Below are 55,058 nucleotides of genomic sequence, written 5' to 3' on the forward strand. Positions count from 1 at the left end.
AAGTCTTGTTTTTATGGAATTAATATTCCAAGTAGCTATCTTCATGTTTGTTTTGCTATATCTTCTAATTTTGTATTACGGAATCGCCACTCAAGAAAACCAAAATGATAAACTAAGAGACTAGTAATAAATGCTCTGGCAATTACTATATTCATTGAATATTTTATTGTATGATAATTTGGATTACTACTGTACATATCTAATAATATGCTAAAGCTATACCCCATAAATACAGTGATTGCAATACTAACTCCTCTTGATGTCCTCTTAATTGAATTTTCTTTCATAATAAAATCTCGTAATATTGTATCGCAATTAGCTGTAATGAAAGCAAAAAACGGTCTCCAAAAACTTAGAGGCTCAATTTTGTGAATAATAACCATTGCAACTCCTCTCAGTAGTATAAGCAGCTCCTGCTGTCATGTCGGCATTGCTGCTTTGAATATCTAACTTGATACCAGCTATCTTGATTGTACCCAATATTGATACCTATTTTTGCAGCAATAGCGTTCATTAATTCTATATCCATACCGGAAACGGTAGTATGACCGTTTGAAGCAGCAATTTAAGTATTGATAAGGCTCATTTACATACCATGCATTTATCAAAGTTTTTTTTATCAGCTGTCCCTTCGTATTCTAAAATTGCTTGTTGTTCGTTCGTGCCTATGCTTAAAGCATACAAATTTTTAGAAATGAGAAGTATAAAAACCAAAGCCTTTAAGCACGAACTACTTTAATTTCACCGTCAGAAAATTTAATATTAAAAATTTTTTCATTCGCAGCAGTAATTTTAGAAGATAAAAAATTACCCGTTTCTCCTTTAACTATAGCAAAACCTCGTTTTAATACGTTGTGATAATCAAGGCTTGCAAGTAACGTACTATTTAATTCTAATTTATACTCAAAGTTTTTCAAAGTATTATTTGCCGATTTTGATAGATAAGCTGTTTGATGTGTTAATTCTAATGTTTTGTAATTGATTATTTTAGCAGGGTTAACTCTTTCTTTAGAAAAAGATTTAATCTTTGTTTCTTGTAGTTCAATAAAGCACGGTAAAGCATCTAGTAAATTAAAACCGGTTTCGTCCAGTAATTGCTGCCTATTATTTATATAGTGAGAGAGATATCTGTGTATTTTATTGTAATTTACTATATTTTGTTCGTGATATTTAATTAACCGGCTAGTATTATTCAATAATATTTTTTCATAAGATTGTAGCGTATTATTTAAAATAGAGCGTACCGGTACAGCAAATTCTGCGGCAGCAGTCGGTGTTGGAGCTCTTTTATCGGCTGCTAAATCTATTAAAGTATAATCCACTTCATGACCTACTGCGGAAATAATAGGAATTTTTGAGTTATAAGCAGCACGTACTAATATCTCATCGTTAAATGACCAAAGATCTTCTATAGAACCGCCACCTCTAGCAATGATTATAACACGTGGTTTATTTACTTCTTCTAAATTGTTAAATCCTTCAATTGCTTCAGCAATTTCATTGCCAGAATTTTCGCCTTGTACGCTAACCGGCCATATTATTATCCGAGTCGGAAAACGTTCGCGAATACGATGAATAATATCTTTAATAACAACACCGGTTATTGAAGTGATAACGCCTATTTTATCAGGTAAAAAGGGTATAGGAATACGTATTTTATTAAATAAGCCTTCTTTCTCGAGCCTTGCTTTACGCTCATTTAGAATTTGCAGCATAGCTCCAAGTCCTGTGGGTTGCAAATTATCTACCGATAATTGATAACGTGAATTACCTGCATAACTTGAGAGTTTACCGCTAATTACTACTTCCATGCCGTCATTTAAAGAAAATTTGATTTTAGCAAGAATAGGACGCCAGCAAGTACAGGCTAAAATGGCGGTATTTTCTTTTAAGTTAAAATAAGCATGACCTGAGTTTGCTATTTTTAAGCCTGAAATTTCGCCTTTTACCTTAATATAGCCAAAATTATTTTCTAATAGCTCTTTGATTTTATTAGAAATCTCACTAACTGAAAACTCTTTGGTTGCTTGATGTGCAATGAAATTGTCTAGCATTTTATTAGTACTTGGTTTTTTGCGTTGAGGGTAACACGTTATTCGTCATTACGAGGAGAAACTATAAGTTTTGACGAAGCAATCTCAGGAGTTTATCCTACTTCATGAGATGGCCACGTCGATGCTATGCATCTCCTCGCAATAATGATGATTATCATCTCCATAGAATAACCTTGTACTACAAAAGAGCAAGCAAAATTTTTTATTATTTGATATATTGCTAATAGCTTGCTATTATTTTTTACTATTAAAATATATTTATTAATATAAATGCTACTGCGAATAATATGTTTGCTTATTATCATAATATTTTCTTTGGTAAGTTTTGTCGCTCTTTCTAAGAATGGTCAAAATATTAAAATAAGCAATATTATAGCTGACTTCGTAGAGTATAATGAAAATCAGGATTTGATATATGCTAAAGGTAATATAAGAATTATCACGGATGAGTATTTATTAACGGCAGATAATTTACTTTATGATATAGAAAACGATATTTTATGGGCAGAAGGTAATATCCGAATTAAGGATAAACAAAATCGGATAATAGAGGGAGACAAAGCGGTTTTAAAAGATGAATTTAAGAAAGGTATCATATCGGAATTCATTTTGCTTTCTGGTGATAATAATCTTTTAATTGCTAAACTTGCCGAAAGAATAGATGAAAATAATCTTAAGCTGCACCATGCCGAGTTTACCCCTTGTGATGTTACTTGTAATAGAAACCCTATTTGGCAAATTGCTGCTAAGGATACTTATATTCATTCCGCAGAGCATAGAGTAGTTTATAAAAACGTGTTTTTTGAAGTATACGGTGTACCGATTTGTTACTTACCGTATTTTTTCCATCCGACTCGTACGGCCCCTGCAACTTCTGGATTATTGGTACCTGACGTCAAAAATAAAGGGTTTGGCATCCCCCTATATCTACGTGCAAAACCTAATATCGATTTTACTCTCACTCCAAGAATTTTTAGTAAATATCAAACTTATGAGCTAGAAGCACGTTATCGTCTGAATGATACCGATAATATGAATTTTCAAGTTAGTTACGGTAAATTACCGTATTTTCTAGAAAAAGATGGAAGTGTAGTGAAAAATAAAAAAGTTTCTTCTTATCATTATATAGCAAGCGGTAATTTTATTAGTACCGATAAAGTTTATGATTACGGTTTCAGGGTGGAGCGTACATCGGATAAAGCTTATTTAAAAAATTATTATAATAACTACGCTTCATATTTAACTTCTAAAATATTCTTAAATAAAATTCATGAGGCTGATTATTTTTCGGCGGAAGGATTAAGTTTTCAAGGCTTAGGTAGTAATGATCGTAAATATACCGATCCTCTAGTATTACCAAAAATCAATACAAAAAACGTGATAAATTTGAATGATAATGACAACAGCCATATCATTGTTGAAAATAATACGTTAATGTACAAAGAAAGAATAGGAAAACAAGTTGCTAGAACCTCTTTGCAACTATCGTTTATGCATAATGTGCTGACTGCTTCAGGACAAATTTTTGATTTTGCTGCTAAAGATAGAGGCGATTTTTATCTTACTAGGCGGGCTTATGTAGATAAGCCGAGAGAAAGTAAATCATTTCAAAGGAATATACTGGAATTGCAAACTTTATGGCGTTATCCGTTAGTAGGCAATATAACAAAAACGATAAATTTACTTATTGAGCCGGTAGTTTCTTTTACTATGGGACGTAAACTATCTAAGAAAGATAAAAAATTTGTTGTAATTGATCCTGCTAAATATGAATTATCCGAAAAAAATATCTTTTTATCCAACCGTTATAGCGCTATTGATTGCCATGATTTCGGTAATAGATTAAGTTACGGCTTAAATACTAGTATTGCTAAAGAAGAAAATTATTTAAAATTATTTTTAGGACACTCCCGTAATACAAGATATAGTATAGATTTGCCAGCTGATGATAAGGAAAATGTAGGGCAGATACTAGGTAATCTTTCTAATAATTTAGAAGTGTTTTATAGCTTTCGGAAAGATAGATATTTCAGACCTATTAGGGATGAAGTAGGAGGAAATTTTAACTATGATAAGATTAACTTTCTAGGTAGTTTTATTCAGCTTACCAATCTTAACAAATATTATTCCGTAGAAAGTATAAAGGTTTCAAATAATAGAGTACGACAATTTTATGGAGACATAAATTATCAGCTAGCGGAAAATTGGACTATAGGCTTTGGTGCACGCATTGATCTTTCTAGACGATCTCCAAATTTACTTACTCGAACTATTAGGATGACATATGCTAAAGATTGTGTTAGAATTACTGCAAAGATTTATTCCGATTATCTAGCCGATGGAAGTAGAGGAATCAAAAAGACTACCTCCTCGCCGACTATTTCTATCGGTTTAAAAGTTTTAAACATGTGAGTATACTCGTTTTATTTGAAAAATTGGCTATGTCGTCTTATAAGTTCTGCGGTGCTCACGTACTAAATGTACGCTCCGCTCCTTGACTTATAGACTCCTTGCTCTTTTCCAAATAAAACTTCGTCTACTTACTGGTCACTTATTCAGAGTATCACATGAGAAAATTATTATTAATCATTACCGTTTTTTTTACTTTTAATGTAGCACAAGCATCATTACCGAATATAGTAGCATCCGTAAATGATGAACCTATTACTCTTAATGAGTTCCGTGCTAGAAAAAAAATGATTATGGCACTAAATAATGTTGAAAGTCTAACGCCTGCTCAAGATAAGCAGCTAAGTGACTTAGCACTTAAGAGCTTAATTGACGAATCTTTGCTTTTTCAATATGCAGGAGATAGAGAAATTCCGCAAGAAGAGATAGAGAACGCTATTAAGTCTATTGAAGATCGTAATAAAATGCCTCACGGTTCTCTTCTTCAGTATCTAAAAAGCAGATCGGTTAATCCTGATAGTTTTATTTCCCAAATTAAATCCGAGTTGATTAAAATGACTATTTTATCAAGTATATCAAGATCGGTACAAGTAAGTAATAAAGAAATAGATGTTGCAATTTTATCTAGCGATCAAAAAGACGTAGAAATTTCAATGCAAGTATTTACATCTAAAGATGGTGGCAATAAAGCGTTTACGCAGATGAATAATTTGAAAAATCGACTAAAAAAATGTGCGGATGTTAAAAAATCGCTTTATGATAATTTTGCTACTATGCAAATTATTATCGATAAGCTGAGCAAGATAGAAGGCGTAAAACAAACTATTGTAAAGGACTTAACTCCTGATAAAGCAAGTAATGTTTTTGAAGTAAATAACAAATTTGAAATAACATTAGTGTGCAGCAAAAAAATCTTAAATGTTAATGAAGATGAAAATAATTATGTAGTAAATTTCCTAACCAATAAAAAGATTTCGCAAAAAGCACAAAAAATGTTTGAAAATATGCGTAAGAAAGCAGCTATAAAAATAATGCTGCCGTCTTAGTGTGTGTTATTCTATGTCATTCCCGCGTAGGCGGGAATCCAGAAAAATAACCTTGTGATTATTAATACAGAATTATATTTGATAAAAACAAACATATAAAAACAAGTTTTTATATGTTTTACTGGATTCCCGCTTTCACGGGAATGACATACCCTATGCTCCCTTCAATTGCAAAACACGCAGCTTTACATCAAGTTGATCCTCTTAAAAAGCACGGACAAAATTTTATTTTTGACAGTAGTCTATGTGATAAAATCGTACGTGCAAGTAACCTGGCAGAAAATAGCCGAGTATTAGAAATAGGGCCCGGCACAGGAGGGTTAACTAGGTCAATATTGCAGAAAAATCCTGAATCCTTAACTGTTATAGAAACAGATGAGAGATGCCTTCCGCTCCTTAATGAGATTAAAGAATATTATCCTAATCTAAATATTATTAAACAAGATGCTCTTAAAATAAATTTAACCGATTTAAGCTGTGATATAGTCAATTCAGTTGGATTTGCATACAAGAAGCGAGAAGCGAAGCCTATAACTAATAGCAGAGCGAACGATATAGGCGAGTCTAAATCAATTGACTATAAAGTAACTATAATCTCTAATTTACCGTACCATATAGGTACTGAGTTAGTGATTAGATGGCTGAAAGAAGCACGGCTAATTACTAGTATGACGCTAATGTTACAAAAGGAAGTAGTAGAACGTATTTGTGCTATACCCTCAACTAAAGCATATGGCAGGTTATCGGTAATATGTCAGTTAATAGCTAAAGTGGAAAAGTGCTTTGACGTAGCGCCAACTGCTTTCTATCCACCTCCTAAAGTATATTCTGCGATAGTTAAACTAATACCTTTAGAAAATCCGCCGTCTATTGCTCTGATAAATAAAGTTGAGCAAATAACAAAGCTTGCTTTTGCAGGACGACGGAAAATGATCAAATCATCACTGAAAAATCTTGTACCTAATATACATGAAGTATTAACTCAGTTGAAAATCAATGATAATTATCGTGCTGAAAATCTTGCCCCTCAAGATTATTTGAGAATTGCTGAAATATTATAGCTTGCATCATTCAGCTTTATCTAACTTTTTTGCTTCTGCTTCTTGCTGTAGTTTATATTCTGCTGCTTTTTCGTCTATATAGTTAAAAAAGAAATAACAGAAAGTTAAAAAACTAGTCAAAACTATGCATTTTGAGCTTTTAATTTCTTTTCTTCCTCTTCATCAATATAAGACTCAGAGGTTAAAATTTTTATATTTTAACTCTTTAAAATTAGCTTATATATTAATGATAGAGTTTAATTATAATGTGAGAGAAGTAATTTATAGGGGGGGAATAAGTCAATAATTATATATTTAATAAATCTATCTTACTCAAAAATACGGCTTTTTCTATTTACGGGGTAAATACAATTTAGTTCTTGAGTCTTATAATAAAGCAATTGCACTTGATCCTACAAATTCTAAAGTACAATATAATAAACAACATTTATTAAAGCGTATGTATTATTAAGTAAAAAACGCTGCAAAGCTTTTACTTATTGCCTTTTCAATCTATTCTGTTTGCTAGATTTCTTTAGTCTAAAATAAGCGAAGCAGTGATGCTATTCGTCTATTGTAATTTGCTTGATTTCGACAATTGTCTTATACAAATGTTCAGCTAAAGTAAACATATTAAATAGCATTGGTTTGGTGATTAGTTTTTTGTGGCAATCTCTAAATCAGTTTCACTCATAATATTTAGTTGCGATGTGAATTAATACATTAGGGTCACAGCTACGCATTAATTTCGGTTATCGCTACAGGTTGCCTATCAACAGCCTCAAGTGCCTATAAGATATTTAAAAGTTCCAGCGTGAGCGAAAAAAGACGTTTAGTAAATTAATATTTAGGAACTTAATATTGAAACCTGAAAAGCTTGATTTTATGCTGCGTTCGCTGTTTGATACATTGGTGAATTTGCCTAAAAATGGCGAATGGTACCCGCGGCCGGACTTGAACCGGCAAGAGCTTACACTCCACGGATTTTAAGTCCGTTATGTCTACCATTCCATCACGCGGGCAGCTGTGGATATTAAGGTTGCATTTGCTAAGTGGACAGATTAATAAAAAAATACGAAAAAGCAAGTACTTTTATCGTTAATATATTAGTCTGATATGAAAAAGTTATTAAACACATTTAAAATCGTTAGTTTACTCATTATATTTATTAGATAATTAACTTAAATAGTGACAAAATAGTAATAATATGATAGATTAGTTTCAGGAAGTAATACTTTCTCTTGCATGTTATTGACATGTTTATTGACAAATGCCGCAAGGTAAGGTAGTTTTGCATAATGAATTTTTATCGGCTCTTAATTTAAGTAAGGCTTAAAGTAAAATTTAAGTTTTAGTTATTATAAGCGTGTGTTAAGTTCAAATAAGTAATTTCTATCTAATAAAGGTTTTTATGGCTACAAATATAGTAGGTAAAGTTAAGTGGTATAATTCTACAAAGAATTTTGGATTTATTGAACAGGACAATGGTGGCAAAGATGTGTTTGTACACAAATCAGCCGTAGACGCGGCAGGTTTACATAGCCTTGAAGAAGGACAAGATGTAATTTTTGATCTTGAAGAAAAGCAAGGAAAAGCCTATGCTGTTAACCTCAGAATTAAATAAATTTATAATACCAAAAGCAGCTATCCAAAATTGTTTATAATTTAGGGTAGCCTGGTCATCTTTATCAAAATAGTAAATATTTTGTTTTTGTTTTATAATAACCTATATAATTTTAAGTATAATAAATTATTTTTACTAAAGGGCATGAAAATGCCCTAAATCTAATAATATTATTCTGGCTTGAATAAGATTCTAAAATAGTTTCATTATTCATTATCGTTTTATGTATTTAGTGGGTGTTTTGTAATCTAGCTTAAGCATATTTTTTGATTCAGGATAATTATATAAGTCGTTATTTTAATTTACTATAACTTATTTTTTATACAATAGACCTCTTACATAACTTATCTTATAAAGGGAATAAGAACTGCTACTCTACGCAGCGTACATAGTTTTAAGTATGTCAGGATGAGAGAGCAGCGTCGATGTCTCATATATCTTTAAGACATGAGTTATGTTAAGAGGTCTAATCAATAATGTGCATATTTTGATTTAAAACTATATTGGATTATATAATGAAAAATTTTAATTTATCTGAAGAATTAATTATTGCTCTCGAGACAATGAATATAACTGAGCCGACTGAAATACAAAAGCAATCGATTCCGGTTGCAATGGCGGGATCGGACATACTCGCTTCTAGCCAAACAGGTTCAGGCAAAACTCTTGCGTATTTATTGCCGTTAATTGATTCATTTATTAAAAATAAAACTACTGCTTTAATTCTTGTTCCGACTAGAGAATTAGCAACGCAAATACACAGTACTTTAAATAAAGTAACTACATCCTATAAAATTAATAGTGCAGTTTTGATAGGCGGTGAACCGATGCCTAAACAATTTATGCAATTAAAAAAGAATCCAAAAGTGATTATCGGTACGCCGGGGCGTATTATCGATCACTTAAATAGGGGAAGTCTAAAAATTGATCGTATAGGCATAACCGTACTTGACGAAATGGATAGAATGCTTGATATGGGGATGAAAGAACAATTAGAAGAAATCAATAAATTTTTACCGGAACAAAGACAAGTTTTAATGTTTTCCGCTACTATGCCAAAACATATTATTGCTGTTTCTCAAAAATATCTAAACAATCCGGTACGTATTACGGTAGGTGCTACTAATAAAGCAGCTGCAGAAATAAAACAAGAATCAATGCATGTTTCTGATAAAGAAAAATTTAGTGAATTAACTAAACAACTTGGTAATAGGGAAGGATCGGTCATTATTTTTGTGAAGACTAAACGCTCTGCCGATCAATTAGCTAAAATGTTGAAATATGAAAATCATACAGCAGAAGCTATACACGGTGATTTAAGTCAGCGTCAACGTGAAAGAGTAATTTTATCATTTCGTAAGTCAAACCATAGAATAATGGTAGCAACTGATGTAGCGGCTCGTGGGCTTGATATTCCTCATACACAGCATGTTATTAATTATGATTTACCTATGTGTCCTGAGGATTATTTACATAGGATAGGTAGAACGGGTAGAGCAGGGGCTACCGGACATGCGTTGTCTTTTATTTCTCCTGATGATGTTATTAGATGGCGTGCAATCGATCGTCTAGTAAATAAAGGAGAATATACGCCACGTAGTGAGTTTAGAAGTGATAAAAATAATCGTAAAAGATCATTCGGTAAAAGAGCCGGCGGTGACGGTAAAAAGTTTAATGCTTTTGATAGTAGCCGTAAAAGAACCTTTGATGGTAACAGCTACAGTAATAAAAGAAAGAAAGTATCGTAGTTTAGATTTACGTCATTTATATCATTGCGAGGAAATTACGTAAGTAATTGACGAAGCAATCTCAAGAGTTAATTATTATTTCATGAGATTGTCACGTAGCCTTATGGCTGCTCGCAATGACGATTAGATATCCATGCGGGCGATGCCTTTGCAGGAATGACAACCGTATATTTTAAAGGAGGATAAATTCATAAGTTTAAATTTTTCACGATTTCAATATATATCTAATATTTTCTTTATATTAATAATTTCTTTTCCTGGAGGTTTAATTTATTTACTTACCGGTTCAACTCTTTCTTTTTGGCTTCGAGAATCCGGTTTTGATAAAATCACTATCGGGCTTTTTAGTTTAGTGAATTTTATTCATATATTTAAATTTTTATGGGGTCCTTTGCTTGAAAAAGTAAGTTTTGCTCCTTTAAGTAAGCGGGGATATAAATATTGTTTAATTATTGCTTTGGTTAGTTGTATTTTTTGTGTATATGTTCTAACAAATTTTAACCCTAACACTCATTTTATACCATTTGCTTTATGCTTAGTAGCTGTGGCATTTTTTTCGTCCATTTATGATATGTTACTTCAATCATCACAGATGTTACTGATTACAAATAAAAATTGGGGCATAAGTGAGGCAGCTTGTACTACAGGCTTTAGAATAGGTATACTTATAGCAGGTTCAGGAGCGTTATATTTATCTACTATCATATCCTGGCAAGATGTTTATCGTGCTATGGCAATTTTATGTATACCGTCATTACTATTAATTATAATCTATCCGCTTAAATTTAAAGATAAGATAATTATTAATGATTTTGATAGATTTTGGCATGCTTTTTATGATTTTGTCAAGAAACCTAAATGGCTAATAATTGTTAGTTTTATGCTTCTATATCGTCTTCAAGATAATTTTCTGTCAATTATGCCGAATATGTTTTATCTCGATATTGGGTATACGAAGAAAGATTTAGCCCTTGGATATAAAGCTTTCGGTATGTGTGCTACAATCCTTGGAGGTTTTATAGGTGGGTTTTTGTGCCGAAAATATGAATATTCGTATTTGCTTAAAAGAGCATTAATATATCATGCTTTATCTAGCCTATCTTTTTTATTTCTCTATTTTTATAATCGAGATATTACAAGTTTGTATATAGCGGTCTTCTTTCAAGAATTTACCAAGGGCTTAACTATGTCGCCGTTTTTTTCTTACCAATTAAGATGCTGTAGTTCTAAATATTGTATAACCCAAATTGCTTTAATTACTTCTATTGCTTATATTAGTACCATATTGTTTGGTAGTATTTCAGGCTATTCAGCTACTTATTTAGGCTGGACTTATTTCTTTATTGTAGCAGGATTTTGTTTTATACCGGCTTATATATTAATTAGATATTTGCCGTCTTATGTTATTTCTAGCTAAAGTGGGAATCTAGCAAAATATTTATAATTTTTATTGCGAGGAGGCGTTGTTGTGTGGATCAATTTCACCTCTGTCATCCCGTGGCTTGACACCGAGTGCTTTACCGGTCCCTGCAACAATGCCTTGCGAGGAGCGTAGCGACGTGGCAATCTCTCTTAAATTGCATGAGATTGCTTCGTCGGCATAAATGCCTTCTCGCAATGACGTGGATAGGTAGTATTGGATTCCTGCTGCCGCAGGAATGACATACTTTTGAGCGCCATGTAAAAATGCCTAAATACAAATATATTGTAAAAGTAGTACTATCAATTTATAATAATCAACAAATTTATTAGTGTGCTTTAATTATGTTTATTCAAACTGAAGATACTCCAAATCCGGATGCAATAACGTTTTTCCCAGGGCAGGAAATAAGTAGTGATCAGCCGGTATTTTTTAGTGAGCTTGCTGAAGTAAAAGGAAGAAGCAAACTTGCAGAATCATTATTTTATATTAATAATGTAAAATCGGTGTTTTTCGGTAGTGATTTTATAACAGTAACTAAACAAGCTGAAGGTAATTGGCAAGTTATAAAGCCTGAAATTTTAATGGTTATTATGGATCATTTTGTTTCAGGCTTTCCTGTATTTGAAGAAAACACCAAAGCAGATAATGTAAATCATAAACTTGATGGTCTTTCGGAAATAGAGAAGCAAATCGTAGAGATTATTGAAACTAGGGTGCGTCCATCTGTTGCACAAGACGGCGGCGACATAATCTATAAAGGCTTTGAAAACGGTGTAGTTAAATTAGCACTTCGTGGTGCATGCCTTGGATGTCCTAGTTCCACCATCACATTAAAAAACGGCATTGAGTCCATGCTTAAACATTTTGTACCGGAAGTGCAAGCAGTTGAAGCTGTAGAGGAAGATTTTGAGTAATTTAGTATGTTAACTGTGAGTGACTACGGACCTTGTTGTATGTTAGTCTTCGTCATTGCAAGAAGAAACTGCAAGTTTCGACGAAGCAATCTAGTAAAAATTTCTGATTTACAGAATTTTTGATTATTTTTTCTGGATTGCCACGCAGTCTACGACTGCTCGCGATGACGTTAAATGTCATATAGTATATTAAATTTTTTTGAAGAATAGTATGGTCCTATTCTTCCTTTGCAGAATTGATTGTATCATTTTGATGCCAAATAACGTAATGTAGTTCAACATCTTTTGGAGCATATACTACGATAGGTAGTGTGCTATTATATCTTAAAAATGTTTCATCGCCTAAAAATACACTAACCGGTTGTATGGTTGCTTTTACGTTTGGGCATGCCATCATTGTACTAGCAGGGTGATCGCTAACTTGATCAATTATATAATAATTATATCCCCATCCTTCTAAAGTTTTTGTTTCCAGCTTACCACCAAACCAAACACGATTACAATCTTGCATTGCATTTTTTGTTGCTTGCAATTCTACTTTTAGCTTTTCTTCATTGGACTCTGTAGGTAAATGAATTACATAACGCTTTTGATTTTCAAGTGGTGTAGGATAGGGTGCAATATCTTTTAACCGCTTATCGGTATCGGCTAATAAATCAGTATTTAATAAACATGATATAAGAAATAGTATAATTTTATTTGGCATATGATTATTTTTTTAGAATCCATTATCTCGCTTAGAGGAGTTATATAAGAAGCATTTATTTGACCATTGGCTATATCAGTACTAAAGCCTTCACTATAGTCAACATCACCATTTTCGTTTATTTTTGTACTTAAAAATAATATAGAATTTTCAAATTTATTTTCTTTTAATATAGGCTGATTATTTAAACTAAAAACTTTCATGGCAAGCCTTTCATTATTAGGTAATCTAAAATATATTGCTGATTCGTTATTGGATTCAAAAAAATTACATTTATTTTATAAGCACCTAATAATAAATTATTTAATATATCTATGGTAACTTGTTCTTCAAGGTTTATAATCTTAGGAAATAATAATTATTGTGATTATTTTGTATATTTGAAATAAGAATACTTTGAGAGTTATATTGTTGTTTTTCCAAATATATTTTTGCAAAATTATTTTGTTTTAATTCTGTAAAGGTTAGTTCAGCCTTATATTTTTGTTTGTCACTAGAAAAGTTAGGTAGCGTTTCTATTAAATGAAAATCAAGGGAGGTTGTGCTAAATCTTGTATTCAGCATATTATTTTGATTTAATTCGGTAAAATCTAATGCGGCATAGTATGTTGCTCCGTCAATGTCTAAACTATATGCAGGCTTGTCTTCCAATATCTCTTCAAATAAATCTTCCCATAGCTCGTGTAACTCTTGTAAAAAATTTTGAACATGTTCTTTAGCTTTACAAACATCAATTTGATTTGCAAAGCTTTTTGCTATAAAAAACTTTAAATCTTTTTGATCCGATAAAGATAAATCATGAATGTGACATTTAAATGTTTTATCTACATAATTTATTAGTGATGCAGTATCTGCAGGAAAATTTTTAGTTATTTCTAATAATTCTTTTTTTATGCTGTTCTGAAATTATATTCATTTTCTAATCTAATCCCGTTTCTTTCTTAAAAAAGCCGGTATGTCATGAATATCAGACTCTTTATTATCTTGATCTAGAGTACTAACAACAACGTTTTTGCGTTCTAAAGTTTGATTATTTGAAGCACGCAGAGAACCCCATATTTTTCCTAAAAATGATGGTTTGGGTGAGTCATCTTCAGATTTGTTGAAAGTATTGGCATGTAACCCTAGCTCTTTTTCATTTCCGATAAAATTTTGATTTATTGGAGAGTCGGTAATTTCAATATTTTCGGTACTGTAGCTGTTAAAATCAGGCATTTCTTCTATTTGTGTGGGTTGTGCTATAGCTTTATTATAAGTTTCCTCAGGAACTATATTGGTAGTTTCAGCTATTGCGGGTTTATATGTCGGTACTTTATCGGCATCAATACCGGTAGCAACAACTGATACTCTGATCATTCCTTTTAATTCCGGATTAAATGTTGAACCGAAAATAATATTAGCATCAAGGTTGTCTACTTCTTCTCTAATTCTATTAGCAGCGTTGTCAACTTCAAATAAGGTCATGTCGGAACCGCCGGTAATATTGATTAATACACCTCTTGCACCGCACATTGAGCTATGATCTAGCAGTGGATTTGAAATTGCAGATTCTGCCGCTTTAATAGCTCTATCTTCGCCACTAGCTTCACCTGTACCCATCATTGCTTTACCCATTTCACTCATTACTGCTTTAATATCGGCAAAATCAAGATTAATAAGTCCCGGCATAATCATTAAATCCGTTACTCCTCTAACGCCTGCATGTAATACGTCATCTGCCATTTTGAAAGCATCGGCAAACGTCGTTTGTTCATTAGCAATACGGAATAGATTTTGGTTCGGTATTACAATTAAAGTATCAACGAATTGCTGTAATTCAATAAGTCCTTTATCGGCAGTTTTCATACGCTGACCGCCTTCAAAATGGAAAGGTTTAGTTACTACCCCAACCGTAAGGATGCCTAGTTCTTTAGCAATGCGTGCAATAACCGGTGCAGAACCGGTACCTGTACCACCGCCCATACCTGCCGTAATAAATACCATATTGCTATTTTCTAGGTAATTACGAATTTCGCTTTCTGATTCTTGAGCAGCAAGTGCTCCAACCTCAGGAGAAGCTCCTGCCCCAAGACCTCTAGTCGTAGAAACACCGAGTTGTATTTTGTTAGTGCATAAAGAATGTTCAAGCGATTGTGCATCAGTATTAGCTACTACAAAATTAGCACCTTGCAGATTAGCACTAATCATATTATTTACTGCATTACTACCTGCACCCCCAACGCCAAAAACTGTAATGGTCGGTTTTAATACTATATTTTCAGGAGCTTTGATATTTAAAATCATGATACTCTTTTATTTTATATAAATTATATGTTTAAGTATAATAAAAGATTTAGAAATTTCCATAAACTTTTTATGAAAAATATGGATTATTGTCTTTTATAGTGAATGCCGTTATTATGACATGCTTTGATTAATGCTTTATCGTTAGTGGCCATAGGAAGTACTTCATGCATGGCAGTTAATAAATAAGTTGTATCATATGTAGTAAGATTGTTGGCTCTTGCAGTTTAATTTCATGTATGGAAAAATTTAAATTTGATATATTAAGGAGGAGAGAGTTTAAAAAATCTATAATTTTAATAACCTCTACTGATTTTATTCTAGCACGTTTTTCTGCTATTAAGATTACATTAGTTACTTCAAGTCTCCAAAGAGGCGGTACTATCACTCTAAACTTATAACAATAATCTAATGTAAAATCTGAATGTTTATCACGTTCATCATAAAAGAACCATGAGATAGTTATGGAGCAATCGGCTATAAACGGTTTAGAATTCACCATTTTCTACCTTCATCTCTAAGCTCTTTAATAGTATAAGGAGCTCTAATGTTTTGCCTTTGCAGAATTCTTTTATTTGCTCTACTATATTATCCATTTTAGGTTTTTGAGTTATAATTTTTGCAACCGGCGTATTATGCTTACAAATGGTAATTTGCTCTCCGTCTTGTACACGCTGTATAGATCAGAAAAATGAGTTTTTGCTTCGAGTAGGTTAATTTGATTAGATAAATTTTGTTTCACATAGGTAATATAATAATAGACTAATTTAATATTATCCTATTTATAAGATTTTCAGTAATATTAATAGTTTAAATTAATATCCTTGCATAAAACCTAAGATTGACTAACCATTTTTTCAGGTACTACTATTTTATCAAATTTTGTTTCCGATAGAAGATTGAGTTTTTTAGCTGCTTCTTTTAAAGTGATCCCGTGCTTATGTGCTTCTTTAGCAATTTTTGCAGCATTATCATAGCCTATATGCGGATTAAGAGCTGTAACAAGCATTAGAGATTTATCACGTAAATCATTAATGCGTGCTATATTGGGTTCTAATCCTTTAACACAGTGAGTAACAAAGCTATTTACGCTATCGGATAACAGCTCTATAGATTCTAGGATATTGTATATTATTACGGGTTTAAATACGTTAAGTTCAAGATGTCCGTTTGAGCCGGCAATAGTAACCGTAACATGATTGCCCATCACCTGACTGCACACCATTGTTAAAGCTTCGACTTGTGTAGGGTTTACTTTACCGGGCATAATAGAAGAACCAGGTTCATTTTCAGGTAAATGTAGCTCACCAAGACCGCATCTTGGACCGGAGCCGAGCAGTCTTATATCATTTGCTATTTTCATTAAGCTAACTGCTATAGTATTAAGAGTTCCTGAAAATGCTACTAGTGCGTCGTGAGCAGCTAGACTTTCAAATTTATTAGGAGCCGTCTTAAAGGGTTGTTTAGTAAACTCTGCCACTTTCTCGGCAAATTTTATATCAAAGCCTATTTTTGAGTTAATACCTGTACCGACTGCTGTGCCTCCTTGGGCAAGTAGATAAACTTTTTGTAGTGCATTTTCTATGCGTTCTAAAGCATACTCTATTTGTGTAATATATCCGGAGAATTCCTGTTTAAGAGTTAAAGGAGTTGCATCCTGCAAGTGGGTACGTCCTATTTTTATGATTTTGTCCCAATCTTTTGACTTATCCTGCAAAGAGGTCAGTATATTATTCAAAGCTGGTATCAGTTGCTGTTTAGTTGCAAGTACGGTTGCTATATGCATAGCGGTTGGAAAAGAGTCGTTGGATGATTGTCCTTTATTAACATGATCGTTAGGATGTACCGGAGATTTGCCGCCTTTCTTGCCTGTTAATTCTTCGTTGGCAATAGAGGCAATAACCTCGTTCATATTCATGTTTGTTTGCGTTCCTGAACCTGTTTGCCAAACTACTAAAGGAAAATTATCCTCAAATTCGCCTTCTAAGATTCTATCCGTGGCTTTATCTATACTTATAGCGATTTTAGCTTCTAAATCACCAAACTCATGATTAACCTGTGCTGCACATTTTTTTAAAATAGCAAGAGCACGAATTAAAATTTCAGGCATTTTTTGCTTGCCTATTTTAAAATTTTCTAAAGATCTTTGAGTTTGAGCCCCCCAATAAAATTTTTCTTCTATTTGAATTTCTCCAAAAGAATCGCTTTCGGTTCTGTAATTTTTCATAAATTGTTAAATGTTATATAATTATCTATTTTTTTCATAAAATGATCACTTACTGCATTCAAGTCTAATTGCTGGGCTAATTTAGCAAAGCTATAATATAATTTGTCTGTTAAAGAGGCTTTTTTTAGATTCTTAGCAATAAATATTAATGTGCTTTCTATCATAAGATTACGATTAAAACTATAAAATTTTTGCCAATGTTCGTTATATTTAGGTGCGGAAGATTCTATATAATCGGAATATATAGGTTTAGTAATTACTGCTTTACCTTGATATATATCAAATATAGTATCATTAATTAATCTTTCATTCTTGAGGTTATTGATCACTTTATCAAAAAAATTGTTTAATATAGCTGTTGTTATCTCTTTTTCTGTAAGTGCATTGATAAATATGTCTAATTGTTTTTCAAAACTCTCGATAATTTGTTCATTTGGTTCCCTTTTCATGACTTTTCTCTCAAATTAATTGATATAATAAAAGTTTATGACTTTAATTTTAGTAGACTAAATATTTATATCGAAGTAAATAAAAAACAATATATTGATTTATTAAAAATATTATTTATGTAATGAATGAAAAATTATAGAAGCGGCATTTGATACATTAAGACTTTCTACTCTCTGAGAAATAGGGATTTTGGCTAAATAATCACATGTTTCTGCAACTAATCTTCGTATGCCTTTATCTTCTGAGCCAAATACCAATACTATTTTATCGGAAATTAATTTATCTGTAAAGTAGTCATTTGCAGAACCTGTTAGACCTATAATCCAAAAGCCGTGTTTTTTAAGATAATTCATACATGAGCGTAAGTTAGTAATTTTAATTATAGGTATTAATTCTAAAGTACCGCAAGCCGCTTTAGCAATGCCACCGCTTTCATTTGGAGAATTATCTTGAGGTAATATTATAGCATTTATATCAAAAGCAGCGGCACTACGAATAATTGCTCCAATATTTTGTGTGTCTGTTATTTGATCAAGAATCGCAATTTTACATTTTGGATTTGTTATATCTATGTCCTCTAAATTGTAAGAAAAAATTGGTCTAATTTTTGCAGCTATTCCTTGATGTGTTTGGTTTTCCAGTAATTTAGATAAAATATCGTTATTAACAATTTCATAAGCTCTAGTACCTATTAATTTTTTATTTTTTTCAAAAATTTCCCTAGTGCATAAAATATTGTCAATTTGACGTTTTGGATTATTTAGAGCAGAAAATACAGGATGTTTCCCATACATATAATAACAATGTTTAGAATCAAGTTTTTTATTTTGCATCTTATTGAAAACCGTCAGTAATTTGTTCTTGACATAAACTACTATTTATTATAGAAAGTTACAACTAAATAAATGTGCAAGCTGCTATTTGTTTATTTGATGATTCGGCAAGAAGTTTTATTAAGTCCTAATACTAATTATATATTGTATTTTACAGTGAATTAGTCTATTTAATACAGTAAAGTTCTTTAGGAGGGGTGGCCGAGTGGTCAATGGCAGCAGACTGTAAATCTGCCCGCGTAAGCGTTCGAAGGTTCAAATCCTTCTCCCTCCACCACTTAAATGGTTCAGGGAAGCATATCATTTTATTTAAAAATAAAACATAATTGTGTATATTTATAAATCTGAATAAAATTGATATAGCACTGTTAACAAAAATAACTTTGAAATTATTTTATTAATAGTGCCACAATGCGGGTGTAGCTCAATGGTAGAGTTCCAGCCTTCCAAGCTGGCTGTGTGGGTTCGATTCCCATCACCCGCTCCAGAGATAGTGGTAACAAATAAATTTAGCAAAAAAATGCACTTATAAAAAAATAACTTGTATTAAACCTAAAAAATTGTAGAGAGTAATAATATGGCAAAAGCAAAATTTGAACGCACTAAACCGCACGTTAATATAGGTACGATCGGTCACGTAGATCACGGTAAAACTTCCTTAACGGCAGCAATAACTATAGTACTTGCTAAGACAGGTGGAGCACAAGCTACAGCGTATGATCAAATTGATGCTGCTCCTGAAGAAAAAGAAAGAGGTATAACTATTTCTACTGCACACGTAGAATATGAGACTAAAAATAGACACTATGCACACGTAGATTGTCCGGGACACGCTGACTATGTAAAGAACATGATAACCGGTGCCGCTCAGATGGACGGTGCAATATTAGTAGTTTCTGCTGCTGATGGTCCTATGCCGCAAACTAGAGAGCATATATTACTAGCAAAACAGGTAGGTGTGCCTGCTATGGTAGTATTCTTAAATAAAATAGATATGGTGGATGATCCTGATCTATTAGAACTAGTAGAGATGGAAGTAAGGGAATTATTATCAAAATATGGTTTCCCGGGTGATGAAATACCTATTATTAAAGGTTCTGCACTTCAAGCTTTAGAAGGAAAGCCTGAAGGTGAAAAAGCTATTAATGAGCTAATGGATGCAGTAGATAGCTATATACCGCAGCCTGTAAGAGCTACGGATAAACCTTTCTTAATGCCAATAGAAGATGTATTCTCTATTTCAGGAAGAGGTACTGTTGTAACTGGTAGAGTAGAGTCAGGAATAATTAAGGTAGGTGAGGAAATTGAAATAGTCGGTCTAAAAGATACGCAAAAAACTACCTGTACCGGTGTAGAAATGTTCAGAAAATTACTTGATGAAGGACAAGCCGGAGATAATGTTGGCATATTACTACGCGGTACAAAAAGAGAAGAAGTTGAAAGAGGACAAGTTCTCGCAAAACCTGGTAGCATAAAACCGCATGATAAGTTTGAAGCTGAAGTATATGTGCTTAGTAAAGAAGAAGGTGGACGTCATACCCCATTTACTAATGACTATCGTCCGCAGTTCTATTTTAGAACAACAGATGTTACCGGTACAATAAAATTGCCTGCTGATAAGCAGATGGTTATGCCTGGAGATAATGCTACTTTTACAGTGGAATTAATTAAACCGATTGCGATGCAGGAAGGGTTAAAATTCTCTATACGTGAAGGTGGTAGAACAGTGGGTGCCGGCGTAGTAACTAAAATAAATAATTAATTGATTTTATAAATACCTATTATTTTTTAATAATAGGTATTTATATTTTAAGATGTAATAGACATTTTTCCGAACCGGCTTATAGAGAAGAATTTGAAGGAGGTACGGAATGCAGAACCGCAGCGTATATAACGGACGTGAGGATTCGAGTGTCGGATCGACATACAAATTACCTCTAGAAGTACAGTTTGGAAAGATGTCTAAAAAAATCTTGCTGTTTAAATATTAGGTTTACTGAATGAAAAATAAAATCAAAATTCGTTTAAAATCATTTGATCACCGTAGTCTTGATCAAGCTACAAAAGAGATAGTTAGTGCTGTTAAAAGAACGTTTGCTAACATTAATGGTCCTATTCCTTTACCTAAAAAAATTGAAAGATTTACCGTAAATAGGTCTCCTCATGTACATAAGAAGTCAAGAGAGCAATTTGAAATTAGAAAGCATAAAAGATTATTAGTTATAGGTGATCCGAGTCCGGCGGTTGTCGATGCTTTAAGTAAAGTTGATTTAGCAGCAGGTGTTGATGTAGTGATTGAATTAGAGAGTGGGGAATAAATGAGAACCGGTATAATTGCTCAAAAAATTGGGATGACTAGTGTTTTTAATGATAAAGGCGAAAGAATTTCTTTAACATTAGTAAAAGTTGATGATTGTCAAGTAGTAGGACATAAAACTCTAGAAAAACATGGATATAATGCTTTGGTTATAGGTGTAAAAGATAAAAAAATATCTAGAGTAACCAAACCTATGAGACAAGTTTTTGCTAATGCTAAAATATCTCCTAAAACTAAATTAAAAGAATTTAGAATTTCTGAAGAGAATTTTATTGATATAGCAGCAAGTCTAGAAGTAGACCATTTTACGGCAGGACAATTTGTGGATATAACGGCAACTACTATAGGTAAAGGATTTGCCGGTAGTATGAAAAGACATAATTTTAGAGGTCTTGAAGCTTCTCACGGTGTTTCGATATCCCATCGTTCGCATGGTTCTACAGGACAAAGACAAGATCCAGGAAAGGTTTTCAAAGGCAAAAAAATGGCCGGTCATATGGGATGTACCCAAGTTACTATTCAAAATTTGAAAATATTTGCCGTTGATAAAGAGCGTAAGCTTATTATGATTCAGGGTAGTATACCCGGTCACAAAAATTCGTATCTTTCAGTAAAAGATGCAATAAAAAAGATTTCAATAACTGTATAATAGATATTTAGACATGTTTGTTGAGGTTAAAGATTATTACATTAACAAAACGCCATGCAATATTATTTATATAAAAGTTTTATATAAGACTGTATAAGGTTAAAATAAAGATGAAAACTAAAATATTAAGTCTTGCTAATGAAGAAGTTGGTGAGATTAGCTTAAATGAAGATATATTTGCTGTTGAATTTATCAGAGATGATATAATAAAGCAGGTTATTGATTGGCAGAGAGCTAAGGCAATGTCCGGTAACCACAAAACTAAAACAGTATCAGAAGTATTAGGAACCACAAAAAAACCGTTTAAGCAAAAAGGTACAGGTAATGCAAGACAAGGTTCCCTTAGATCGGTACAGATGCGTGGTGGTGGTGTAGCTCATGGACCTAGAGTACGTAGTCATGCAACGAAATTACCTAAAAAAGTACGAAAACTTGGTTTAATTCATGCTTTATCCGAGAAATGCGCTGAAGGAAAATTATTAGTAATAGATTCTTTAAAGCTAGATAAGCCTAAAACTTCTGCTCTTGTAAATATATTAAACAAATTTCAAGGGAAAAGTTTCTTTGTAATAGACGGAAATGAAGTAGATATTAATTTTTCTTTAGCTGCAAAAAATATTTATAATACTGTGATTGTTCCACAAATAGGAGCCAATGTTTATGATATAATACGACATGAATATGTCCTATTATCACAAGAAGCGGTGAGTGTTTTAGAAGAGAGGTTAAGATGAGTTCTTATAAATACTACGATTTAATTAGAAAACCTATTATTACAGAAAAAACTACAACCCTTTCGGAACAAAATAAATACGCTTTTTATGTAGATAAATTTGCTGAAAAACTTACCCTTAAAAAGGCTATAGAAGAAATATTTAAAGTAAAAGTAAAAAAAGTGAATATTTTAAACGTTAAAGGTAAGAAGAAAAGATTTAAAGGAATTATAGGGACTCAAATCAATAGAAAGAAAGCTATTGTTACATTAGAAAAAGACCATAATATCGATTTTGCCGGAGGAATTAAATAAATGGCTTTAAAAAACTTTAATCCAATTACTCCTTCTCTTAGAGAGTTAGTTCAAGTTGATAAAACTAGTTTATGGAAAGGCAGACCTTTAAAATCTTTGACCAAAGGTATATCTAAAACCGGTGGACGAAATAATCAAGGTAGAATTACTTCTTGGCACAGAGGTGGAGGACACAAAAAATTATATCGTATTATTGATTTTAAAAGAAATAAAATTGATATTTCTGCTATTGTTGAAAGAATAGAGTATGACCCTAATAGAACTGCTTTTATTGCTTTAATAAAATATGAAGATGGGGAATATTCTTATATTCTAGCACCACAAAAATTATCTGTAGGTGATAGAGTAATATCAAGTCAAGATGCTGATATAAAAATAGGAAATTGTTTACCTTTAAAATGCATTCCTATCGGTACTACTTTACATAATGTTGAAATGAAAGTCGGTAAGGGCGGTCAAATTGCAAGGTCTGCAGGTACTTCAGTAGATCTAGTGGGTAAAGATTCAGGATATGCTCAGATTAAATTAAGATCAGGTGAATTTAGGTTAGTACCTTTAGATTGTAAAGCTACTATAGGTAGTATATCTAACCCGGATCAAAAAAATATTAATTTAGGCAAAGCAGGTAGAAATAGATGGCTCGGTTGGAGACCGCATGTTAGAGGTGTAGCAATGAATCCTGTAGATCACCCTCATGGCGGTGGTGAAGGTAAAACTTCAGGAGGTCGCCATCCTGTTACTCCTTGGGGATTCCCAACAAAGGGTAAGAAGACACGTAAAAATAAACGTACTTCAAAATTTATCGTAAAGAAAAGAAAATAGATTTTAAATTAATTAGGTATTAGTATGGCACGTTCAATATGGAAAGGGCCTTTTGTAGACGGTTATTTAATAAAGAAAGTTCAAAAATTAATGGAATCAGGTAAATCTGAAATGATTAAAACTTGGTCTAGAAGATCAACGATTTTACCTATTTTTGTAGGGTTTACCTTTTCTGTTCATAATGGAAATAAATTTATTCCGGTTTCTGTAAATGAAGAAATGGTTGGAAGAAAATTAGGTGAGTTTGCTCCTACTAGAACATTTCACGGTCATGGAGCAGATAAAAAAATCAAAAGAAAATAAAGATTTATATGGTACAGGAAAATAAAAATTTTGCTACGGCACAAGCTAAATCTATTAGAGTAAGTTCAAGGAAGCTCAATTTAGTTGCAGCCTTTATTAGAAATATGAAAGTATCTGAAGCATTGGTACAATTAACTTTTTCTCCTAAAAGAATTGCAAAAGTTGTAAAAGATTGTTTACAATCTGCTGTTGCAAATGCTGAAAATAATTTAGGTCTAGATATAGATAGATTGGTTATTACTAAAGCGACTGTAGGTAAGGCTTTAGTAATGAAAAGAGTTATGCCAAGAGCAAAAGGAAGAGCAACTAGAATAAATAAGTTTTTTAGTAATCTTTATATAACTGTTACAGAAAAAGAGGATAATTAAAATGGGGCAGAAAGTTTGTGCACATGGTTTTAGAGTTGGACCGACTTTAATTAAAGGTTGGGATTCCATATTATATGCAGAAAAACATTATAAAACTCTTTTTATACAAGATTTAAAAATTAGGGATTTAATAAATAAGGGTTTTAATCAAGCCCAAATTAGTAGAGTTTTAATTGAACGCCCTTCTAATAAAAGTATTATAATTAATATTAATACCAAAAAACCAAATATCATTATCGGTAGAAACGGTAGTGAAATTGATAAGCTAAAAAAAGCTATCGAGAAAATGACTTCTTTAAAAGAAGTTTATATAAATATTCACGAAGTTCGAAAATTTAATATAGATGCTGCTATAGTAGCTCAAACTATAGCACTACAGCTTGAAAAAAGAGTTTCTTTTAGAAAAGCCATGAAAACAGCAATTCAGGCTTCATTTAAACAAGGTGGACAAGGTATCAGGGTTAGTTGTTCAGGACGACTTGGAGGTGCTGAAATTGCTAGAACCGAATGGTATATAGAAGGAAGAATGCCGTTACATACTTTAAGAGCTGATATTGATTATTCAACAGCTGAGGCTATAACTACTTATGGAGTTATAGGGGTTAAAGTGTGGGTTTATAAAGGTGAATATACAGAAAATAAAAGATATAATTAATTTTAAGTATTAAAATGTTAGCTCCGAAAAAACAAAAATTTAGAAAAGCTCATAAGGGTAGGGTTGCTTCAACAGCAAAAGCAGGTACGACGCTTGCTTTTGGATCATTTGGTCTAAAATCTATAGATGGTTGGCGTGTTACTGCAAGACAAATAGAAGCAGGAAGAAAAGCTGCTACTAGATGTATGAAAAGGCAAGGAAGATTATGGATTCGCATTTTTCCGGATGTTCCCGTTTCTAAAAAGCCTGCCGAAGTAAGAATGGGTAAAGGTAAAGGTTCTCCTGAATTTTTTGCAGTTAGAGTTTCGCCTGGAAGAATTATGTTTGAAATTGAAGGGGTAGAAGAAAATGTTGCACTTAGAGCTTTGGAGCTTGCAAGTGCAAAATTACCTGTTAGAACAAGGATAGTGAGACGTTATGAATGATTTAAAATTATTAAGAAGTAAGTTATCTACTGAAACAATAGAAGAGCTTTATAAAAACCTTAATCTTTTAAAAAAAGAATTGTTTAATTTAAGATTTCAACAAGCTTTAGGTGATTTAAAAAATACTAGTAGGTTTTCGTTAGTCAAAAAGTCTATAGCACGTATTAAAACTGAATTAACAAAAAGAGCTAATAGTGAGGAATATTAAAATGCCGAAAAGAGTGTTACAAGGCGTGGTTATAAGTTCAAAAGCTGATAAGACGGTTACAGTAAAAGTAGAAAGAAAGTTTAAGCATCCTATTTATAAAAAATTTGTGAAAGTATCTAAAAAATATGCTGTTCATGATTCAGAAAATAAGTATCAAGAAGGAGATAAAGTTAGTATAATTGAAAGTCGGCCTATCTCAAAAACCAAAACATGGGTAGTGGTAAATGGGGAATAAAGTTTTTTAATCTTTGACTTTATAAGGTAGATTGTTTATTTTATTTCTCGTGTATAAAAAATTGGAAGTAGTTTATGATTCAAATGCAGAGCATCTTGGAAGTTGCAGATAATTCCGGTGCTAAAAAAGTTATGTGTATTAAAGTTTTAGGTGGCTCTCACCATATGGTGGCAAAGCTGGGTGATGTTATAGTTGTATCTGTTAAAGACGCTATACCCGGCGGTAAGGTTAAAAAGGGTGATGTTTATAAAGGCGTGATTGTTCGTACAAAGACTGGAGTAGTAAGACCTGACGGTAGTACAATAAAATTTGATCAAAACGCATTAGTGCTTTTGAATAAACAAGATGAACCTATCGGTACTAGAGTTTTTGGTCCTGTTACAAGAGAACTTAGAGCGAAAAAATATGTTAGAATAATGTCGCTTGCAGAGGAAGTGTTATAAATGATTAAATTAAAAGTAAAAAAAGGTGATGAAGTTGTTGTTATTACCGGAAAGCACAAAGGAAAAAAAGGTAAAATATTAAAAGTTTTCCCGGAGGACAGTAAAGTAATTGTTTCTGGAGTAAATGTAGTAAAAAAGCATACTAAATCTAATCAAATGAGTGAAGGCGGGATAATAACTAAAGAATTACCTATACATATCTCAAATATTGCACACATCGATCCAAAAACCGGTAACCCTACCAAGGTAGCTTTTAAATTCTTAGAAGACGGTTCTAAGGTTAGAGTAGCAAAGAAATCAGGGGAAATTATTGGTAAGGAAGGTAAATAATGTTAAGATTTAAAGAATTATATCAGCAAAAAATTATTGAAAACTTACAAAAAAAATTTTCTTATAAAAATAAACACGAAATACCGCAAATTCAGAAAATTGTGATAAATATGGGAGTAGGGGAAGCAACAGCCGATTCCAAAGTAATTAATAATGCAGTAAATGATCTTACTTTGATTTCCGGTCAGAAGCCGGTTGTAACGTTAGCAAGAAAATCTATTGCAACTTTTAAGTTACGCGAAAATATGAAAATAGGTTGCAAGGTTACATTACGTAAAGATAGAATGTATGATTTTTTAGAGAGGTTAGTAATTGTTGCATTACCCCGTGTTAAGGAATTTCGCGGTTTTTCTTATAAAAGTTTTGATGGTAAAGGGAATTTTACTTTTGGATTAAAAGAGCAGATAGTTTTTCCTGAAATTAATTACGATAAAATCGATACAATAAGAGGTATGGATATTACAATCGTTACATCTGCTAAAACAGATCAAGAAAGTAAATTTTTGTTATCAGGGTTTAATTTACCTTTTTATAATTAATTTTTAGGATATATATAATGGCAAAAGTAAGTTCTATAAAAAAGAACGAAAGTAGGAAAAAAAAATCACAAAGTTTACATAATAAACGTTTAGCACTAAAAAGTAAAATTTATGATAAAAATATTTCATTAGAAGAGCGTTTTTCTTTGGTAATGTCACTTGCACAATTACCTAGAAATTCATCATCTACTAGAATAAGAAATAGATGTGAGCTTACAGGTAGACCAAGAGGTGTTACAAGAAAGTTTGGTATATCGAGGAATAAGCTTAGAGAATTAATAGGCAGAGGCTTAGTTCCCGGTGTAGTTAAGTCAAGTTGGTAAAAGTCGATAGGTAAATCATATGTCAATGACGGATAATGTAGCAGATATGTTAACTAGAATTAGAAATGCTTATAAAAGCAAATTGATAAATGTTTCTTTTCCTAGTTCTAAAATTAAAACTTCAATTTTAGATGTTTTGCAAAAAGAAGGTTATATAAAAGATTATATAACTACTCAAAAAAATAATATTAGTTATACTGAGGTAGCTTTAAAATATTCTGTTAATGGCGATGCTTCTATATGCGAAATTCATAGAGTATCAAAGCCTGGAAAAAGAGTATATTCTGCTATTAAAGATTTGAAAGGATATTATAATAATATGGGTATATATATTCTTTCTACTCCTTACGGTGTTATGTCTGATAGAGAAGCTCATATTAAAAATGTCGGCGGCGAAGTAATTTGTAAAGTATTTTAAGGTAAAAAATGTCACGTGTTGGAAAATTGCCAATTACTATACCTGAAGGTGTGAAAATTGGTTTAAATGATTTAGAAGTAAAAATATCCGGCCCTAAAGGCGAATTATCAAAAACTTTTAAAGGTAATATAGCAATTTCATTGGCAGAAAATAAGCTTTTAGTAAAACCTTTAGCCGCAAATAAAAATGCACGTGCTATGTGGGGTACTGCAAGAAGCATAATATCAAATATGGTTACCGGCGTTAAAGAAGGTTTTAAGCTTAAGCTCGAAATTAATGGAGTCGGTTACAGGGCGATGGTAAAAGGTAAATATTTAAATTTAATGCTTGCTAAAAGCCATAATACAAAAATTGAAATACCTTCAGATATTAAAATAGAGATGCCTAAGCAAAATATTATTATTCTTGAGGGAACAGATAAAGAAAAATTAGGACAATTTGCTTCAATTATTATAAAACAGAGACCACCTGAGCCTTATAAAGGAAAAGGAATTAAATTTGAAAATCAATTTATACCGCGTAAAGAAGGTAAGAAAAATTAAATTTAAGAGTTAAATATGCGTAGTGCTAAGCTAAAATTTGAAAAAAGAAGAAGTAGAATAAGACATAAAATATCTAAAACATCTAATAGAGTTAGATTATCAATATTTAAGTCAGGTAGACATATATATGCACAAATTATTGATGATTCTAAGTCTATAACGATTGCTGCTGCTTCAACTTTAGATGAGAAAATAAAAAAATTAAAAAAATCTCATTGTAATATTGAAAATGCTATCAAAGTAGGCGAAGAAATAGCAAAAAAAGCTGATTCTGCAGGGATAAAAGACGTAGTGTTTGATAGAGGCGGATATAAGTATCACGGTGTTGTAAAAGCTCTAGCTGATGCAGCTAGAGAGAAAATAAAATTTTAGGTTATAAGGTTGTAGTAATGTCTAAAGTTAAAAAAAATGACGAGACTTTAAGTGAAGTTTTAGTTGATGTAAATAGAGTTACAAAAGTAGTAAAAGGCGGTAGAAGCTTTGCTTTTTCTGCTTATGTAGTGGTCGGTGATAAAGCCGGCAGAGTCGGAGCGGGACACGGAAAAGCTAAAGAAGTAAATGAAGCTCGAGGAAAGGCAAAACAAGCCGCTAAAAAGAGAATGATGAAAGTACCGTTATATCAAAATAGGACTATTCACCATGACGTTGTCGGTAAAAGTGGAGCTGCTAAAGTGATTTTAAGAAGAGCTAAAGCAGGTACAGGCGTTATAGCCGGAGGATCTATGAGAGCAATTTTTGACTCTTTAGGCGTTCATGATATTGTTACTAAATCAATAGGTTCAACGAATGTTTACGCAATGATTTCTGCAACATTTGATGCATTAAATAAACTTGCATCACCAAAATCTATTGCTATGAGAAGAGATAAAAAAGTAAATGAAATATCTGTAAAATCTGCTGACATTCAAGTTAATGGATAATGTTGCATAAGTAAGGTGAAGTTATGAATAATAAGATCAATAATATAAAAATTACTCAAGTTCAAAGTGCTATAGGTCGTAAGTATGATCAAAGGTTGATATTAGTTGGGCTTGGTTTAAACAAAATTAATAAGAGCGTTATTCTTGCAAATACTAATTCAATCAAAGGGATGGTTAAAAAAGTAAAGCATTTGTTAAAAATAGAAAATATGTAATTAGAGTTTTTAAATGAAATTAAATGAATTATATAATAATATAGGTGCTAAAAAAAATAAGAAAAGAATAGCACGCGGTATTGGTAGTGGTAAAGGAAAAACCGGCGGTAGAGGAATTAAAGGTCAAAAATCTAGATCCGGCGTTGCAATAAAAGGTTTTGAAGGTGGTCAAACACCTATGATCAAAAGACTACCTAAAAGAGGGTTTAATTGTATTTCAACTAAAAAATACAATATAATAAATATTTATAATATTGAAGAAGCATTAGCCGATGGGCGTTTAAGTGCTGATGATAATATTACGAAAGAAAAATTGGTAGAAGCCAGAGTAGTTAATAATAAAAATAATAAGAAATTAGTGAAATTATTATCTATTTGTAGTGATGATTTCGCTGCTCCTCTATCATTAAAATTAGATGCTTATTCTTCTAAAGCTAAGGATTTAATCGAGAAAGCAGGTGGAAAATTATTATAGTATATGGGGCAGAATTTTTCTAAAAAATCCGGTAATGATTTAGTTAGTCGCATTGTTTTTACTATTCTCATTCTTATAGTATGTAGATTTGGGTCTTTTATACCTATACCTGGTATAGATTCAATTGCTTTAAGTAGTGTGGCTGCAAAGAATCAATCCGGAATACTCGGAATGTTTAATATGCTATCCGGAGGATCGCTAGGTAGAATGTCCATTTTTGCTTTAGCAATTATGCCGTATATTACTGCCTCAATTATTATCCAATTAATGTCAGTTGCATATAAACCTTTGGAAAATTTAAAAAAAGAAGGGGAAGTCGGTAAAAGAAAAGTAAATCAGCTATCGAGATATTTAACGGTTCTGCTTGCTTCTTTTCAGGCTTATGGAGTTGCTATAAGTTTAGAGTCGATTGTAACAAATACTGGTCCTGTAGTAATCCTAGCGGGTTTTTTCTTTAGAGTTACAACCGTAATTACTTTAGTTGTAGGCACGATGCTATTAATGTGGTTAGGAGAACAAATTACACAACGCGGAATAGGTAATGGTACGTCTTTAATTATATTTATAGGTATAATTTCAGGAGTACCTAGTGCTATTATTAGTATGTTTGAATTATCAAGAAAAGGAGCATTATCGCCTTTAATAGCGATAGCTGTTTGTATTGGAGTAGTTGTATTAATAGCTATAATTATATTTTTTGAAAGAGCCCAAAGAAAATTATTGGTGCAGTATCCTAAAAGACAAGTAGGAAATAAAATTTATGGAGGCGAAGCAACCCATATGCCTCTCAAGTTAAATACTTCTGGTGTAATACCTCCAATATTTGCTAGTTCAATTTTACTATTTCCTGCTACGCTTGCTAATTTTTCTAATAGTAATTCAGAAGCTATGGGCATGCTTACTTATTACTTAGGGCATGGAAAACCTGTATATATTTTATTATATGTAGCATTAATTATGTTTTTTAGTTTTTTTTATACTGCAATAGTATTTAATTCTGAAGAAACTGCTAATAATTTAAGAAAATACGGTGCTTATATTCCAGGTAAAAGACCAGGAAAAAATACGTCTGATTATTTTGATTATATACTTACAAGGCTTACGGTTATAGGTGGGATATATTTAAGTGTAATATGTGTAATTCCGGAGCTATTAATGAATAAATATGTAATCTCTCTTTCTTTAGGAGGTACGAGTTTTTTAATTGTAGTGAACGTGGTACTTGATACTATGACTCAGATTCAAACTTACTTATTTAGTAGTAAGTATGAAGGTTTAATGAAGAAAGTAAAATTAAAAAATTAAAAATGAGCTTAAATAGTGATAGTAATTTTTTTAGGTCCTCCAGGAGCGGGAAAGGGCACACAAGGAAAAAAGATAGCTAAAAAAATTGATTTACCACATATAGCAATCGGTGATATATTTAGAACAATTATTAAAACATCAACTAGTGAAGCAGAGTTAATTAATAATTATGTTAAGCAAGGGGAGCTTATCCCTAATGAAATAGTTAATCAAGTAATCAAAAATTTTTTATTATCCTCTGAATATAAAAACGGCTACATATTAGATGGATATCCGCGTAATTTAGAACAAGCGAAATTTTTTGAATCATTTATTAAAGAAAAAATTAAAATAATATATTTTGATGTTTCAGATGAATTATTAATTAAAAGAATTTTAGGAAGATATAGTTGTAAAAATTGCGGTAAAATATATAATAGGTACTTCTTGCAGCCTAAAACTGATAATGTATGTGATGTTTGCGGTTCAAGTACATTTGATTATAGAAAAGACGATAATGAAGAAGTAATAAAAAAAAGAATTGAAGTATATAAAACAGAAACATATCCGTTAATAGATTATTATAAAAATAGTGGTAATTTTTATATAGTTAATGGAAGTAAAAATGAACAAGAAATAGAAATTGATATACAGAAAATACTAAAAATAAATTGACTTTATCAAAGATTTTTATATTATTTTTTAGTTACCAGTAAAATTTTGGAGATTATTTGTGGCAAGAATTGCAAGTGTTAATATTCCTGATAATAAACGTTTAGTTGTGAGTTTAACTTACATTTATGGTCTTGGGCCTACTATGGCAGCAGAGATCTGTAATAAAGCAAAAATATCGAAAGATAAAAAAGTGAAAGAACTGACAGATCAAGAGTTAATAGGCTTACGTAATATTATTGAAAGTGAGTATAAAGTTGAGGGTGATTTAAGACGAGAAATTACGCTTAATATTAAGAAAAAGAAAGATATAAGATGTTATCAAGGACTTAGACATATACGTAAGTTGCCGGTGAGAGGACAGAACACGCATTCTAATGCTCGAACTAGAAAAGGTAAAGCTATTGCGATAGCCGGAAAGAAAAAAGCTGTAAAATAATAGTTTAAGTATAGAGTATAAATAATGAATCAGACGGTTAAAGTTAAGAAAAAGAAAAAAACTATCACTCTTGGTGTTGTGCATATCCGGGCATCATTTAATAATACTATAGTAACATTTACTGATATCCAAGGTAATACTATTTCTTCTGCATCGGCAGGAGGTAATGGGTTTAAAGGGGCAAGAAAAGCAACACCTTATGCAGCTCAAGTAACAATTGATAGAGCATCGGAAAAAGCAAAAGAATATGGTCTAAAAACTATTTCTATTAGGATTGGAGGACCGGGGGCTCAGCGTGAATCAGCAATGAGAGCTTTATTCGGACAAAATTTTGTGGTTACATCAATTTTAGATGTATCGTCAATTGCTCATAATGGAGTAAGACCGCCAAAAAGAAGAAGAGTATAAGAGAATCATAGGTATTAAATGTTATCGTTAAGTAAAAATTGGAATACTTTAATAAAGCCGAATAAAGTCGCTTATGAAAATTTTCCAGAAACCAATAATAAAGCTAAAATTGTAGTTGAACCTTTAGAAAGAGGTTTTGGTTTAACACTCGGTAATGCTATGAGAAGAGTATTACTTTCTTCTTTACAAGGAGCAGCTATCACGTCTATAAAGATCCCTGCTATAGAACATGAATTTTCTTCTATACCCGGTGTAAAAGAAGATGTATCGGAAGTGATTTTAAACATTAAAGGTATTGAAGTAAAAATGCATGTTGCAGAAAAACGTATCATAAAATTAAAAGCAACAGGACCTTGTGTTGTAACGGCCGGTATGATTGAAACAGGTCATGATGTAGAAATACTGAATCCGGATCATGTAATTTGTGATCTAGCTAAGGACAAGCAGCTTGAAATGGAATTAACTTGCAAGGTTGGTAAAGGATATGTACTTAGCACAAATAGTTATGAGGATAATTTACCTATTGGTGAAATAGCTATAGATGCTTTATTTAATCCGGTAAAGAGTGTTACTTATAAGGTAGAAAATACTAGGGTAGGTCAGGTTACCGATTATGATAAATTAATTATGTTTGTAGAAACTAATGGTGATGTATTACCTGAAATGGCTGTAGGTTTAGCTGCACGTATTTTACAGGAGCAATTACAATTATTTATTTCTTTTGAAGAACAGGAAGAAGATAAGCAAGTTAAAACTGATGCTTTACCATTTTCACCTTATTTACTTAAGAGAGTTGATGAATTGGAATTATCGGTTAGATCGGCAAATTGTTTGAAAAATGATAATATAATATATATAGGGGATCTAGTAAAAAGAACGGAATCCGATATGCTAAGAACTCCAAATTTCGGTAGAAAATCTTTAAATGAGATTAAAGAAATATTGGCAAAATTTAATTTAAGATTCGGTATGGATGTACCGGATTGGCCACCGGAAAATATTCAGGAATTATCTAAACGTTATGAAGATTCTTATAATTAAGGACTAAAAAATGCGACATAAAATTAAAGGTAGAAAGTTAAATGTAACAAGTAGTCATCGGCAAGCAATGCTCGCTAATATGGCTGTAGCACTTGTAACCCATGAACAAATTAAAACTACTTTACCAAAAGCTAAGGAATTAAGACCTTATATTGAAACTCTAATTACTAAAGCTAAAAAAGCTGATTTAATGGTAAGAAGAAGCGTTTTATCAAAAATAAAAGATAAAACAGCAGTAGAAAAGCTTATAAATATTTTAGGTACCAGGTATAAAGATAGACCTGGCGGTTATACTAGAATAATAAAAGCCGGATTCCGTTATGGTGATTTAGCACCGATAGCATATATTGAATTTGTAGATAGAGATATTAATGCTAAAGGAAATATACAGCAAGATGCTAATGAAGAAATTAAAAATTAAAATATAAGGGACTCGGTGATGGCTAATCATTCTTCAGCAAAAAAAGCTGCTAGACAAACAGTAAAAAGAACTCTAATCAATAAAAAACGATCTAGTGCAATAAAAACTTTTATAAAGAAAGTTGTACATGAAATCAGTCTTGGTAATAAAGAAAATGCTAACATAGCTTTATCTGTTGCTCAGTCTAAGATAATGCAAGGTGTGAAAAAAAATATAATTAAATTAAATACCGCCTCAAGAAAAATCCGCAGATTATCAAGGCAAATAAAAAGTTTGAAAGTAAATAACACTTTATAGTAATTTAAAAGCAAAAACTAATAAAATTTTGCTAAATTATTTATATACTTCTTATGAATTATAAATGATGTTATTTTACTAATTAATAAAAAATATGGGCGATTAGCTCAGCTGGTAGAGTATCTCGTTTACACCGAGAGTGTCGGCGGTTCGAGTCCGTCATCGCCCACCAATCAAAAGTTTTTAGTATTTCAACGATCAAACAATGAATGAAGCTTAAACTCAAGTTTTTCAGTTTTAAATGTTACAATAGTTAAACCTATCAAGAAAAACAGTATCTTTGTGAAATGGCATTTCTAACTAAGTATATATTAGTTAATAATTTAATGCCATTGCTCGAAAATTACAAAGTAATTGACGAAATAATCCAGTACAAAAATACTAAATTTTAGCATTTTTTAGTACTTTTTCTAAATTCCCGGGTTCTTTATTATATGGGTGGAATCAATCTGTGTAATAATGCTATATCGTGGTCAACAAGCCATGGTATGACACTGAATAAATTTCCTGATACATACGAGTTTTTAGAATCTTTCATATACAGCATAATTCATAAAGCTTGATACAAGCGAATTTTGTACTATCGCCTTTGCTCACATATTAATATACGCCTAGCTCGCTCGCCTTGAAATTTATCTTGTCGGAACCTTTCTGAATTCTACTGTAATTCTTTTCCGCATTATTTATTACTTTTGCCGTTATTTTTACTAGATTTTAAAAAAAAATAGCAAAGTATAAATTGTACGAGGAAGTGGAAGTTAAAGCAACTAATAAAGTAAAATGATAGTTGTTTAAATACAATGTAACCAAAAGCTATTAATCTATTTAAAGTTAAAAAATTATTTATTATTACAATTTTAACTTAATAAAAAATAACTTTTATGGAAGATATAGGCTCTGGGAAAAAAGTTTGAAATATACGTTTACGCTAAAAAATTACTTGATAAACTCGAAAATTTACACACTAAAGTACAAAATCCTATTGATATAGAGGAGGTTAAAAAAGGCATTTACTACGCTCGTAAATATCACGGTTCTCAAATATGTCAATCAGGTGATCCTTAGTACTCCCATCCGATTGAGGTGACGATTATGATTGCAGAGTTTGTAGCTGAAGAAGTTCCTAAGCTTTTTACGACCATAATGCTACAAGCTGTGTTACTTCATGATACTATTGAGGATACAGAATTAACTGAAGAAATGATTAACGGCATTTTTGGAGCACAGGAGGTAGCAAAACATGTAGAAGACCTAACTAGAATTAAACCTTATGGGAAAATTACTGCTGACGAAAGCTTAAATCTACTAATTAAACAGCAAAGATATAATACGGCACTTATAAAACTTTTTGATAGAGTCCATAATATACAGACTTTAGGAGCTAAATCACCTGAGAAAGCTAAAAAAATTATTGAAGAGACTTTAATAAATTTTGTAACTATAGCTGTATACTTTAAAATTCCAGTAATAAAAGAAGGGCTCTTATTTTTATGCTATCAGTATCTATATCCTAAAGATTATCAGCTGGAACGGTCACTAACGAAGTTTGAGGATAACTTTCAACCACTTTATCCAGCTTTTCAAAATTATAATATTCCCCACGTAAAACCTATACTTACTGGAATTAATATAAACAATACTCCCCAATTATCAAAATATTTAACTAAAAAAACTAGTCCAAAAGAGGTAATAATATGCATTAAGGCTTGTGATAAAGCAAATAACCAAAATATTAATAACTTAAATTTTATAAGAATTAATGGATATATTTTATGGCATAGATAAGTTAATATTATATATGAACCTAAATTTACTATTGAGACAATAAAATTATTATGTATGATCTGTTCACTGGTGTAACCAAAGGTATTTTTTAATATATTACTACAATGTGAGTAGGTAAAATAAAATGATACCAGGCCATGCAAAATTCAATTAAAAAATAAGCCAAACAGGTTTTTTTATTGACCTTTTCTTGTAGCAGAAAATGTTTTTTTAATTTTTTAATATTTATATCTCCTTTTTCAATAGCATCAGCTAAGCTTTCTTGAAGTTGGTGTTTTGCATCTGCAAATACAGGAGTTTCCTATAAAGTAGTTCGTGCAGTTAGTCCAATCACGGCAATAACTTCTCCCATCCAAAAGGCTATACGCCAACTAAAACTATAGCTGGTAACTATAGATGCTATACTGAGTGCTGCAACGCCTCCTACAGTAGATGCTGTGACAATCATAGCCACGCTTGAATATTGAGTAGGAGGTTTTGTGATTTCGGTTAAGTAAATTTGAGCCCCCATAATCTCGCCCATTGATTAGATCCCTTGAGCAACTCTACATAATGTTATAACTATAGTAGCAGCTATACCTATTTCTGAGTAAGGAGCAAGAGTCGCTGTAATAGTAATTGCCATAATAGCTGTGGTGATAATAGCAGTTGCTTTTCTGCCTATATTGTCACCACTCCAACCAAATATTATACCCCTACCGGTCTGAAAGTAGAACAAAACGCAAAAGCATTAAGAAGTGAATTAACAAAAGGATCATACTTAGGAAAAAATAAATCATTTAAAAGTATTACCATATGCACGTAAAGCATTAGGTCAAAATACTCAAGAAATATACCAATAGATAAATAGTCCTATTGCTTCTTTTTGCTTATGTGTTAAGCTTCTTTGTTCTTTCTCATAGCCGAGTATAATTTCTTTACAAAAGTTAAATTGTAAAGAAATTATACTGTTTTATATAAAAGTCAATAGGAAATTTTGCTAAGAAGTCTATTGATGATTTCCTATTTTACCTTATTAACCCTAAATCTTTTTTTCAATTCTTTTTATATAATTATTTGGCGTACCTGTATTTTTATTAGAAATAGTATTATTAATTAATTGTTTCCCAATTCTATTTACTATATTTTCTGTGCCGCTTAGTTCTAATTTCTTTTTTTACTGTATCGTTTTGTATTCCTTATGATCGTTAGTATTTGTATTTTCAACTGTTTTTGTTAACACGCTTTTATGCGTAGTTATTTGTTTCGGTTGTTTATAAAAAGGACTATGTGCCCTATCTATATCTTTTATATCTACTATTATATTTTGTGATGTTATTTCTTCACTAAGCTGATTAAATCGCTGTTGTTTTTCTTGATCGGTAAATCTAAAGTAATTCTTATCTTGTAGTAATGCGTTTAATGCTACAGTTTGAATAGTGTGTTTATATCCTATCTCTGCTAATGCTTGTATATTTTTATAATTACCTATATCTGCTTTTTGTGTTTCTTGATTAATATTATGGTTTAGCTCCTTAATTAACTTTATCCTATCTTGGATCTGATTGACCGAATCTTTAGAACCTTTTAATGATTGTAATCCTATATTTATTGATGAAATTATTTGTGCTACATTATTACCGACTATTCTAGTGAGTGTGGCATATTTATTTTCTTCTTTTATAGGTCTTGCCATTCTATTCGCTCCATTTGTATGCCTTTAATCTGTTTTAGGGTGCATTATAGATAATTATTAAAATTTGTTAATAGTTATCTATAATTAAATTACTTAAAATGCAAATTTAAGGTAAATCTTTATCATGAATTAGTGTTAATAGCAAAGAGAGATAAATAATAACATAAACTAACTAAAAGTGATTGTATTATTAAAAAATTCATATATTAATTAAAATACAAAGTTATTTATTAATCATTATGTCAAATACACCTAAGTTAGAAAATCACTATAATAAATTGTTACAAGATATTATGCTTAAAACATTAGAGCAGAATCAAATTGTAGAAACCTATTTAATACAAGAAGATTTTAGTAGTACTTTAGATGAGCTGCAAAAAATAAACGCAAAGCTTGAATAATATTGTAAGGTTTTTGCTCTGCTTGAAAGAATTAAAACCGAATTAGCTGAAGAAGATAAAGTATATAACTAATTTATATAAAAGGTGCAAGCCGCATTTCGCCTTTTATATTCAATAATAATTTCCTGCTTCAACTTCTAGCTTTTTAAAAGGTGATATACCGAGTCTATACCCTATAATAATAGGAATTACTATTATCAACAATCCTAAATTATTAAAACGTTCTGTTAAATAAACAAGCCCAAAAGAACTAATTACATACATAGCGGCTCTTGAATAAGCATATATAAAGCTAGCATAGGTAAATCATTTTAAAATCGGAAAACTTTTATAAAATATTGGAATTGCCGGGGATTCACTTGGAGAAAAAGTCACTACAATTAGTGGAATTAAGAGAATTTGCTAACCTTGCGTTATATTATCTAATATTAATGGACTAGAATAGAAGAAAAGTTAAAAATATTACTAATTGCATTTATAGCATAAACACGTAAGTGCTAGTGCTACAAAAAATTCTACTATAGCAATTTGTATTAAAAAATAATAAATTGCAGTCTTCTTATTAACTTTTTCCTGCCATACAGGATTATTTTTTATCTTTGCTACATCAATTATATTACTATCTTTTATCGTTTCTTGTATTCTACGCTTAGCATCAACAAAATCCGGTGTTTCTTGCAAAGTAGTCCTAGCAGCACTACCTATTAATGCAATTCCTGCACCTACCCAAAATGCGATACGCTAATTAAAGTCATAGGATGTAACTAAGGTTTCTACGCCAAGGGCCACAGTTAATCCTAAGCTAGCACACACCCCTACAAATGCTACGGCAGGAAAGCGTTTAGGAACTCCAACAGATTCCGTTAAATATAATTCTGCTCCTACTCTTGCTCCCATGGATGACATACCTTGCACTATACGGCATATTGTTACTATACAGGCGGCAACTAGCACCTACTTGGGCATAAGTAGGAAGATTAACCATAACGATGCAAGAAAATGACATTAAAATAGTGGTAATAATAACTGTGGATTCTCGACCTATATTATCAGCCAAATAATAAACTCCTAAGGGTATAAAAATAAAAGTAGAACAAAAAGAAAAAACTGCAAGAAGTCGATTAACGTGAGTATCATATTGCGGAAAGAAAAGCTCATCAATTAGTACTGCCATATGAACATATAACATAAGATCAAAATATTCTCAAAAAGTACCTATAGATAGTAAGCCTATGCCTATAGCCCGTTTTTGTTCTCTGTTTAAACTTTTTTTTCGTATCCCAACACAATTTTTGCTAAAAAGTTAATTTATAGAAAGGTTATATTGAGAAGATTTCAAGTCAAGTGAGAAGATTTCAAGTCAAGGCAAAAGTTACAATGTTTTATGATTATACTTATTTAAAACTTCTTTGACTAATGAAGTTGTTATTTTTCTTTTGGAAATTAAAGCAAAATAGTTAATATTGTCTAATATTTCTATAATTTTCGAATATTCCCTAGGCAAATTTACTAAAAGAAAATCTATTATTTGTCGGGATATTGTTACCGAAGAAATAGCAAAATGCTTAAATATTAGAATTTTGATTAATTCATCGTCAGGTGAGTTTAATAGAATACTAAGTACTGATTTAATACGTGAAGATAAATCGGGTAAAGTAAAATTTCTGCTTTTATCAGATGCGGTAAGTAAAAGATATTTTTGTTTTTCGTTAATAATATTAAATATATGAAGTAATGTCGGCTCTTGCCAGTTTTCAATATCTTCAATGATGAAAGCATTATATTTTTCTGAAATTTCTTCATTAAAAAAAATATCTTTAATAATATATGCATTGCTTAAATTTTGCCATATTTTGGTTAAATAAGTTTTGCCTGACGAAGAAGGTCCTTTAATTAATAAAGTAAATTTATAAGGGTTAACGCCAAAGCCGTACTGCCAATTTTTTATAATATTATAAGCTTGATCGTTAGAACTAGAAACAATAAATTCATCAGGATGATATTTACTAGAAGTAGTAAAACGAAATATATATTGCTGCACTGTTATAAGAATTTTTTAGTCGTCTATTCGGTAGAATTTGCTAGATTTATAAAATTTAATTAGATTCAAAAGTAAAATTTTTGTAATCCCTGCAATCGGTATAGCAAAAAATATTCCAATAATTCCAAATAAACTGCCGCAGGCAAAAATTGAGAATATAATCCAAAGAGGATGCAACCCTATTTTATCACCGATAATTTTAGGGGTGAAAATATAAGACTCGCAAATATTTCCAACTAGATAAATTATCATTATATATAGTAATTTAGTAGTTACACCAAAAGTTAAATAGCCGATAATTAGAGTTAAAAGAAACGATATAAAAGTACCAAGGAAAGGAATAATAACTAAAAATCCTGTTAAAATGCCAAGTAAAAGAGCGAGATCAATACCTATTACGGTAAATGCAATACTATAATAAGTAGATAATAATAAGCAAATATTTAGCTGTCCTCTTATGTAAGCAGATAACAGATTATTAATTGCCGATAATATTTCAAGGATTTTCGGTCGGGTTTTTATAGGTAATAATGATTTCATGTTTGCAATAATTTTAGCCCAATCACGTAGGAAATAGAATAATATTATAGGTATAAGTAAAAATAAAATAAATATGTTAATAGTTATAATAGTATAACGCCAAAAATTATTAGCAATACTGCCAAGTATAGTAAATATACTATTTATAAAATTGCTTAAAGAATTCTTGATTTTATCGGCAATATCAGGTTCTATCGAATAAATTTTTACCATTATAGGCGGTAATATTTCTGTCTGTAAATAATTGTTATATTTTGGAATATTATTTATAAAAGTAAAAATTTGTCCATAAATTATCGGCACTAAAATAGTTAAGCTTAAGAAAAATATGCTCAAAAATATCAGATAAATTATGCTTGATGCAAATTTATTTGATATTTTAAATTTTGATGCGATAAAACCTATAGCAGGTTGTAGTAAGTAAGATATTATAAATGCGATAAAAAATGGTTTTACTGCGTCTGAAATTAGCATAAAACCGCTGATAAAAAGCCCTAAAAAAACTAGCCAAAATATAACGGTTCTATTCATTATTATTTTCCTCATTTTCTATACGAAGATCAACTCTAGGAGTTCACAAGGCGAAGATCACAGCGTATACTTAATACGTGAGAATTGAAGCTCTTGTAAAACGATGACGCCAATTTTTGAAGTTGAACGAGTATTAAGGTTTTTTAACTACTTGTACGGTAGCAGGACGAAGTAGTCTATCTCTAATTTTATATCCTGATTGCATTAAAGTAATAATACTATTCGGTGCATGATCAGGATGTTCTATCTGTGCAATTGCATTATGTAAATTATAGTCGAACATTGATCCTATTTCCGGCTTTATTTCTTCAATATGATGTTTATGAAAGACTTTGTCTAGCTCGTCTTTAGTCATCTGAACGCCTGCAATAATATTTGTGACTTCTACATCAGAATTTGCCGGTTTATGTGCTAATGCTCTTGAAAGATTATCACTAACATTTAGTAGTTCTTTAGCAAATGTAGCAATTGCATAATCTTTTGCTTCGTCACGTGCTTTTTCTAAACGCTTTCTTGTATTGTCTATTTCAGCAGTAGTTCTTATTAACTTATCTTTTAGCTCTTCAATCTCGGCTTTTAACGCTGTTATCTCCGGATTTGCTGTTTCAACTATCTCTTCAGCAATATCATTTATTGTTTGTTCATTATTTTCTATATTATCGTCTATCATATTCTTTACTTTATATTTATGTTCTTTTTTAAGATATATATAGATATAATAAAAATTTTTTCAATGGTATACTCGTTTAATTTGAAAAATTGGCGTTGTTGTTTCGTATTTTTTTATCCTCACGTACTAGTATGTATGCTGCAAAAAATATGAAACGCCTTACTCTTTTCCAAATTAAACTTTACTATTTATTTTTACTTATGGAGTACAAATTGTATTATGAGACAGTCAGGAAGAAAAAGCAACCAATTACGTCCTATTTCATTAGAATTATCCCCGCTTATTAATGCGGAAGGTTCATGTCTTATTAAAATCGGTAATACACATGTCATGTGTAGTGCTACTTGTGAAACTACCGTACCGCCATTCTTGAGGGGACAAAATCAAGGCTGGATTACTGCCGAGTACGGTATGCTTCCCGGTTCTACATCACAGCGTATTAAAAGAGAAGCGGCACTTGGGAAACAAGGCGGAAGAACGCAAGAGATACAGCGTTTAATAGGTAGGGCGATGCGATGTGTAATTGACGTGAGGAAACTCGGCGAGAGGCAAATTATCATAGATTGTGATGTTATTAATGCTGACGGCGGTACTAGAACTGCAGCAATAACAGGGAGCTACGTAGCATTGCACCTAGCTATTAGGTCCTTGATGAAAAAGAGAGTTTTAAAGGTGAACCCGTTAATTAGTCAAATTGCAGCTATTTCTTGCGGTATATATAAAGGTGAAGCGATACTAGATTTGGATTATTTAGAAGATAGTGATGCAGACGTGGATAGTAATTTTGTGTTTGCAGGTAACGGTAATTTAATCGAAGTACAAGGCACGGCAGAGAAAAATCCTTTTTCCGAAGATCAGTTTTTAGCAATGTTAAAACTTGCTAAAGGCGGAGCTGCGGAATTATTTAAACTACAAAATCAGGTACTGCTTGGGTCTTAGAAAGTTGCTAAGTGGATCAGTGTTCCCGTCATTGCAAAAAATGCTAATTTATAGCATTTTTTTATTATTGCTCTGGATTGCCGCATCGCTTTGCTCCTCGCAATGACGGTGCATGTATCCACGCAACCAATCTTCCACGAGAAGAACGTATTTATTAAGCGTATGGATTATCATCAAAAGCAATATGTTCACCTGATAATATAATTATCTTATCTCGATTGGTATTATTTATAAATACCTTATGATTAAGATCTGTTACTTTAACACTACTATGTGGTCCTAAGATTAATTCCGCAACATTGCCTAGGCTTTCAAACGTAACACGCTGATTAGCTCCAATTGTTATTTTATTGGGGGATATATTAATATTTGCTGTTCTACTTTCTTCGGTAAAAGTAATAGTTCTATATTTTGGATCGTTCATATTTTCCTCTTTGAATGAATTTTAAGTTATAAAATCATTACTACAATAGGCCATACACTACTTCAATTAAAAATTTTTTAACCCAGCTCTTTACTCAATTTATAATTGCTATTATAGTGTATTTTTTAAATTTAAGCGGCTATGGTATTAAGATTATATTATTGTCTATTATGCCTTATTAGTAGAATTATCCTCTGATCAATATGCGCAATTTGTAAGTAGTACTGTAGTACGGTATTACCGATAATCAAAATATTTGAGTACATTTTTTGTACAAAGAAGATAAATTTTTGAATAAAAAAACATAAGCACGGATGCTTCTATTTACTATAAATTGAAGCTATTTGAAGATAAAGATTTTGTTATTGCGGCTCAGCCTAAAATTTTAATGAGTAAGAGTAAAAAACTTAAAGAAGATTTTTTAGGCGAGATATCTTTACTAATGGGAATGTCTCAAAATATCCGTCCTGTTATTATTTTTAATCAAAATATATTTAGCTTTGGACATTCAATTAATATTGGTTCTAAGAAGATGTATTATAATTTTTCTACTTGTGAAGGGATTAAATTTAAAAACGGCATAATGCTTACAAGTTTTACAAAATACCATACTCAGCAAAATTACGGCTATGTATATGATAGTCCAGTTTATGAGCAGTTAGGAATTGCAAAGATAATTAATTTTGGTAAAGAGAATAGAAACTTGTTAACTGCTCAAATCGGTCATTTTTGGGATCGCAGTCTTTCAAATTAAGAAATATAAAATATCAGGTATAAATTTTTCAGCATGGTTAGATGTATAAATGAAGATATAATATTACAGATAATCAGAGATAAAAACTTATTAGGTAAAAAACAAGCTACTAATTTAAAAGCTATGATCGAAGAAGCAATTATCGATAATGAGATAATGATTGATATATTATATGAAAATAGAATATTGCTGCTAATAAGCAATATTTCTTATATTAAAATTTATAATTATTCTTATATACAAGCCTATGTAGTGAATGGTTATTGTATATGTGACGATGTTCATGGTAATACAATAACTGCTATAAATGATCTAAAAATATTGTTTAGTAATAATAATATTTTTAGATCCATAATGCTGATCAAGAAATATTATTTTTATAAATTATTAGAAAAAAATTTCGCCTATTTAACTAGTATCAAAGCAAAATATGCTCTTGAATTTAAAGTCGGACCTATTATTGAATATTAATTATACCAATAAAATAATAATATTTTTCGTCGTGTTTATAGCCACATTGATTTATCTGCCGGTTTTATTTCATGTTGCTAATAATATAAGCTATTGTTTGCAAAATATTTTAAAATCTCTGTTATGTATAAGGGTAGTAAGAGAATCGCCTTCGGTAAGGGTTGCATGGATTGAAAAGCGTATTCAGTGTCATACCGTGGTTTGACCACGGTATCCAGAAAATAATTAAAAATACTACTAATATTAGTATTTTTAACTGGATCCCGCGATCAAGTCGCGGGATGACAGAGGTGGAATCGCTTCACAAAACAAGTAGTACTAAAAATCATTCGGTGGAATCACAAATTTTTCAAAATGAGGAGAAAGCTTTACCGGTTTATACAGTTTTAGTACCGTTATATAAATAAGTAAGTTAAGGTCAATAATTAAAAATATTTCATTAATTAATTATCCAAAAGATAAGCTAGGCGTTAAAATTATTATCGAAGATGACGATTATCTAATGATTAAAGAAATAGTGTTATATAATTTACCGTCTTATTTTCATGTTATATCTGTTCCGAAAAGTCTACCAAGCACTAAAAGCCGAAAGCCCTTAATTGTGCTCTAGAATATTCACGTGGCGAGTATCTAGTAGTATATGATGCTGAAGATAAACCTGAACAGCTACTTAAAGCTCTAGCAATGTTTAAAAACTTACCTCTAGAATATGCTTGTCTTCAAGTTAAGCTTAATTTTTATAATAAAAATGAGAATATTTTATTCTCAAAAATGTTTAATATAGAATATAGTTTATGTTTTGAATATATCTTGAAAGGATTAAGTTTGCTAAAACTTCCTACACCTCTTGGGGGTACTAGTAATCATTTTAAAACGGATATATTAAATAAGCTTGGCGGATGGGATTCTTATAGTGTAACAGAAGATGCCGAGCTTGGTATAAGAATTTACTCACAGAACTATAAAGTAGCTATTCGTGATTCCTATACTCTAGAAGAAGATCCGAATAGTTTAGGTAATTGGCTAAATCAAAGATCACATTGGATTCAAGGCTTTTTACAAACATTTTTGGTATTTAAAGCACAAAAAGATAAATGCCAAAAGTTTACTTTATTGCAAGTAATAACAATTTATATTTATAATTTTTGGAGTTTACCCTTTATAATATTTTCTATTGTTATAAATAAAAATTCTATAATTAATTATTTATGTCTTATTAATAGTATTTTTTTGCTTTTATATCTATATGGTACAGCTCTGTATATATTAAAAAATTCTTTAAAAAGCGGAAAAGTAAAATTTTAGGATATAGTAGCTTTGAGCTTATGGGCTAGTTATTTTATATTACATACTGTAGCTTCATATAAAGCAGTATTTGAAATAATTTTCTGCCCTTTGAATTTGAAATGGAGTAAAACTAAACACGGCACTAGTTTAGAAGATTTTGAGAAAGAATAGACCTCTAATAAAAAAAATTTTATTCTTGCCCCTTGAACTAACAAAAATAAAATATATATAGTATGTACATTTAAAGATTTAATAATTGGAGGTCAAAATGTCTTTTAAACCATTACATGATAGAATTGCAATAAAGCCTATCGAACAAGAAGAAAAAACTAAAGGTGGAATTATTATTCCGGATACTGTAAAAGAAAAGCCGATGCAAGGTGAAATAGTAGCCGTAGGTAATGGTATTCGTAATAAAAAAGGCGAAATTCATCCTTTAGAGCTAAAAGTAGGCGATAAAGTTTTATACGGTAAATGGGCAGGCACCGAAATTGAAATTAAAGGCACAAAACTGATCGTTATGAAAGAAAGCGACGTATTTGGTATTATTAATTAATTATTTGTTTTTAAGGAGAAATTAAATATGGCAACAAAACTTATTAAACACGGCTCAAAAGCTCGTGAGCAAATGTTAGAAGGCATTGATATACTTGCAGATGCAGTAAAAGTTACTTTAGGTCCAAAAGGCAGAAATGTACTTATAGAGCAATCATTCGGTTCACCGAAAATTACAAAAGATGGTGTGACGGTTGCAAAATCGATCGAGTTAAAAGATAAAATTAGAAATGCGGGAGCTCAGCTATTAAAATCAGCTGCTACAAAAGCTGCAGAAGTAGCCGGTGATGGTACTACTACAGCTACGGTACTGGCTAGAGCTTTGGCGCGTGAGGGTAATAAGCTAGTAGCTGCCGGTTATAATCCTATGGATTTAAAGCGTGGTATGGATTTAGCAGTAAACGCAGTAGTAGAAGAAATTAAAAAATCCAGTAAAAAAATCAATAGCCAAGAGGAAATCGCACAAGTCGGTACTATCTCTTCAAACGGTGATAAGGAAATCGGTGAGAAAATTGCTAAGGCAATGGAGGAAGTCGGTAAGGAAGGCGTGATAACCGTTGAAGAAGCAAAGAATTTTAGCTTCGATGTTGAAGTAGTTAAAGGTATGATGTTTGATAGAGGTTATCTATCACCGTATTTTGTAACGAATTCCGAGAAAATGGTTGCTGAGCTTGAAAATCCTTTCATCTTACTATTTGAGAAAAAATTATCAAATTTACAACCGATGTTACCTATACTTGAGGCTGTAGTACAATCACAACGCCCGCTATTAATTATTGCTGAGGATGTTGAGGGCGAAGCTCTTGCAACGCTTGTAGTCAATAGATTACGTGGTGGTTTAAAAGTTGCGGCAGTAAAAGCTCCCGGTTTTGGCGATAGAAGAAAAGCAATGATGGAAGATATTGCTATCCTAACTAAAGGTGAGCTTATTACTGAAGATTTAGGTATGAAGCTTGAAAATGTGAGTATTAAGAGTCTAGGGACAGCAAAAAGAGTAACAATTTCTAAAGAAAATACCGTAATTGTTGACGGTAACGGTGATAAGAAAAATATTGAAGATAGAGTATTACAAATTAAATCTCAAATAGCTGAAACTACTTCTGATTATGATAAAGAAAAACTACAAGAGCGTTTAGCTAAACTTTCCGGTGGTGTTGCCGTATTAAAGGTTGGTGGTGCTACGGAAGTTGAAGTGAAAGAGCGTAAAGATCGTGTTGAAGATGCACTTGCTGCTACAAGAGCGGCAGTTGAGGAAGGTGTTGTTGCCGGTGGCGGTGTAACATTACTTCATGCATCACAACCTTTAACAAGGCTTAAAGTAGAGAATAAGGATCAACAAGCAGGTATTGAAATAGTAATAGAAGCTTTAAAGGATCCGTTAAAACAGATTGTTGAAAATGCCGGTGAAAACGGTGGCGTAGTAGTTGGTAAATTACTAGAACATAAGGATAAAAATTATGGCTTTAATGCTCAAGATATGCAATATGTCGATATGATTAAAGCAGGAATTATTGATCCGGCTAAAGTAGTGCGTACTGCACTTCAAGATGCTGCTTCCGTTGCTTCGTTAATTATTACCACGGAAACTTTAATTGTTGACGAACCTTCTGATAAGGCAGAGCCAATGCCAATGCGTGGCGGTATGGGAGGCATGGGCGGTATGGATTTCTAAGTCTATATCTCTATAAGATAGGTTATGCAATAGCTCTAATAAACCCGTTTTGTTGTATTGCTCGTTTCCCTCATTGTAAGGAGGCATTGTTGCGTGGACTGCAAAACCTGTTCAATGTCATATCGTGGCTTAACCATGGTATCCAGAAAAAAATACTAATAATATTAGCATTTTAAACTGGATCCTGCTACAAGCTCGCAGGATGACAATTGAGAAACTAGTCCACGCAGGCAATGCCTGCTCCGCAATGACGATTTTAACAACGTGCTGTACAACACATTATTAAGTCGCAGTAGGACACAACTGATTTATGCAACAAATGGGTTTTAAAGCGATTCTTTGCTTAATTTGAAAATAAACTCTTTAGTAAAACTCTTCCTCAAAAAATAAAATATAGAATTTCTTGTAATTATTTCAATAAATGACTGCAAATATTTTTTAATTAATTATAATAGCTCAACCTTTGGTATTTACCTATGAGACTGTTAACAAAATAATTTTAAAGCTCATTAAATTCTTTTTAACTGCAAATTATAAGATTTTTTTGAAATTGAAATAGGGATATTTATTACTGTAAAAATCTCTTTAATTATCAATTAAAGTTATTTTGTTAACAGCCTTATATAGGATGATCAAAAGGTTTTAAGCGGTTTTACGCTTTAATTATTAAGAATAGATTTCTTGTTGCAGTTATAGACAAGGTTAATCTATAATGTATATATTCGTTTAATTTAAAAAATTAGTAATAACAGTTTCTAGCTTTTGGTTGGTTAAACTATGCTAACTAAAATTAGTAAGGTTTTAGAAAATTACTATTCTTATTTTAAAAAAATCTTATAATTTATACAGTTAAGAAAGACTAAAATAAGATAAAGTTTATATATAAAACTTAAAAAATTAGGTTCTAAAAGCAATCTAAAGGATAAAAGATAAAATAATAGGGTAGTGCGAAGCTCGCCACAAGCTTAATTTTTCTTATTAATATCAACTAAAGCTGGGTTTTATTAATATTTACTAAAAATAGCAAATTAATTAGAAATATTAATAGAACTTCATTAAGTTTATTGCTTTAATTGGTGTTTAGTTATTCGTAAGTATAACTATTAACTGAATTAGTATAAATTAAAGAGGGACATCTTCTTAGCGGTGGAAAAGAAGATGAGAGAGATTCTGTTAATTATACTAATGCAGAAATGTGACAATTTTCATCTGACAAAACATTTGGTTGGAGAGATAGAAGCAAGTACCATCATGTTCATAAAGTAAAAGTCGGTGACAAGTTTGATATACATTGGGATTATACCATGGCACATAAAATACGTGGATACATATGCGATCACTGATCATCCTAATGATTTTTCTCAAAGACTACCTTTTAATGAGCTTAAGACATTTTTTGAAAATATAAGCCAAGAAAAACCATTTTGGAGCCATCCATTACCTGCTTCTACGGATCACTCAATAATTCTTCTGGAAAGAGAAGCGGGATTTCACGTTCTTTTAGAGAGATGGATAGTCGCTGATCGGCATGGTATTGCATCAATCATGGGTTCTTGAATATGAAGCAAGTTTAGGCGGTGAAGGGCCTGGACATGGACACCATCATCACGATGCTTAATTAAGCTTTAAAGCAACTTAATAGCGAGTGGTTATGCGCTAAGCGACTCAAAGCTTTGTTGTGCGGATATCCAAGTCGTCATTACGAGGAAAAATTGAAAATTTTGACAAAGCAATCTCGGACCAAAATCTTGAGATTGCCACGCTCCTTTCAGTTGCTCGCAATGACGGTTTAGTATCCACGCAACAATGCTTAAATTCTTGCGTTACTATCTACTTAAAGCTTTGAGGCCTTCCTTTAAGCCGTCTTTTATAAATGAAATTTTAGCTTGTTTGCCGTCTGCGGTAATTAGTTCTATATAATTATCGTTTGATAAAATTATGTCTAGATCGTCTTTTGTAATAATAGCTAAAGCCTGACAGCCGTTTACTGTACAATTTACGTATTTTCCGGCTGCTATTCGTTTGTCACCGCTATTAATAACTGTACCTGCCGGAATTTGAACATTTGACGGGACTATTTCTATTATTTTTAATTCCTGTTCTTCTTGTTCCCCATTGAAATAACCTATGTGATAAATGGCTAATATTTCCTTTTCTTTATCTTTCTCTAGATTATTAATTTGTTGTGATAAGAAGCAAAGTTGTTTTTTCTCATTATTAAGAGTACAATTTAAAGTCCAAGCTCCGTACTTTTTTGGTGCTGTTGATGCGTTGACGTTTTCTATGCTATACAAAACAAAAGTGCCGGTTATTATAAATAATCCACTAAAAATAAAAGCAATTTTTTTTATACAATCTTTCATATAATTTTTAACCTTTTTAAAATATTTTCTTTTCCTAAAATTTCTGCAATCTCAAATACGCTAGGTGATGCAGTCATACCTGTTATTAAAGCTCTTACCGGTTTCATAATGTCATTCAGCTTTAAGTCGTTTGCTGCTGCTATTTCTTTAAATTTATTCTGTACGGATTCCTTATCAAACTGCTCCAGTTCGCTTAAGTTTTCTATAATTTGTTTGATTAAATTCTTATCGCAATTTTCTATAATTTCTTTTGAATCTTGGCTGTAGATGATAGGCGAATCTACTAGATAAATTTGAGCAAGGTGTGTTAGTTCTAGTAATGTTTCACTTCTAACTAACAAGCTTGGCATTGCTTGTTTGATATAGCCTATTTCCTGCTCACTAACCTTAAACTTCTTCGGCAACTCTACTGCTAGGGGTAATTTGTACGTCAATCCGGTACTCGCATTCTCACGTATGTCTATATACGCTGCGGTTCTGCGTTCCGTGTTTCCTTCAAATTCCTTCCTATAAGCGAGCTTCCGAAGAAGTTTATTATAATTTTGTTCCAATATCTCTACAGTCTTTGAAGTTAAGCTATCATTGTCAAGCATTCTTAAGTAATGAGCGTTAAGGCTATTCATCTTAGGAAAATCAAGCTTAGAAGGTGATTTACCGAGTGAATCAAGATTAAACCAGTCTATAGCCTGAGTCATTGAGATAATTTCATCATCGCCGTGACTCCATCCAAGACGCAGTAAATAATTACACAAACTTTCCGGTAAATACCCCATATCCTTATAAGCTTCAATGCCTAATGCTCCATGCCTTTTGGATAATTTTGCTCCGTCTGCTCCATGAATTAACGGTATATGAGTCATGCTCGGTACTGCATATCCGAAAGCCTGATAAATAGCGAGTTGCCTTGCTGCATTGGTTAAATGATCGTCACCTCTAATAATATGAGTTATACCCATATCATGATCGTCTACTACAACGGCTAGCATGTAAGTAGCAGTGCCGTCTGCTCTTAATAGTACCATATCGTCTATATGAGAGTTTTTAATTACTATCTCACCTTGTAAAGTGTCATGAATTGTTATGCTACCCTCTCTTGGAGTTTTTAGACGTATTACCGGCTTAATATCAGTAGGATAGATAGATGGATCTTTGTCACGCCACTCGCTATTAAAAATAAAATGCTGTTTATTTTCTAAAGCTTGTTGTCGCTGTCTTTCTATTTCTTCTTGGCGAGTAAAACAATAATATGCTTTACCGTTTTGCAGTAGTTTTAGTGCAGCTTCTTTGTAAAGATTATTACGTTGAGACTGGAATATAACCTCACCGTTCCAATCAAGCCCTAGCCATTTTAGACCTGAGAATATAGCTTCTACCGCTTCTTTAGTTGACCTTTCTTTATCAGTGTCTTCAATGCGAAGCAAGAACTTACCGTTATGATGCCTTGCGAACAAATAATTAAAAAGGGCGGTTCTTGCCGAACCTATATGTAAAAACCCCGTCGGTGACGGAGCAAATCTAGTAATTACGTTATTATTCATTTATTATCTTTTTTAAATATATACTAAGAACTTTGTCATACCGTGGCTTGCCACGGTATCCAGAAAACAACTAAACATACTAATAATATTAGTATGTTTAACTGGATCCCGCGATCAAGTCGGCTGTGTTGCATGGATCAGTTTTTGCGTCATTGCGAGGAAATTGCATAGCAATTGACGAAGCAATCCAGTAAAAAATGCTAAAAATTAGCATTTTTTTATTATTTTTCTGGATTGCCACGCTCCTTGTCAGTCATCGCTCGCAATGACGATTCGGTATTCATGCAACAAGGCTGATCAAGTTAGCTAGGATAACACATACTCTTTCTCCCCAAACACATAAAATAATTTACGTCTATATCATCGCTTAATTTCCACTCATTTTTAGGCGGATCATATACCAAGCCTTTTAGCTCTTTAATTTCAATTTTGGTATCCGTAAGCATTTCGTAAATTTCCGACGGTTTTAGGAATTTGCTATAATCATGAGTGTTTTTTGGTACCCAACCTAAAATATATTCGGCAACTATTATTCCAAGTATATAAGCTTTTTTAGTACGGTTAATCGTAGAAATTATTGCCATACCGTTTGGCTTAATATGCTTCACCAAATTTAGTATAAATTGCTGTACGTTTTCTACGTGTTCAATAACCTCAAGACAAATTACCACATCATATAGCTTGTCACTTTCTAATTCTTCTATAGTAGATTGTAAATAATTTATCTTTACGCCGTTTTCCTTAGCATAAGCAGTTGCCGTTTCAATATTACTTTGCAGTGCATCAATGGCTGTAACGTTAAAACCTTGAGCCGCTAAAGGCGTTGCAATTAACCCTCCACCGCAACCGACGTCTAATATTTCTAATTTAGAAATATCGTTAGACATCTTTTCAAACTCTACTTCTAGAGGTAATTTGTGCGTCAATCTGCTGCTCGCATCCTCACGTACCAAAGCGTACGCTGCGGTGCTGCGTTGCATGTTTCCTACAAATTCCTCTCTATAAGCGAGTTTGGAAAGGTGTCTATTGTAATGCGTAGTTATTTTCTCTATTATATATTCAAGGCGAATAGGGTTTATTCGGTGTAAGATACCGAATTCTCCGTCCTTATTCCACCAATTATGAGCAATTTGCTCAAATTTTTCTAATTCTTTTTTATCGATTGAAGACATAGTCTATGATTCTTTCCAATGTCATCCCGCGGCTTGACCACGGGCTCCATAAGTACAGCCTAAGAACTTTAGTGGATCCAGTGGTCAAGCCACGGGATAACAAGAGGCCATACAACAAACATATATAATATACTCAGATGACTTTAATAATACTAGCCTTAATTTTAATTAGCTGCATATTTGCCCCGCTTGGCTGCATTGCCCTATGGAAGAGATATATTTATTTCGGTGACGGGCTTGCTCATAGTAGTTTTTTAGTGGCTAGTATAAGTACTATAGCACATGTTCCATTAATATATTCAGGCATAATAGTTGCAATTCTTTTTTCGTTTTTTGTGTTTATTTTTAAAAATAATTCTGAAAAAAACGCAGTTATTAATTTAATTTCTAGCTTTATGCTAGCTGTTGCTTTAGTTATTAATTATTTTACTTCTTTGCAGAATAATATAGTGAATTTGTTGTTTGGGGATATTTTATCCGTATCTTTTAATGATTTGATGATACTTGCAATAGTGCTAATAACTATTATAGGCTTTATAGTATATTTTTATAATCAAATGCTTCTTATCATTATCAATAGAGATATTGCCGTCATAAAAGGCTTAAAGGTTAATATTATTGAGCTAATATTTTTACTTCTTCTCTCATTATCGGTATTTTCTGCTATAAAGATTGTCGGAGTACTTATGGTAACTGCTATTTTACTTATTCCTGCAATGATTGCACGGTTTGTAGCATATAGCCCCTCCCAGATGATTATGATATCAATTCTTATATCTTTATTTATTAATTTTTGTGCTGCATTTAGCTCTTTCTACTTTGATTTACCTTTAACTCCATTGTTTATTATATTAGGTACGTTTATTTATGGTTTGTTGTATTTAAAGCGATTATTATGAACCAAAATGCATTTACTGAATATGTCAAAGAATTGTTAGAACCATATAGTTCAGTAGCCGTTCGTGTAATGTTTGGTGGATATGGTATATATAAGGGTGGTGTTATGATAGGAATTATTAAGAGCAATGAATTATATTTTAAGTCAGACCTAAGCACTTATGAATATTTTCAATCTTTCGGTTCTGAGTCATTTGTATATCAAAGTAAAGGTAAACTTGTAACTCTATCATAATGGAGGATGAAGAGTTATTAGGTAAGTGGTTTAAATTAGTGTTGAATGCTGCTATTAATAGTCAAAAGAAAAAATAAATATCGTCCCGTGGTTTGACCAGCGTTGTTGTGTGTGGCGTTTTTTTCCGTCATTGCGAGAAGACGCCATAGGCGTCGACAAAGAAATCTCAGGCACGATTCCTGAGATTGCCACGCTCCTTGCAGTCGCTCGCAATGACGTTAAAATCTATCCACGTTTTTCATAATCTCAAGATAATCAATTTTGCCGTTTGTAAGTAGAGGTATTTCTGAATCGGTAATAATTACTTTCGGTAAATGTAGTAAAGGAATTTGAGCTTTAGATACAGCATCTGCAAAGTTCTCTCTATTTATATTGGAACCGGTAGTAAGTAAAATAATCTTGTCTTCGTGCGTTTTATCGGGAATAGAAATAGCAGCGTGCAAGGAATCAGGATCAATTTCGCTTGCAAGTTCTTCAATTTTTGTAAGAGATATCATTTCCCCTGCTATTTTAGCAAAGTGTTTTAAACGTCCTAGAGTTGTTATATATCCTTCAGAATCGATTTTGACTATATC

Annotated in this window: 73 protein-coding genes, 4 tRNA genes and 6 pseudogenes (2 of these 83 cut by a window edge); 54 read left to right on the top strand and 29 right to left on the bottom strand. The window is 31.8% G+C overall.

What is annotated here, in order from left to right:
- From xth to WSW_RS0105745, 4 genes are all read right to left on the bottom strand, one after another.
- Positions 1-45, bottom strand: partial view of an exodeoxyribonuclease III gene (xth, locus tag WSW_RS0105730; protein ID WP_016917417.1) — the beginning only. The gene continues 738 nt to the left of window position 1, outside the view; 45 of the gene's 783 nt are visible here — the first part of the coding sequence; it begins with the start codon at positions 43-45; its stop codon lies beyond the left edge, outside the window.
- Positions 42-383, bottom strand: a complete 342-nt coding sequence (locus WSW_RS0105735; RefSeq protein WP_016917418.1) for a hypothetical protein — start codon at positions 381-383, stop codon at positions 42-44. The genes xth and WSW_RS0105735 overlap by 4 nt, the downstream gene beginning before the upstream one ends.
- Positions 384-719: 336 nt before the next feature.
- Complete coding sequence (gene xseA, locus WSW_RS0105740; RefSeq protein WP_016917419.1) at positions 720-2,054, bottom strand: exodeoxyribonuclease VII large subunit; 1,335 nt, start codon at positions 2,052-2,054, stop codon at positions 720-722.
- Between the two features lie 92 nt (positions 2,055-2,146).
- Positions 2,147-2,359, bottom strand: a complete 213-nt coding sequence (locus WSW_RS0105745) for a hypothetical protein (RefSeq protein WP_016917420.1) — start codon at positions 2,357-2,359, stop codon at positions 2,147-2,149.
- On the opposite strand from WSW_RS0105745, the gene WSW_RS0105750 reads away from it, so the two are divergent.
- The 4 genes from WSW_RS0105750 (at position 2,325) to WSW_RS1000000114140 (ending at position 7,021) form a co-directional block, all read left to right on the top strand.
- A complete protein-coding gene (locus WSW_RS0105750; RefSeq protein ID WP_032850276.1) occupies positions 2,325-4,466 on the top strand; it encodes an LPS-assembly protein LptD in 2,142 nt (713 codons plus the stop codon). The two genes, WSW_RS0105745 and WSW_RS0105750, sit on opposite strands and share 35 nt — an antisense overlap.
- Positions 4,467-4,621: 155 nt before the next feature.
- Positions 4,622-5,509: a SurA N-terminal domain-containing protein gene (locus WSW_RS0105755; RefSeq protein ID WP_016917422.1), complete on the top strand. Its 888-nt coding sequence runs from the start codon at positions 4,622-4,624 to the stop codon at positions 5,507-5,509.
- Between the two features lie 155 nt (positions 5,510-5,664).
- Positions 5,665-6,570, top strand: coding sequence for a 16S rRNA (adenine(1518)-N(6)/adenine(1519)-N(6))-dimethyltransferase RsmA (rsmA, locus tag WSW_RS0105760; protein ID WP_016917423.1), 906 nt, complete (start codon positions 5,665-5,667; stop codon positions 6,568-6,570).
- A gap of 301 nt (positions 6,571-6,871) precedes the next feature.
- Entirely contained in the window at positions 6,872-7,021 is a 150-nt protein-coding gene (locus tag WSW_RS1000000114140) for a tetratricopeptide repeat protein (protein WP_156793069.1), read from the top strand.
- 464 nt (positions 7,022-7,485) lie between these two features.
- On the opposite strand, the gene WSW_RS0105770 is transcribed toward WSW_RS1000000114140, so the two are convergent.
- Positions 7,486-7,571: transfer RNA gene (locus WSW_RS0105770), tRNA-Leu, on the bottom strand.
- A gap of 389 nt (positions 7,572-7,960) precedes the next feature.
- Between WSW_RS0105770 and WSW_RS0105775 the strand changes: the two genes are divergently transcribed.
- The 4 genes from WSW_RS0105775 (at position 7,961) to WSW_RS0105795 (ending at position 12,258) form a co-directional block, all read left to right on the top strand.
- On the top strand, positions 7,961-8,173 hold the full coding sequence (locus WSW_RS0105775) for a cold-shock protein (RefSeq protein ID WP_004997759.1): 213 nt from the start codon (positions 7,961-7,963) through the stop codon (positions 8,171-8,173).
- Positions 8,174-8,688: 515 nt separating this feature from the next.
- Positions 8,689-9,921 (top strand): DEAD/DEAH box helicase, encoded by a 1,233-nt coding sequence (locus WSW_RS0105780; protein ID WP_016917424.1) that lies wholly within the window; start codon positions 8,689-8,691, stop codon positions 9,919-9,921.
- A gap of 190 nt (positions 9,922-10,111) precedes the next feature.
- Positions 10,112-11,338, top strand: coding sequence for an MFS transporter (locus WSW_RS0105785; protein WP_083832962.1), 1,227 nt, complete (start codon positions 10,112-10,114; stop codon positions 11,336-11,338).
- A 347-nt stretch (positions 11,339-11,685) separates the two neighbouring features.
- Positions 11,686-12,258 (top strand): NifU family protein, encoded by a 573-nt coding sequence (locus WSW_RS0105795; RefSeq protein ID WP_016917427.1) that lies wholly within the window; start codon positions 11,686-11,688, stop codon positions 12,256-12,258.
- Between the two features lie 217 nt (positions 12,259-12,475).
- Here WSW_RS0105795 and eco read toward each other — a convergent pair whose 3' ends face one another.
- From eco to rlmB, 9 genes and pseudogenes are all read right to left on the bottom strand, one after another.
- Positions 12,476-12,964, bottom strand: coding sequence for a serine protease inhibitor ecotin (eco, locus tag WSW_RS1000000111040; protein ID WP_016917428.1), 489 nt, complete (start codon positions 12,962-12,964; stop codon positions 12,476-12,478).
- Entirely contained in the window at positions 12,922-13,167 is a 246-nt protein-coding gene (locus WSW_RS1000000114145; protein ID WP_238528535.1) for a hypothetical protein, read from the bottom strand. Before WSW_RS1000000114145 ends, eco begins: the two co-directional genes overlap by 43 nt.
- A 133-nt stretch (positions 13,168-13,300) precedes the next feature.
- Complete coding sequence (locus WSW_RS1000000114150; RefSeq protein ID WP_238528536.1) at positions 13,301-13,615, bottom strand: hypothetical protein; 315 nt, start codon at positions 13,613-13,615, stop codon at positions 13,301-13,303.
- Positions 13,616-13,888: 273 nt separating this feature from the next.
- Positions 13,889-15,247: a cell division protein FtsZ gene (ftsZ, locus tag WSW_RS0105810; RefSeq protein ID WP_016917429.1), complete on the bottom strand. Its 1,359-nt coding sequence runs from the start codon at positions 15,245-15,247 to the stop codon at positions 13,889-13,891.
- A 178-nt stretch (positions 15,248-15,425) separates the two neighbouring features.
- Positions 15,426-15,749 (bottom strand): type II toxin-antitoxin system VapC family toxin, encoded by a 324-nt coding sequence (locus tag WSW_RS0105815; protein ID WP_029375017.1) that lies wholly within the window; start codon positions 15,747-15,749, stop codon positions 15,426-15,428.
- A pseudogene (locus WSW_RS1000000109630) lies at positions 15,743-15,989 on the bottom strand (type II toxin-antitoxin system Phd/YefM family antitoxin). Before WSW_RS1000000109630 ends, WSW_RS0105815 begins: the two are co-directional and overlap by 7 nt.
- A gap of 93 nt (positions 15,990-16,082) precedes the next feature.
- Positions 16,083-17,474, bottom strand: a complete 1,392-nt coding sequence (gene fumC, locus WSW_RS0105825; protein WP_016917430.1) for a class II fumarate hydratase — start codon at positions 17,472-17,474, stop codon at positions 16,083-16,085.
- Entirely contained in the window at positions 17,471-17,923 is a 453-nt protein-coding gene (locus WSW_RS0105830; RefSeq protein ID WP_016917431.1) for a hypothetical protein, read from the bottom strand. Before WSW_RS0105830 ends, fumC begins: the two co-directional genes overlap by 4 nt.
- 111 nt (positions 17,924-18,034) lie before the next feature.
- Positions 18,035-18,757, bottom strand: a complete 723-nt coding sequence (gene rlmB, locus WSW_RS0105835; protein WP_016917432.1) for a 23S rRNA (guanosine(2251)-2'-O)-methyltransferase RlmB — start codon at positions 18,755-18,757, stop codon at positions 18,035-18,037.
- Positions 18,758-18,948: 191 nt separating this feature from the next.
- Here rlmB and WSW_RS0105840 point away from each other — a divergent pair.
- The 34 genes and pseudogenes from WSW_RS0105840 to WSW_RS1000000114155 all read left to right on the top strand — a co-directional run.
- Positions 18,949-19,034, top strand: a tRNA-Tyr gene (locus tag WSW_RS0105840).
- Positions 19,035-19,170: 136 nt separating this feature from the next.
- Positions 19,171-19,244, top strand: a tRNA-Gly gene (locus tag WSW_RS0105845).
- A 90-nt stretch (positions 19,245-19,334) separates the two neighbouring features.
- The gene (tuf, locus tag WSW_RS0105850; RefSeq protein ID WP_004997779.1) at positions 19,335-20,519 is read left to right on the top strand and encodes an elongation factor Tu; all 1,185 of its coding nucleotides are present in this window, start codon (positions 19,335-19,337) and stop codon (positions 20,517-20,519) included.
- A gap of 59 nt (positions 20,520-20,578) precedes the next feature.
- A pseudogene (locus WSW_RS1000000111050) lies at positions 20,579-20,745 on the top strand (palindromic element RPE1 domain-containing protein); the annotation flags it as partial.
- Positions 20,746-20,757: 12 nt separating this feature from the next.
- Positions 20,758-21,075, top strand: a complete 318-nt coding sequence (gene rpsJ, locus WSW_RS0105855; protein ID WP_016917433.1) for a 30S ribosomal protein S10 — start codon at positions 20,758-20,760, stop codon at positions 21,073-21,075.
- On the top strand, positions 21,076-21,723 hold the full coding sequence (gene rplC / locus WSW_RS0105860) for a 50S ribosomal protein L3 (RefSeq protein WP_016917434.1): 648 nt from the start codon (positions 21,076-21,078) through the stop codon (positions 21,721-21,723). It begins immediately after the preceding gene.
- A 110-nt stretch (positions 21,724-21,833) separates the two neighbouring features.
- Positions 21,834-22,457, top strand: coding sequence for a 50S ribosomal protein L4 (rplD, locus tag WSW_RS0105865; protein ID WP_004997785.1), 624 nt, complete (start codon positions 21,834-21,836; stop codon positions 22,455-22,457).
- A complete protein-coding gene (gene rplW / locus WSW_RS0105870) occupies positions 22,454-22,750 on the top strand; it encodes a 50S ribosomal protein L23 (protein WP_014120997.1) in 297 nt (98 codons plus the stop codon). Before rplD ends, rplW begins: the two co-directional genes overlap by 4 nt.
- Positions 22,751-23,572 (top strand): 50S ribosomal protein L2, encoded by an 822-nt coding sequence (rplB, locus tag WSW_RS0105875; RefSeq protein ID WP_004997791.1) that lies wholly within the window; start codon positions 22,751-22,753, stop codon positions 23,570-23,572.
- A 24-nt stretch (positions 23,573-23,596) separates the two neighbouring features.
- On the top strand, positions 23,597-23,875 hold the full coding sequence (rpsS, locus tag WSW_RS0105880) for a 30S ribosomal protein S19 (protein WP_004997794.1): 279 nt from the start codon (positions 23,597-23,599) through the stop codon (positions 23,873-23,875).
- An 8-nt stretch (positions 23,876-23,883) separates the two neighbouring features.
- Complete coding sequence (rplV, locus tag WSW_RS0105885) at positions 23,884-24,243, top strand: 50S ribosomal protein L22 (protein ID WP_004997796.1); 360 nt, start codon at positions 23,884-23,886, stop codon at positions 24,241-24,243.
- Between the two features lies 1 nt (position 24,244).
- Positions 24,245-24,898, top strand: a complete 654-nt coding sequence (gene rpsC, locus WSW_RS0105890) for a 30S ribosomal protein S3 (protein ID WP_016917435.1) — start codon at positions 24,245-24,247, stop codon at positions 24,896-24,898.
- 14 nt (positions 24,899-24,912) lie between these two features.
- Positions 24,913-25,323 (top strand): 50S ribosomal protein L16, encoded by a 411-nt coding sequence (gene rplP / locus WSW_RS0105895; protein ID WP_004997806.1) that lies wholly within the window; start codon positions 24,913-24,915, stop codon positions 25,321-25,323.
- Positions 25,316-25,531, top strand: a complete 216-nt coding sequence (gene rpmC, locus WSW_RS0105900; RefSeq protein WP_004997809.1) for a 50S ribosomal protein L29 — start codon at positions 25,316-25,318, stop codon at positions 25,529-25,531. The genes rplP and rpmC overlap by 8 nt, the downstream gene beginning before the upstream one ends.
- 1 nt (position 25,532) lies before the next feature.
- Positions 25,533-25,766: a 30S ribosomal protein S17 gene (gene rpsQ / locus WSW_RS0105905; RefSeq protein WP_016917436.1), complete on the top strand. Its 234-nt coding sequence runs from the start codon at positions 25,533-25,535 to the stop codon at positions 25,764-25,766.
- A 74-nt stretch (positions 25,767-25,840) separates the two neighbouring features.
- Positions 25,841-26,209 carry a 50S ribosomal protein L14 gene (gene rplN / locus WSW_RS0105910; RefSeq protein WP_004997813.1) on the top strand — a complete coding sequence of 123 codons (369 nt, stop codon included), beginning with the start codon at positions 25,841-25,843 and terminating at the stop codon, positions 26,207-26,209.
- A complete protein-coding gene (rplX, locus tag WSW_RS0105915) occupies positions 26,210-26,539 on the top strand; it encodes a 50S ribosomal protein L24 (protein ID WP_004997814.1) in 330 nt (109 codons plus the stop codon).
- Complete coding sequence (gene rplE / locus WSW_RS0105920; protein ID WP_016917437.1) at positions 26,539-27,078, top strand: 50S ribosomal protein L5; 540 nt, start codon at positions 26,539-26,541, stop codon at positions 27,076-27,078. The genes rplX and rplE overlap by 1 nt, the downstream gene beginning before the upstream one ends.
- Before the next feature lie 17 nt (positions 27,079-27,095).
- Positions 27,096-27,401, top strand: a complete 306-nt coding sequence (gene rpsN, locus WSW_RS0105925) for a 30S ribosomal protein S14 (RefSeq protein WP_008580947.1) — start codon at positions 27,096-27,098, stop codon at positions 27,399-27,401.
- Positions 27,402-27,420: 19 nt separating this feature from the next.
- The gene (gene rpsH / locus WSW_RS0105930) at positions 27,421-27,819 is read left to right on the top strand and encodes a 30S ribosomal protein S8 (protein WP_010977581.1); all 399 of its coding nucleotides are present in this window, start codon (positions 27,421-27,423) and stop codon (positions 27,817-27,819) included.
- Between the two features lie 8 nt (positions 27,820-27,827).
- Positions 27,828-28,361, top strand: a complete 534-nt coding sequence (gene rplF / locus WSW_RS0105935) for a 50S ribosomal protein L6 (RefSeq protein WP_014273686.1) — start codon at positions 27,828-27,830, stop codon at positions 28,359-28,361.
- Positions 28,362-28,376: 15 nt separating this feature from the next.
- Positions 28,377-28,733 carry a 50S ribosomal protein L18 gene (gene rplR, locus WSW_RS0105940; RefSeq protein ID WP_004997824.1) on the top strand — a complete coding sequence of 119 codons (357 nt, stop codon included), beginning with the start codon at positions 28,377-28,379 and terminating at the stop codon, positions 28,731-28,733.
- Positions 28,734-28,750: 17 nt separating this feature from the next.
- Positions 28,751-29,281 (top strand): 30S ribosomal protein S5, encoded by a 531-nt coding sequence (rpsE, locus tag WSW_RS0105945; protein ID WP_016917438.1) that lies wholly within the window; start codon positions 28,751-28,753, stop codon positions 29,279-29,281.
- A 23-nt stretch (positions 29,282-29,304) separates the two neighbouring features.
- The gene (gene rpmD, locus WSW_RS0105950) at positions 29,305-29,496 is read left to right on the top strand and encodes a 50S ribosomal protein L30 (RefSeq protein ID WP_014014624.1); all 192 of its coding nucleotides are present in this window, start codon (positions 29,305-29,307) and stop codon (positions 29,494-29,496) included.
- Between the two features lie 13 nt (positions 29,497-29,509).
- Positions 29,510-29,971 (top strand): 50S ribosomal protein L15, encoded by a 462-nt coding sequence (gene rplO, locus WSW_RS0105955; RefSeq protein ID WP_014273685.1) that lies wholly within the window; start codon positions 29,510-29,512, stop codon positions 29,969-29,971.
- Positions 29,972-29,974: 3 nt separating this feature from the next.
- A complete protein-coding gene (gene secY / locus WSW_RS0105960) occupies positions 29,975-31,276 on the top strand; it encodes a preprotein translocase subunit SecY (protein ID WP_016917439.1) in 1,302 nt (433 codons plus the stop codon).
- A gap of 15 nt (positions 31,277-31,291) precedes the next feature.
- The gene (locus WSW_RS0105965; protein ID WP_014273683.1) at positions 31,292-31,930 is read left to right on the top strand and encodes an adenylate kinase; all 639 of its coding nucleotides are present in this window, start codon (positions 31,292-31,294) and stop codon (positions 31,928-31,930) included.
- Positions 31,931-31,988: 58 nt separating this feature from the next.
- A complete protein-coding gene (rpsM, locus tag WSW_RS0105970) occupies positions 31,989-32,366 on the top strand; it encodes a 30S ribosomal protein S13 (protein WP_016917440.1) in 378 nt (125 codons plus the stop codon).
- Between the two features lie 24 nt (positions 32,367-32,390).
- Positions 32,391-32,774, top strand: coding sequence for a 30S ribosomal protein S11 (rpsK, locus tag WSW_RS0105975; RefSeq protein ID WP_008580920.1), 384 nt, complete (start codon positions 32,391-32,393; stop codon positions 32,772-32,774).
- An 18-nt stretch (positions 32,775-32,792) separates the two neighbouring features.
- Positions 32,793-33,815 (top strand): DNA-directed RNA polymerase subunit alpha, encoded by a 1,023-nt coding sequence (locus tag WSW_RS0105980; protein WP_016917441.1) that lies wholly within the window; start codon positions 32,793-32,795, stop codon positions 33,813-33,815.
- 10 nt (positions 33,816-33,825) lie between these two features.
- A complete protein-coding gene (rplQ, locus tag WSW_RS0105985; protein WP_004997844.1) occupies positions 33,826-34,236 on the top strand; it encodes a 50S ribosomal protein L17 in 411 nt (136 codons plus the stop codon).
- Between the two features lie 18 nt (positions 34,237-34,254).
- On the top strand, positions 34,255-34,533 hold the full coding sequence (rpsT, locus tag WSW_RS0105990) for a 30S ribosomal protein S20 (RefSeq protein WP_016917442.1): 279 nt from the start codon (positions 34,255-34,257) through the stop codon (positions 34,531-34,533).
- 96 nt (positions 34,534-34,629) lie between these two features.
- Positions 34,630-34,705 (top strand) — tRNA-Val (locus WSW_RS0105995).
- 709 nt (positions 34,706-35,414) lie between these two features.
- Positions 35,415-35,971 (top strand): annotated as a pseudogene (locus WSW_RS1000000114155) (HD domain-containing protein); the annotation flags it as partial.
- A gap of 648 nt (positions 35,972-36,619) precedes the next feature.
- On the opposite strand, the gene WSW_RS0106005 reads toward WSW_RS1000000114155, so the two are convergent.
- The 4 genes and pseudogenes from WSW_RS0106005 to WSW_RS01000000108615 all read right to left on the bottom strand — a co-directional run bounded on the left by WSW_RS0106005 (position 36,620) and on the right by WSW_RS01000000108615 (position 37,993).
- Positions 36,620-36,841, bottom strand: coding sequence for a hypothetical protein (locus tag WSW_RS0106005; RefSeq protein WP_029375018.1), 222 nt, complete (start codon positions 36,839-36,841; stop codon positions 36,620-36,622).
- Positions 36,842-36,844: 3 nt separating this feature from the next.
- Complete coding sequence (locus WSW_RS1000000111755; protein WP_029375019.1) at positions 36,845-37,036, bottom strand: hypothetical protein; 192 nt, start codon at positions 37,034-37,036, stop codon at positions 36,845-36,847.
- Positions 37,006-37,228 (bottom strand): annotated as a pseudogene (locus tag WSW_RS1000000114000) (hypothetical protein). The gene WSW_RS1000000111755 and the pseudogene WSW_RS1000000114000 overlap by 31 nt, the downstream one beginning before the upstream one ends.
- A gap of 246 nt (positions 37,229-37,474) precedes the next feature.
- Complete coding sequence (locus tag WSW_RS01000000108615; protein ID WP_016917443.1) at positions 37,475-37,993, bottom strand: hypothetical protein; 519 nt, start codon at positions 37,991-37,993, stop codon at positions 37,475-37,477.
- 239 nt (positions 37,994-38,232) lie between these two features.
- On the opposite strand from WSW_RS01000000108615, the pseudogene WSW_RS1000000109640 reads away from it, so the two are divergent.
- Positions 38,233-38,466: pseudogene (locus tag WSW_RS1000000109640) on the top strand (hypothetical protein).
- A 39-nt stretch (positions 38,467-38,505) separates the two neighbouring features.
- Here the strand turns inward: WSW_RS1000000109640 and WSW_RS0106025 are convergent.
- The 6 genes from WSW_RS0106025 to grpE form a co-directional block, all read right to left on the bottom strand.
- Positions 38,506-38,658 (bottom strand): hypothetical protein, encoded by a 153-nt coding sequence (locus WSW_RS0106025; RefSeq protein ID WP_016917444.1) that lies wholly within the window; start codon positions 38,656-38,658, stop codon positions 38,506-38,508.
- A gap of 201 nt (positions 38,659-38,859) precedes the next feature.
- Positions 38,860-39,075, bottom strand: coding sequence for a hypothetical protein (locus WSW_RS1000000109645; protein ID WP_016917445.1), 216 nt, complete (start codon positions 39,073-39,075; stop codon positions 38,860-38,862).
- A gap of 60 nt (positions 39,076-39,135) precedes the next feature.
- Positions 39,136-39,348 carry a hypothetical protein gene (locus WSW_RS1000000109650; protein ID WP_238528539.1) on the bottom strand — a complete coding sequence of 71 codons (213 nt, stop codon included), beginning with the start codon at positions 39,346-39,348 and terminating at the stop codon, positions 39,136-39,138.
- Between the two features lie 418 nt (positions 39,349-39,766).
- Complete coding sequence (locus tag WSW_RS0106040; RefSeq protein ID WP_016917446.1) at positions 39,767-40,435, bottom strand: HdaA/DnaA family protein; 669 nt, start codon at positions 40,433-40,435, stop codon at positions 39,767-39,769.
- 15 nt (positions 40,436-40,450) lie between these two features.
- A complete protein-coding gene (locus tag WSW_RS0106045) occupies positions 40,451-41,506 on the bottom strand; it encodes an AI-2E family transporter (protein ID WP_016917447.1) in 1,056 nt (351 codons plus the stop codon).
- Positions 41,507-41,639: 133 nt separating this feature from the next.
- Entirely contained in the window at positions 41,640-42,176 is a 537-nt protein-coding gene (grpE, locus tag WSW_RS0106050) for a nucleotide exchange factor GrpE (protein ID WP_014392612.1), read from the bottom strand.
- A 219-nt stretch (positions 42,177-42,395) separates the two neighbouring features.
- Between grpE and rph the strand changes: the two genes are divergently transcribed.
- On the top strand, positions 42,396-43,115 hold the full coding sequence (gene rph / locus WSW_RS0106055; protein ID WP_016917448.1) for a ribonuclease PH: 720 nt from the start codon (positions 42,396-42,398) through the stop codon (positions 43,113-43,115).
- 154 nt (positions 43,116-43,269) lie between these two features.
- Here rph and WSW_RS0106060 read toward each other — a convergent pair whose 3' ends face one another.
- Complete coding sequence (locus tag WSW_RS0106060) at positions 43,270-43,539, bottom strand: hypothetical protein (RefSeq protein WP_004997861.1); 270 nt, start codon at positions 43,537-43,539, stop codon at positions 43,270-43,272.
- A 334-nt stretch (positions 43,540-43,873) separates the two neighbouring features.
- Between WSW_RS0106060 and WSW_RS0106065 the strand changes: the two genes are divergently transcribed.
- From WSW_RS0106065 to WSW_RS1000000114005, 8 genes and pseudogenes are all read left to right on the top strand, one after another.
- Complete coding sequence (locus WSW_RS0106065) at positions 43,874-44,293, top strand: hypothetical protein (protein WP_016917449.1); 420 nt, start codon at positions 43,874-43,876, stop codon at positions 44,291-44,293.
- 33 nt (positions 44,294-44,326) lie between these two features.
- On the top strand, positions 44,327-44,764 hold the full coding sequence (locus tag WSW_RS1000000109655) for a hypothetical protein (protein ID WP_016917450.1): 438 nt from the start codon (positions 44,327-44,329) through the stop codon (positions 44,762-44,764).
- A gap of 170 nt (positions 44,765-44,934) precedes the next feature.
- The gene (locus WSW_RS1000000113285; RefSeq protein ID WP_016917451.1) at positions 44,935-45,171 is read left to right on the top strand and encodes a hypothetical protein; all 237 of its coding nucleotides are present in this window, start codon (positions 44,935-44,937) and stop codon (positions 45,169-45,171) included.
- Between the two features lie 277 nt (positions 45,172-45,448).
- The gene (locus tag WSW_RS1000000113290; protein WP_016917452.1) at positions 45,449-46,069 is read left to right on the top strand and encodes a glycosyltransferase family 2 protein; all 621 of its coding nucleotides are present in this window, start codon (positions 45,449-45,451) and stop codon (positions 46,067-46,069) included.
- A gap of 12 nt (positions 46,070-46,081) precedes the next feature.
- A complete protein-coding gene (locus WSW_RS1000000113295; protein ID WP_016917453.1) occupies positions 46,082-46,222 on the top strand; it encodes a hypothetical protein in 141 nt (46 codons plus the stop codon).
- Between the two features lie 97 nt (positions 46,223-46,319).
- On the top strand, positions 46,320-46,607 hold the full coding sequence (locus WSW_RS0106090; protein ID WP_012737041.1) for a co-chaperone GroES: 288 nt from the start codon (positions 46,320-46,322) through the stop codon (positions 46,605-46,607).
- 27 nt (positions 46,608-46,634) lie between these two features.
- Positions 46,635-48,278: a chaperonin GroEL gene (gene groL, locus WSW_RS0106095; protein WP_016917454.1), complete on the top strand. Its 1,644-nt coding sequence runs from the start codon at positions 46,635-46,637 to the stop codon at positions 48,276-48,278.
- 1,673 nt (positions 48,279-49,951) lie between these two features.
- Positions 49,952-50,068: pseudogene (locus tag WSW_RS1000000114005) on the top strand (zinc ABC transporter substrate-binding protein); the annotation flags it as partial.
- 36 nt (positions 50,069-50,104) lie between these two features.
- Here WSW_RS1000000114005 and WSW_RS0106105 read toward each other — a convergent pair.
- From WSW_RS0106105 to ubiG, 3 genes are all read right to left on the bottom strand, one after another.
- Positions 50,105-50,641, bottom strand: coding sequence for an invasion associated locus B family protein (locus WSW_RS0106105; protein WP_016917455.1), 537 nt, complete (start codon positions 50,639-50,641; stop codon positions 50,105-50,107).
- Complete coding sequence (gene gltX, locus WSW_RS0106110; protein WP_016917456.1) at positions 50,638-52,179, bottom strand: glutamate--tRNA ligase; 1,542 nt, start codon at positions 52,177-52,179, stop codon at positions 50,638-50,640. The genes WSW_RS0106105 and gltX overlap by 4 nt, the downstream gene beginning before the upstream one ends.
- A 302-nt stretch (positions 52,180-52,481) precedes the next feature.
- Positions 52,482-53,351 (bottom strand): bifunctional 2-polyprenyl-6-hydroxyphenol methylase/3-demethylubiquinol 3-O-methyltransferase UbiG, encoded by an 870-nt coding sequence (ubiG, locus tag WSW_RS0106115; protein WP_016917457.1) that lies wholly within the window; start codon positions 53,349-53,351, stop codon positions 52,482-52,484.
- Between the two features lie 137 nt (positions 53,352-53,488).
- Between ubiG and WSW_RS0106120 the strand changes: the two genes are divergently transcribed.
- On the top strand, positions 53,489-54,250 hold the full coding sequence (locus tag WSW_RS0106120) for a metal ABC transporter permease (protein WP_016917458.1): 762 nt from the start codon (positions 53,489-53,491) through the stop codon (positions 54,248-54,250).
- Positions 54,247-54,483 carry a TfoX/Sxy family protein gene (locus tag WSW_RS1000000109670; protein WP_016917459.1) on the top strand — a complete coding sequence of 79 codons (237 nt, stop codon included), beginning with the start codon at positions 54,247-54,249 and terminating at the stop codon, positions 54,481-54,483. Before WSW_RS0106120 ends, WSW_RS1000000109670 begins: the two co-directional genes overlap by 4 nt.
- A gap of 218 nt (positions 54,484-54,701) precedes the next feature.
- Here WSW_RS1000000109670 and WSW_RS0106130 read toward each other — a convergent pair whose 3' ends face one another.
- A protein-coding gene (locus WSW_RS0106130; RefSeq protein ID WP_016917460.1) for an acyl-[ACP]--phospholipid O-acyltransferase crosses the window boundary here: on the bottom strand, positions 54,702-55,058 show its 3' end. The gene runs 3,066 nt beyond the window's last position; the window shows 357 of its 3,423 coding nt (coding positions 3,067-3,423); its start codon lies off the right edge, out of view — the gene reads right to left on this strand; the stop codon is at positions 54,702-54,704.

The sequence above is a fragment of the Rickettsia honei RB genome (assembly GCF_000263055.1).
In the GTDB taxonomy this organism is placed as follows: domain Bacteria; phylum Pseudomonadota; class Alphaproteobacteria; order Rickettsiales; family Rickettsiaceae; genus Rickettsia; species Rickettsia rickettsii.

Coding starts and splice junctions, on each gene's coding strand:
- WSW_RS0105735 (WP_016917418.1), bottom strand. CDS start 383: ATGGTTATTATTCACAAAATTGAGCCTCTAAGTTTTTGGAGACCGTTT.
- xseA (WP_016917419.1), bottom strand. CDS start 2,054: ATGCTAGACAATTTCATTGCACATCAAGCAACCAAAGAGTTTTCAGTT.
- WSW_RS0105750 (WP_032850276.1), top strand. CDS start 2,325: ATGCTACTGCGAATAATATGTTTGCTTATTATCATAATATTTTCTTTG.
- WSW_RS0105745 (WP_016917420.1), bottom strand. CDS start 2,359: ATGATAATAAGCAAACATATTATTCGCAGTAGCATTTATATTAATAAA.
- WSW_RS0105755 (WP_016917422.1), top strand. CDS start 4,622: ATGAGAAAATTATTATTAATCATTACCGTTTTTTTTACTTTTAATGTA.
- rsmA (WP_016917423.1), top strand. CDS start 5,665: ATGCTCCCTTCAATTGCAAAACACGCAGCTTTACATCAAGTTGATCCT.
- WSW_RS0105775 (WP_004997759.1), top strand. CDS start 7,961: ATGGCTACAAATATAGTAGGTAAAGTTAAGTGGTATAATTCTACAAAG.
- WSW_RS0105780 (WP_016917424.1), top strand. CDS start 8,689: ATGAAAAATTTTAATTTATCTGAAGAATTAATTATTGCTCTCGAGACA.
- WSW_RS0105795 (WP_016917427.1), top strand. CDS start 11,686: ATGTTTATTCAAACTGAAGATACTCCAAATCCGGATGCAATAACGTTT.
- eco (WP_016917428.1), bottom strand. CDS start 12,964: ATGCCAAATAAAATTATACTATTTCTTATATCATGTTTATTAAATACT.
- WSW_RS1000000114145 (WP_238528535.1), bottom strand. CDS start 13,167: ATGAAAGTTTTTAGTTTAAATAATCAGCCTATATTAAAAGAAAATAAA.
- ftsZ (WP_016917429.1), bottom strand. CDS start 15,247: ATGATTTTAAATATCAAAGCTCCTGAAAATATAGTATTAAAACCGACC.
- WSW_RS0105815 (WP_029375017.1), bottom strand. CDS start 15,749: ATGGTGAATTCTAAACCGTTTATAGCCGATTGCTCCATAACTATCTCA.
- fumC (WP_016917430.1), bottom strand. CDS start 17,474: ATGAAAAATTACAGAACCGAAAGCGATTCTTTTGGAGAAATTCAAATA.
- WSW_RS0105830 (WP_016917431.1), bottom strand. CDS start 17,923: ATGAAAAGGGAACCAAATGAACAAATTATCGAGAGTTTTGAAAAACAA.
- rlmB (WP_016917432.1), bottom strand. CDS start 18,757: ATGCAAAATAAAAAACTTGATTCTAAACATTGTTATTATATGTATGGG.
- tuf (WP_004997779.1), top strand. CDS start 19,335: ATGGCAAAAGCAAAATTTGAACGCACTAAACCGCACGTTAATATAGGT.
- rpsJ (WP_016917433.1), top strand. CDS start 20,758: ATGAAAAATAAAATCAAAATTCGTTTAAAATCATTTGATCACCGTAGT.
- rplC (WP_016917434.1), top strand. CDS start 21,076: ATGAGAACCGGTATAATTGCTCAAAAAATTGGGATGACTAGTGTTTTT.
- rplD (WP_004997785.1), top strand. CDS start 21,834: ATGAAAACTAAAATATTAAGTCTTGCTAATGAAGAAGTTGGTGAGATT.
- rplW (WP_014120997.1), top strand. CDS start 22,454: ATGAGTTCTTATAAATACTACGATTTAATTAGAAAACCTATTATTACA.
- rplB (WP_004997791.1), top strand. CDS start 22,751: ATGGCTTTAAAAAACTTTAATCCAATTACTCCTTCTCTTAGAGAGTTA.
- rpsS (WP_004997794.1), top strand. CDS start 23,597: ATGGCACGTTCAATATGGAAAGGGCCTTTTGTAGACGGTTATTTAATA.
- rplV (WP_004997796.1), top strand. CDS start 23,884: ATGGTACAGGAAAATAAAAATTTTGCTACGGCACAAGCTAAATCTATT.
- rpsC (WP_016917435.1), top strand. CDS start 24,245: ATGGGGCAGAAAGTTTGTGCACATGGTTTTAGAGTTGGACCGACTTTA.
- rplP (WP_004997806.1), top strand. CDS start 24,913: ATGTTAGCTCCGAAAAAACAAAAATTTAGAAAAGCTCATAAGGGTAGG.
- rpmC (WP_004997809.1), top strand. CDS start 25,316: ATGAATGATTTAAAATTATTAAGAAGTAAGTTATCTACTGAAACAATA.
- rpsQ (WP_016917436.1), top strand. CDS start 25,533: ATGCCGAAAAGAGTGTTACAAGGCGTGGTTATAAGTTCAAAAGCTGAT.
- rplN (WP_004997813.1), top strand. CDS start 25,841: ATGATTCAAATGCAGAGCATCTTGGAAGTTGCAGATAATTCCGGTGCT.
- rplX (WP_004997814.1), top strand. CDS start 26,210: ATGATTAAATTAAAAGTAAAAAAAGGTGATGAAGTTGTTGTTATTACC.
- rplE (WP_016917437.1), top strand. CDS start 26,539: ATGTTAAGATTTAAAGAATTATATCAGCAAAAAATTATTGAAAACTTA.
- rpsN (WP_008580947.1), top strand. CDS start 27,096: ATGGCAAAAGTAAGTTCTATAAAAAAGAACGAAAGTAGGAAAAAAAAA.
- rpsH (WP_010977581.1), top strand. CDS start 27,421: ATGTCAATGACGGATAATGTAGCAGATATGTTAACTAGAATTAGAAAT.
- rplF (WP_014273686.1), top strand. CDS start 27,828: ATGTCACGTGTTGGAAAATTGCCAATTACTATACCTGAAGGTGTGAAA.
- rplR (WP_004997824.1), top strand. CDS start 28,377: ATGCGTAGTGCTAAGCTAAAATTTGAAAAAAGAAGAAGTAGAATAAGA.
- rpsE (WP_016917438.1), top strand. CDS start 28,751: ATGTCTAAAGTTAAAAAAAATGACGAGACTTTAAGTGAAGTTTTAGTT.
- rpmD (WP_014014624.1), top strand. CDS start 29,305: ATGAATAATAAGATCAATAATATAAAAATTACTCAAGTTCAAAGTGCT.
- rplO (WP_014273685.1), top strand. CDS start 29,510: ATGAAATTAAATGAATTATATAATAATATAGGTGCTAAAAAAAATAAG.
- secY (WP_016917439.1), top strand. CDS start 29,975: ATGGGGCAGAATTTTTCTAAAAAATCCGGTAATGATTTAGTTAGTCGC.
- rpsK (WP_008580920.1), top strand. CDS start 32,391: ATGAATCAGACGGTTAAAGTTAAGAAAAAGAAAAAAACTATCACTCTT.
- WSW_RS0105980 (WP_016917441.1), top strand. CDS start 32,793: ATGTTATCGTTAAGTAAAAATTGGAATACTTTAATAAAGCCGAATAAA.
- rplQ (WP_004997844.1), top strand. CDS start 33,826: ATGCGACATAAAATTAAAGGTAGAAAGTTAAATGTAACAAGTAGTCAT.
- rpsT (WP_016917442.1), top strand. CDS start 34,255: ATGGCTAATCATTCTTCAGCAAAAAAAGCTGCTAGACAAACAGTAAAA.
- WSW_RS0106005 (WP_029375018.1), bottom strand. CDS start 36,841: ATGGGCGAGATTATGGGGGCTCAAATTTACTTAACCGAAATCACAAAA.
- WSW_RS01000000108615 (WP_016917443.1), bottom strand. CDS start 37,993: ATGGCAAGACCTATAAAAGAAGAAAATAAATATGCCACACTCACTAGA.
- WSW_RS0106025 (WP_016917444.1), bottom strand. CDS start 38,658: ATGTATGTAATTAGTTCTTTTGGGCTTGTTTATTTAACAGAACGTTTT.
- WSW_RS0106045 (WP_016917447.1), bottom strand. CDS start 41,506: ATGAATAGAACCGTTATATTTTGGCTAGTTTTTTTAGGGCTTTTTATC.
- grpE (WP_014392612.1), bottom strand. CDS start 42,176: ATGATAGACGATAATATAGAAAATAATGAACAAACAATAAATGATATT.
- rph (WP_016917448.1), top strand. CDS start 42,396: ATGAGACAGTCAGGAAGAAAAAGCAACCAATTACGTCCTATTTCATTA.
- WSW_RS0106060 (WP_004997861.1), bottom strand. CDS start 43,539: ATGAACGATCCAAAATATAGAACTATTACTTTTACCGAAGAAAGTAGA.
- WSW_RS1000000109655 (WP_016917450.1), top strand. CDS start 44,327: ATGGTTAGATGTATAAATGAAGATATAATATTACAGATAATCAGAGAT.
- WSW_RS1000000113290 (WP_016917452.1), top strand. CDS start 45,449: ATGTTTAAAAACTTACCTCTAGAATATGCTTGTCTTCAAGTTAAGCTT.
- WSW_RS0106090 (WP_012737041.1), top strand. CDS start 46,320: ATGTCTTTTAAACCATTACATGATAGAATTGCAATAAAGCCTATCGAA.
- groL (WP_016917454.1), top strand. CDS start 46,635: ATGGCAACAAAACTTATTAAACACGGCTCAAAAGCTCGTGAGCAAATG.
- WSW_RS0106105 (WP_016917455.1), bottom strand. CDS start 50,641: ATGAAAGATTGTATAAAAAAAATTGCTTTTATTTTTAGTGGATTATTT.
- gltX (WP_016917456.1), bottom strand. CDS start 52,179: ATGAATAATAACGTAATTACTAGATTTGCTCCGTCACCGACGGGGTTT.
- ubiG (WP_016917457.1), bottom strand. CDS start 53,351: ATGTCTTCAATCGATAAAAAAGAATTAGAAAAATTTGAGCAAATTGCT.
- WSW_RS0106120 (WP_016917458.1), top strand. CDS start 53,489: ATGACTTTAATAATACTAGCCTTAATTTTAATTAGCTGCATATTTGCC.
- WSW_RS1000000109670 (WP_016917459.1), top strand. CDS start 54,247: ATGAACCAAAATGCATTTACTGAATATGTCAAAGAATTGTTAGAACCA.